Annotated in this window: 53 protein-coding genes (2 of these 53 only partly in view); 37 read left to right on the top strand and 16 right to left on the bottom strand. The window is 63.2% G+C overall.

What is annotated here, in order from left to right:
- A protein-coding gene (locus MUO32_RS03140) for an FGGY-family carbohydrate kinase (RefSeq protein WP_257946773.1) crosses the window boundary here: on the bottom strand, window positions 1-259 show its start. Its footprint begins 1,019 nt before the window's first position; the window shows 259 of its 1,278 coding nt (coding positions 1-259); the start codon lies at window positions 257-259; its stop codon lies off the left edge, out of view.
- On the bottom strand, window positions 256-1,338 hold the full coding sequence (locus MUO32_RS03135; protein WP_257946772.1) for a class II aldolase/adducin family protein: 1,083 nt from the start codon (window positions 1,336-1,338) through the stop codon (window positions 256-258). The genes MUO32_RS03140 and MUO32_RS03135 overlap by 4 nt, the downstream gene beginning before the upstream one ends.
- A gap of 196 nt (window positions 1,339-1,534) precedes the next feature.
- Here MUO32_RS03135 and MUO32_RS03130 point away from each other — a divergent pair, with 196 nt between their 5' ends.
- From MUO32_RS03130 to MUO32_RS03105, 6 genes are all read left to right on the top strand, one after another.
- Window positions 1,535-2,314 (top strand): DeoR/GlpR family DNA-binding transcription regulator, encoded by a 780-nt coding sequence (locus MUO32_RS03130; protein ID WP_069062293.1) that lies wholly within the window; start codon window positions 1,535-1,537, stop codon window positions 2,312-2,314.
- The gene (locus MUO32_RS03125; RefSeq protein WP_257946771.1) at window positions 2,311-3,714 is read left to right on the top strand and encodes an FGGY-family carbohydrate kinase; all 1,404 of its coding nucleotides are present in this window, start codon (window positions 2,311-2,313) and stop codon (window positions 3,712-3,714) included. Before MUO32_RS03130 ends, MUO32_RS03125 begins: the two co-directional genes overlap by 4 nt.
- The gene (locus MUO32_RS03120) at window positions 3,711-5,252 is read left to right on the top strand and encodes a sugar ABC transporter ATP-binding protein (RefSeq protein ID WP_257946770.1); all 1,542 of its coding nucleotides are present in this window, start codon (window positions 3,711-3,713) and stop codon (window positions 5,250-5,252) included. The genes MUO32_RS03125 and MUO32_RS03120 overlap by 4 nt, the downstream gene beginning before the upstream one ends.
- 36 nt (window positions 5,253-5,288) lie before the next feature.
- Window positions 5,289-6,272, top strand: a complete 984-nt coding sequence (locus tag MUO32_RS03115) for a ribose ABC transporter permease (RefSeq protein WP_257946769.1) — start codon at window positions 5,289-5,291, stop codon at window positions 6,270-6,272.
- Window positions 6,273-6,340: 68 nt separating this feature from the next.
- The gene (locus tag MUO32_RS03110; protein WP_069062297.1) at window positions 6,341-7,279 is read left to right on the top strand and encodes an ABC transporter substrate-binding protein; all 939 of its coding nucleotides are present in this window, start codon (window positions 6,341-6,343) and stop codon (window positions 7,277-7,279) included.
- Window positions 7,280-7,367: 88 nt separating this feature from the next.
- Window positions 7,368-8,264 (top strand): sugar phosphate isomerase/epimerase, encoded by an 897-nt coding sequence (locus tag MUO32_RS03105; RefSeq protein ID WP_257946768.1) that lies wholly within the window; start codon window positions 7,368-7,370, stop codon window positions 8,262-8,264.
- 131 nt (window positions 8,265-8,395) lie between these two features.
- Here the strand turns inward: MUO32_RS03105 and MUO32_RS03100 are convergent, their stop codons facing one another.
- Entirely contained in the window at window positions 8,396-9,592 is a 1,197-nt protein-coding gene (locus MUO32_RS03100; protein ID WP_257946767.1) for an MFS transporter, read from the bottom strand.
- A gap of 76 nt (window positions 9,593-9,668) precedes the next feature.
- On the opposite strand from MUO32_RS03100, the gene MUO32_RS03095 reads away from it, so the two are divergent.
- Window positions 9,669-10,040 carry a helix-turn-helix transcriptional regulator gene (locus MUO32_RS03095; protein WP_257946766.1) on the top strand — a complete coding sequence of 124 codons (372 nt, stop codon included), beginning with the start codon at window positions 9,669-9,671 and terminating at the stop codon, window positions 10,038-10,040.
- Here MUO32_RS03095 and MUO32_RS03090 read toward each other — a convergent pair.
- Genes MUO32_RS03090 through MUO32_RS03070 form a run of 5 tightly spaced genes read right to left on the bottom strand, consistent with a single transcriptional unit; the run spans window position 10,020 to window position 15,117 of the window.
- The gene (locus MUO32_RS03090) at window positions 10,020-11,330 is read right to left on the bottom strand and encodes an aspartate aminotransferase family protein (protein ID WP_257946765.1); all 1,311 of its coding nucleotides are present in this window, start codon (window positions 11,328-11,330) and stop codon (window positions 10,020-10,022) included. The genes MUO32_RS03095 and MUO32_RS03090 overlap by 21 nt on opposite strands.
- A gap of 2 nt (window positions 11,331-11,332) precedes the next feature.
- Window positions 11,333-12,148: an N-formylglutamate amidohydrolase gene (locus MUO32_RS03085; RefSeq protein ID WP_257946764.1), complete on the bottom strand. Its 816-nt coding sequence runs from the start codon at window positions 12,146-12,148 to the stop codon at window positions 11,333-11,335.
- 11 nt (window positions 12,149-12,159) lie between these two features.
- The gene (locus tag MUO32_RS03080; RefSeq protein ID WP_257946763.1) at window positions 12,160-13,506 is read right to left on the bottom strand and encodes a glutamine synthetase family protein; all 1,347 of its coding nucleotides are present in this window, start codon (window positions 13,504-13,506) and stop codon (window positions 12,160-12,162) included.
- A gap of 21 nt (window positions 13,507-13,527) precedes the next feature.
- Entirely contained in the window at window positions 13,528-14,190 is a 663-nt protein-coding gene (locus MUO32_RS03075; protein ID WP_257946762.1) for an isochorismatase family cysteine hydrolase, read from the bottom strand.
- A 45-nt stretch (window positions 14,191-14,235) separates the two neighbouring features.
- Entirely contained in the window at window positions 14,236-15,117 is an 882-nt protein-coding gene (locus MUO32_RS03070) for a MurR/RpiR family transcriptional regulator (protein WP_257946761.1), read from the bottom strand.
- Between the two features lie 168 nt (window positions 15,118-15,285).
- On the opposite strand from MUO32_RS03070, the gene MUO32_RS03065 reads away from it, so the two are divergent.
- The 4 genes from MUO32_RS03065 (at window position 15,286) to MUO32_RS03050 (ending at window position 20,067) form a co-directional block, all read left to right on the top strand.
- Window positions 15,286-17,160 (top strand): branched-chain amino acid ABC transporter ATP-binding protein/permease, encoded by a 1,875-nt coding sequence (locus tag MUO32_RS03065; RefSeq protein ID WP_257946760.1) that lies wholly within the window; start codon window positions 15,286-15,288, stop codon window positions 17,158-17,160.
- Window positions 17,161-17,179: 19 nt separating this feature from the next.
- A complete protein-coding gene (locus tag MUO32_RS03060) occupies window positions 17,180-18,334 on the top strand; it encodes an ABC transporter substrate-binding protein (protein WP_257946759.1) in 1,155 nt (384 codons plus the stop codon).
- Between the two features lie 88 nt (window positions 18,335-18,422).
- Complete coding sequence (locus MUO32_RS03055) at window positions 18,423-19,157, top strand: ABC transporter ATP-binding protein (protein ID WP_257946758.1); 735 nt, start codon at window positions 18,423-18,425, stop codon at window positions 19,155-19,157.
- Window positions 19,158-19,179: 22 nt separating this feature from the next.
- Complete coding sequence (locus MUO32_RS03050) at window positions 19,180-20,067, top strand: branched-chain amino acid ABC transporter permease (protein WP_257946757.1); 888 nt, start codon at window positions 19,180-19,182, stop codon at window positions 20,065-20,067.
- Between the two features lie 9 nt (window positions 20,068-20,076).
- Here the strand turns inward: MUO32_RS03050 and MUO32_RS03045 are convergent, their stop codons facing one another.
- The gene (locus tag MUO32_RS03045; protein ID WP_257946756.1) at window positions 20,077-20,922 is read right to left on the bottom strand and encodes a helix-turn-helix transcriptional regulator; all 846 of its coding nucleotides are present in this window, start codon (window positions 20,920-20,922) and stop codon (window positions 20,077-20,079) included.
- 73 nt (window positions 20,923-20,995) lie between these two features.
- On the opposite strand from MUO32_RS03045, the gene MUO32_RS03040 reads away from it, so the two are divergent.
- The 6 genes from MUO32_RS03040 (at window position 20,996) to MUO32_RS03015 (ending at window position 27,601) form a co-directional block, all read left to right on the top strand.
- Window positions 20,996-22,339, top strand: coding sequence for a glutamine synthetase family protein (locus MUO32_RS03040; RefSeq protein WP_257946755.1), 1,344 nt, complete (start codon window positions 20,996-20,998; stop codon window positions 22,337-22,339).
- Between the two features lie 39 nt (window positions 22,340-22,378).
- On the top strand, window positions 22,379-23,536 hold the full coding sequence (locus tag MUO32_RS03035) for a PotD/PotF family extracellular solute-binding protein (protein WP_257946754.1): 1,158 nt from the start codon (window positions 22,379-22,381) through the stop codon (window positions 23,534-23,536).
- A 79-nt stretch (window positions 23,537-23,615) separates the two neighbouring features.
- Entirely contained in the window at window positions 23,616-24,710 is a 1,095-nt protein-coding gene (locus tag MUO32_RS03030; RefSeq protein ID WP_257946753.1) for an ABC transporter ATP-binding protein, read from the top strand.
- A 2-nt stretch (window positions 24,711-24,712) separates the two neighbouring features.
- Complete coding sequence (locus MUO32_RS03025) at window positions 24,713-25,588, top strand: ABC transporter permease (RefSeq protein WP_257946752.1); 876 nt, start codon at window positions 24,713-24,715, stop codon at window positions 25,586-25,588.
- Window positions 25,585-26,421, top strand: coding sequence for an ABC transporter permease (locus MUO32_RS03020; protein WP_257946751.1), 837 nt, complete (start codon window positions 25,585-25,587; stop codon window positions 26,419-26,421). The genes MUO32_RS03025 and MUO32_RS03020 overlap by 4 nt, the downstream gene beginning before the upstream one ends.
- 16 nt (window positions 26,422-26,437) lie before the next feature.
- Window positions 26,438-27,601, top strand: a complete 1,164-nt coding sequence (locus tag MUO32_RS03015) for an iron-containing alcohol dehydrogenase (protein ID WP_257946750.1) — start codon at window positions 26,438-26,440, stop codon at window positions 27,599-27,601.
- A gap of 183 nt (window positions 27,602-27,784) precedes the next feature.
- Here MUO32_RS03015 and MUO32_RS03010 read toward each other — a convergent pair whose 3' ends face one another.
- Both MUO32_RS03010 and MUO32_RS03005 read right to left on the bottom strand, forming a co-directional pair.
- Window positions 27,785-29,035 carry a GNAT family N-acetyltransferase gene (locus MUO32_RS03010; protein ID WP_257946749.1) on the bottom strand — a complete coding sequence of 417 codons (1,251 nt, stop codon included), beginning with the start codon at window positions 29,033-29,035 and terminating at the stop codon, window positions 27,785-27,787.
- A 10-nt stretch (window positions 29,036-29,045) separates the two neighbouring features.
- Window positions 29,046-30,191, bottom strand: coding sequence for an LLM class flavin-dependent oxidoreductase (locus MUO32_RS03005; RefSeq protein ID WP_257946748.1), 1,146 nt, complete (start codon window positions 30,189-30,191; stop codon window positions 29,046-29,048).
- A 440-nt stretch (window positions 30,192-30,631) separates the two neighbouring features.
- Here MUO32_RS03005 and MUO32_RS03000 point away from each other — a divergent pair, with 440 nt between their 5' ends.
- The 12 genes from MUO32_RS03000 to MUO32_RS02945 all read left to right on the top strand — a co-directional run bounded on the left by MUO32_RS03000 (window position 30,632) and on the right by MUO32_RS02945 (window position 44,937).
- Entirely contained in the window at window positions 30,632-32,401 is a 1,770-nt protein-coding gene (locus tag MUO32_RS03000; protein WP_257946747.1) for an ABC transporter substrate-binding protein, read from the top strand.
- Window positions 32,402-32,405: 4 nt separating this feature from the next.
- The gene (locus MUO32_RS02995) at window positions 32,406-34,013 is read left to right on the top strand and encodes an ABC transporter ATP-binding protein (RefSeq protein ID WP_257946746.1); all 1,608 of its coding nucleotides are present in this window, start codon (window positions 32,406-32,408) and stop codon (window positions 34,011-34,013) included.
- The gene (locus MUO32_RS02990) at window positions 34,006-34,956 is read left to right on the top strand and encodes an ABC transporter permease (RefSeq protein WP_257946745.1); all 951 of its coding nucleotides are present in this window, start codon (window positions 34,006-34,008) and stop codon (window positions 34,954-34,956) included. The genes MUO32_RS02995 and MUO32_RS02990 overlap by 8 nt, the downstream gene beginning before the upstream one ends.
- 4 nt (window positions 34,957-34,960) lie before the next feature.
- A complete protein-coding gene (locus MUO32_RS02985) occupies window positions 34,961-35,953 on the top strand; it encodes an ABC transporter permease (RefSeq protein WP_257946744.1) in 993 nt (330 codons plus the stop codon).
- Between the two features lie 128 nt (window positions 35,954-36,081).
- Window positions 36,082-37,332, top strand: coding sequence for an acyl-CoA dehydrogenase family protein (locus tag MUO32_RS02980; RefSeq protein ID WP_257946743.1), 1,251 nt, complete (start codon window positions 36,082-36,084; stop codon window positions 37,330-37,332).
- A 12-nt stretch (window positions 37,333-37,344) separates the two neighbouring features.
- Window positions 37,345-38,268: an LLM class flavin-dependent oxidoreductase gene (locus MUO32_RS02975; protein WP_257946742.1), complete on the top strand. Its 924-nt coding sequence runs from the start codon at window positions 37,345-37,347 to the stop codon at window positions 38,266-38,268.
- A gap of 21 nt (window positions 38,269-38,289) precedes the next feature.
- Window positions 38,290-39,579 (top strand): NtaA/DmoA family FMN-dependent monooxygenase, encoded by a 1,290-nt coding sequence (locus MUO32_RS02970; RefSeq protein WP_257946741.1) that lies wholly within the window; start codon window positions 38,290-38,292, stop codon window positions 39,577-39,579.
- Window positions 39,580-39,884: 305 nt separating this feature from the next.
- A complete protein-coding gene (locus tag MUO32_RS02965; protein WP_257946740.1) occupies window positions 39,885-41,456 on the top strand; it encodes an ABC transporter substrate-binding protein in 1,572 nt (523 codons plus the stop codon).
- Window positions 41,457-41,474: 18 nt separating this feature from the next.
- Window positions 41,475-42,425 carry an ABC transporter permease gene (locus MUO32_RS02960; RefSeq protein ID WP_257946739.1) on the top strand — a complete coding sequence of 317 codons (951 nt, stop codon included), beginning with the start codon at window positions 41,475-41,477 and terminating at the stop codon, window positions 42,423-42,425.
- Window positions 42,422-43,291 (top strand): ABC transporter permease, encoded by an 870-nt coding sequence (locus MUO32_RS02955; RefSeq protein WP_257946738.1) that lies wholly within the window; start codon window positions 42,422-42,424, stop codon window positions 43,289-43,291. The genes MUO32_RS02960 and MUO32_RS02955 overlap by 4 nt, the downstream gene beginning before the upstream one ends.
- 4 nt (window positions 43,292-43,295) lie before the next feature.
- Window positions 43,296-44,111, top strand: coding sequence for an ABC transporter ATP-binding protein (locus tag MUO32_RS02950; RefSeq protein WP_257946736.1), 816 nt, complete (start codon window positions 43,296-43,298; stop codon window positions 44,109-44,111).
- On the top strand, window positions 44,077-44,937 hold the full coding sequence (locus MUO32_RS02945) for a dipeptide/oligopeptide/nickel ABC transporter ATP-binding protein (protein ID WP_257946735.1): 861 nt from the start codon (window positions 44,077-44,079) through the stop codon (window positions 44,935-44,937). Before MUO32_RS02950 ends, MUO32_RS02945 begins: the two co-directional genes overlap by 35 nt.
- 108 nt (window positions 44,938-45,045) lie before the next feature.
- Here MUO32_RS02945 and MUO32_RS02940 read toward each other — a convergent pair whose 3' ends face one another.
- Entirely contained in the window at window positions 45,046-45,828 is a 783-nt protein-coding gene (locus tag MUO32_RS02940; RefSeq protein WP_257946734.1) for a glutaredoxin family protein, read from the bottom strand.
- A 50-nt stretch (window positions 45,829-45,878) separates the two neighbouring features.
- Here MUO32_RS02940 and MUO32_RS02935 point away from each other — a divergent pair, with 50 nt between their 5' ends.
- From MUO32_RS02935 to MUO32_RS02900, 8 genes are all read left to right on the top strand, one after another.
- On the top strand, window positions 45,879-46,283 hold the full coding sequence (locus MUO32_RS02935; RefSeq protein WP_257946733.1) for a MerR family DNA-binding protein: 405 nt from the start codon (window positions 45,879-45,881) through the stop codon (window positions 46,281-46,283).
- Between the two features lie 175 nt (window positions 46,284-46,458).
- A complete protein-coding gene (locus MUO32_RS02930) occupies window positions 46,459-47,595 on the top strand; it encodes a transporter substrate-binding protein (RefSeq protein WP_257946732.1) in 1,137 nt (378 codons plus the stop codon).
- Entirely contained in the window at window positions 47,592-48,176 is a 585-nt protein-coding gene (locus MUO32_RS02925; protein WP_257946731.1) for an ANTAR domain-containing response regulator, read from the top strand. The genes MUO32_RS02930 and MUO32_RS02925 overlap by 4 nt, the downstream gene beginning before the upstream one ends.
- Complete coding sequence (locus MUO32_RS02920; RefSeq protein WP_257946730.1) at window positions 48,176-49,024, top strand: ABC transporter permease; 849 nt, start codon at window positions 48,176-48,178, stop codon at window positions 49,022-49,024. The genes MUO32_RS02925 and MUO32_RS02920 overlap by 1 nt, the downstream gene beginning before the upstream one ends.
- The gene (locus MUO32_RS02915) at window positions 49,024-49,944 is read left to right on the top strand and encodes an ABC transporter permease (RefSeq protein ID WP_257946728.1); all 921 of its coding nucleotides are present in this window, start codon (window positions 49,024-49,026) and stop codon (window positions 49,942-49,944) included. Before MUO32_RS02920 ends, MUO32_RS02915 begins: the two co-directional genes overlap by 1 nt.
- A 21-nt stretch (window positions 49,945-49,965) precedes the next feature.
- Window positions 49,966-51,582, top strand: a complete 1,617-nt coding sequence (locus tag MUO32_RS02910) for an ABC transporter substrate-binding protein (protein ID WP_257946727.1) — start codon at window positions 49,966-49,968, stop codon at window positions 51,580-51,582.
- 73 nt (window positions 51,583-51,655) lie between these two features.
- Entirely contained in the window at window positions 51,656-52,600 is a 945-nt protein-coding gene (locus MUO32_RS02905; protein ID WP_257946725.1) for an acetamidase/formamidase family protein, read from the top strand.
- Complete coding sequence (locus tag MUO32_RS02900) at window positions 52,597-54,273, top strand: ABC transporter ATP-binding protein (RefSeq protein ID WP_257946724.1); 1,677 nt, start codon at window positions 52,597-52,599, stop codon at window positions 54,271-54,273. Before MUO32_RS02905 ends, MUO32_RS02900 begins: the two co-directional genes overlap by 4 nt.
- On the opposite strand, the gene argE is transcribed toward MUO32_RS02900, so the two are convergent.
- The 4 genes in view from argE to MUO32_RS02880 are tightly spaced (at most 60 nt apart) and all read right to left on the bottom strand, a layout consistent with a single transcriptional unit that may run on beyond the window.
- Window positions 54,270-55,430 carry an acetylornithine deacetylase gene (argE, locus tag MUO32_RS02895; protein ID WP_257946723.1) on the bottom strand — a complete coding sequence of 387 codons (1,161 nt, stop codon included), beginning with the start codon at window positions 55,428-55,430 and terminating at the stop codon, window positions 54,270-54,272. The genes MUO32_RS02900 and argE overlap by 4 nt on opposite strands.
- A 52-nt stretch (window positions 55,431-55,482) precedes the next feature.
- Window positions 55,483-56,160 carry a DUF1028 domain-containing protein gene (locus MUO32_RS02890; RefSeq protein ID WP_257946722.1) on the bottom strand — a complete coding sequence of 226 codons (678 nt, stop codon included), beginning with the start codon at window positions 56,158-56,160 and terminating at the stop codon, window positions 55,483-55,485.
- Between the two features lie 11 nt (window positions 56,161-56,171).
- Window positions 56,172-56,594, bottom strand: coding sequence for a RidA family protein (locus MUO32_RS02885; protein ID WP_257946721.1), 423 nt, complete (start codon window positions 56,592-56,594; stop codon window positions 56,172-56,174).
- Window positions 56,595-56,654: 60 nt separating this feature from the next.
- A protein-coding gene (locus MUO32_RS02880) for an extracellular solute-binding protein (RefSeq protein ID WP_257946720.1) crosses the window boundary here: on the bottom strand, window positions 56,655-56,701 show its 3' portion. 970 nt of this gene lie beyond the right edge of the window; the window shows 47 of its 1,017 coding nt (coding positions 971-1,017); its start codon lies off the right edge, out of view — the gene reads right to left on this strand; it ends in the stop codon at window positions 56,655-56,657.

Below are 56,701 nucleotides of genomic sequence, written 5' to 3'. Positions count from 1 at the left end.
CGATCGCGACGACCGTTCCGGATGTGCCGTCAACCGCAACGCCTTCGAGTGAAGCGAAGGCGTTGCGCGAGGCAAGTTCGGCAAGGCAAGACTTGACGCCGCTCCACCAGGTCGATGGCAATCGCGCGGCTGCGGGGTTCGGGAATGGGCAGGCAGCGATATCGATCAGGTTGCCGTCGTCGGACAGCAAGGCGGCGCGTACGCCGGAGGTGCCAAGGTCGATGCCAAGTGCGACGGCGGGCTTTCTGTCGGTGCTCATGCCTGTTTGCTTGCCTTGCGGTCGAGCGCCTGACGGTACTGTTCAGCCTCCCAGTGGGTCAGTTCATGCTCCTGATCGGGGCTGAGATAGGCCACCGATGCGCCATCCGGGATGCGGGAGACAACCTCTGCGAGGCAGCGCGCCATAACACGGCCGCCTGCGGTAAGTTCGTTGGCCAGCAGCACGCCGCGGCCGGGTGCAAGCAATATCTTCGGGACTGGAAGATCGCGCGAGCGGCGGGCTTCCCCATAGGCATTTGCCGTCTCTCCGTCGTCGAGCACACCGATCTCGGTGCCAAGGAAGATGACATGATCCGGATAGAGTGAACCGCGCGTCGCCACCGTCACGTTGGCCTGGCTGAGTGCCGTTTTGTGGCTGCCGGCATCCTCGGCCACGTGGAAGTCCGAACCGTCCGCCAGAGCTTTCAGCGCAACAGGGTCTGCCTGCGCGGCCGCGCGCTGGTCGACGGACAGGGCGGCGGTAACGCGGGCGATGCGCTCACGCACCTCCTCCACCGTCTCGCCCGTTACGATGATGCCGTGGTTGTAGAGGATCAGCACGTCCGGTCGATTATCGGCAACGCGGTCGATCTCGTAAGCGAGTGGCGTACCCGGACGACGGTATGGGATGGTCGCCCAGGTCAGGTCGGGAAGTTTCGCCATATGTCCCGCAATGACGGCTTCGCGGTTTTCGAGCACCGAGAGCGCAATCGCGTTGACGCAGTGATAGTGGGCAACGACCGCCTGTGGCAGGGCGGCGTGAAAACTGGTCTCGATCGAGGGGCGCAGACCGGAGGCATTCAGTGCCGAAACGATGAAGTCGGTTGCCTTTTCGGCGCTTGGGTCGCCGGCCCGGAGCGCCGCCACCAATGGCGCCACGGCTACGGGCACCATGATGTTGCGCTCACCGGCATGGGCAAGCCAGGTGCCGGACGCCTTTACCCACATCATGCCATCGCGCTTGAACGAGGTGTTGCCGCCAGCACCTTGCGTCTTCAGAACGTCACTGCCGATTTCCCTCGAAAGACCGAGAAATGCGTCGAAGGCCGGAATGTCTTCCGCCCGAATGCCCGAAGCCATGCTGGCCTCCTCCTCTAGAAAAACCTGTCAGCCATCGTCGGCAATTCGCACCATGATGAGCAAACTTTTCTGTAGATCGTATTGATATGATTGAATGTCGTCAATAGTGAAGAAAATACGTCACATATCTTGATCGCATCGTATTAGTGTGATTATCTTCGTTCATCGGCGAGGGAGACGCCGGAGAGGAGCACCCGTGAACGACACCGAGCGCCATAAGGCTATCATCGACCTTTTGCGGGAAACGCCCTTTGCTTCGGTGCGCGATCTTCAGGAGCGTCTCGGCGCATCGCCCGCCACGATCCGTCGCGATATCGACAAGCTTCATGAATTGGGCCGGGCCCGGAAGGTCTATGGCGGGATTTCCGCCAGCGAGGCGGGCGACAGTGGTCGCCTTTCGGCAAGGCCCTACGACGAGAACCGCGACATCGCGGTCGAGGCAAAGCGGGCAATCGCCGCCGCCGCTGCGGATCTCGTGCGCGACGGCGACTCCATCATCGTGCATGCCGGCTCGACCTGCTATCAACTGGGCACCCTCCTGGCGCGGCGCAATCTTCGTGTCTGGACCAATTCGATGCCGCTTGCCGCTCATCTTGGCGAGCATGGCACTTGCCAGCTGTCGGTCGCCGGCGGCGAGCTCTACCGTGAGCCGGGCATTATTCACGACCCTTCGGCGGGATCCCCGGGCTTCTTCGCCTCGCGGTTCTTTGTCGGCACGCAGGGCATCAGCAGCAAGGGGCTGCTCGAGTCCCATCCGTTGCTCGTCAAGGTCATCGGCGAACTTGCGGCCTGCGCGGATGAGATCGTTCTGCTGGCCGACAGCCGTAAGTTCTCGATCCAGCCGCGCAACGTTGCCCTGCCTCTGTCGCGTATCGGAACGATCATCACGGATGACGGCCTGACCGATGCCGCCGCCAAGATGATGGAAGATGCCGGCGTCAGCATCGCGATCGCAACCACCGGGGGGGCAAATTGAGCCAGTCCCCCATCGCCGTCTTTGATCTCGGCAAGACAAACTCCAAGCTGTTCGTCGTTTCGGCCGAGGGCCGGGTGATCGACGAGGCGCGGACCCGCCCCGTCTGGCACGAGCACGCGGATCTGCGCGTTCTGGATGATGCGGCTCTCTTTCGCTGGATGGAGGACGAGCTGGCGCGGGCCGTTGCGACGTACGGGGTCGATCGCATGATCTTCTCGGGGCATGGCTGCACCTTTGCGCTTGTTGCGGGCGATGCGCTCGTTCACGCAATCCTGGACTACGAGCAGGAGCCACCCGCTGACATCGCCAGCCGTATCGACGCGATGGCGCCCGAATTCAACGAAACCTATTCGCCGCCGCTGCCGCTGGGGTTCAACTATGGACGGCATCTGCTGTGGCTGAACGAGCGCGACCCGGGCCTCATCGCCAAGGCTGATGCCATCCTCGCCTATCCGCAGTTCTGGACCTGGAAGTTTTCCGACCGGCTTGTCTCGGAGGTTTCCTATCTCGGCTGCCATTCCAATCTTTGGGCGCCGCTGCAGGACGATTTCAGCAGCCTCGTCGATCGCATGGGCTGGCGCGGCCAGATGCCGGAATTCTCGCGCGCCGGCAGCGTCATTGGCACGCATACGGTGACGCTCGACGACGGGCGCAGCACGAAGGTCGCGGTGCATAACGGCGTGCATGACAGCAATGCCGCGCTCTACTTCTACCGCTCGCTCGGCTTCTCGGATTTCACGCTGGTATCGACCGGCACCTGGGTCATCATCTTCAATCCGGCAAGTGCGCTTGAAAAGCTCGACGCCGCGCGCGACATGCTGGCCAACGTCACGGTCGACCATCAGCCGGTCGCGACCATCCGCTTCATGGGCGGTCGGGAATATGATGTTGCGAGCGGGGGCTGGACACAGCCGGTTTCTCCGGAGGCAGTGGCGGCAGTGATCGCCAAGCGCGCTTTTGCCCTGCCATCCTTCGCGCCCGGTGGGCCGATGCCGGGCCATGAAGGGCGTTTCGTCGGTCCGGCGGTCGAAGGCGAGGAACAGGCGGCTGTCGCCATGCTCTATGTCGCGCTGATGACGGATCTGTCTCTCGACCTCATCGGCTCGGCCAATGCGATCGTCATCGATGGCGGCCTTGTGAAGACGGGACTTTATGCCTCCGTTCTGGCGACGCTTCGCTCGCTGCAAACCGTGCACACGAGCGCCAATCCGGAGGGTAGCGCCTTTGGTGCCGCTGCACTCGTCTTCGACGCGATTGGTCGCAATCCCTTCGTCAACGATTGCGTGGTCGCCGAACCTGCTCTGATTCCCGGCCTCGACGAATACCGGCGGGAATGGCGGCACCATGTCGATGCCATGACATCGGGTGAACCGGCCTCGCGAAGGGAGAAGCGCGCATGACGGCAACGACGAACGGGCAGCGCGCGCTCCTGGAAATGCGCGATATCAGCAAGACCTTCGGTGCGTCGAAAGCCTTGTCGCAGGTGAGCCTTGCGGTCCATTCCGGTGAAGTGCACGCGTTGATGGGCGAGAACGGCGCGGGCAAGTCGACGCTGATGAAGATCCTGTCAGGCGCCTACACGGCCGATCCGGGCGGCTCGGTGCTGATCGACGGCGAGACAGTGACGCTCGGCGACCCGTTGAAGGCCAAGGCCTATGGCATTGCGGTCATCTATCAGGAACTTTCGCTCGCGCCCAACCTGACGGTGGCGCAGAACATGTTTCTCGGAAACGAGCCGTCGCGTTTCGGCGTTGCCGATCGCGCGGAAATGCGCCGCCGGGCAGAACCTATTCTCAAGCAGCTCGGCATCGGTTTCGACGCCTCCCGTCGCGTTGCTGAATTGTCGCTGGGCGAGCGGCAGATGGTGGAAATCGCCCGGGCGCTGACCACCAATGCCCGCATCATCGTCATGGACGAGCCGACGACGTCGCTGACGAGCCGCGAGACCGACAGGCTGTTCGACGTCATTGCCCGTCTCAAGGCCGATGGCATTGCCATCATCTATATCAGCCACCGCATGGAGGAGGTCTACCAGCTCTCCGACCGGGTGAGCGTGTTGCGCGACGGCGCCTATGTCGGCACCCTCGACCGCGCGGATCTTTCCGCCAGCAAGCTCGTCTCGATGATGGTCGGCCGCGATCTCTCGTCCTTCTACAAGAAGGAGCACCGGCAGGTCGCAGGCGAACGCGCGGCGGTGCTTTCGGTCGAAAAGATCGGCGACGGTATCAAGGTGCACGATTGCTCGTTCGAGGTGCGCGCCGGCGAAGTGCTCGGCATTGCGGGTCTCGTCGGCTCGGGGCGCACGGAACTGGCACGCCTCGTCTACGGCGCCGACAACCGGACCTCCGGTGACGTGATGCTGAACGGCAGGGCGCTTGCGATCAGCTCGCCACGTGACGCGCTGGACGCGGGTATCGCCTACCTCACCGAGGATCGCAAGGCGCTCGGCCTGTTCCTCGACATGTCGATCAGCGACAACATCAATATCGGCGTGATCGCCGATGATGCGAAGGCGGCCGGTATGCGCAACTTCGCGCGAGCGCAAGAGCGGGCGTCGCATTCGGTGAAGTCGCTCTCGATCCGCACCGCAGGCACGCAAATCAATGTCGGTGCGCTGTCCGGGGGAAACCAGCAGAAAGTGCTGCTTGCACGCCTGCTCGAGACGAAGCCCAAGGCCATCATTCTCGACGAACCGACACGCGGCGTCGATGTCGGCGCCAAGTCGGAAATCTACCGGATCATCGACGAACTCGCCCAGAACGGCATCGCCATCGTCGTCATCTCCAGCGATCTGCCGGAAATCCTCGGCATTGCCGACCGGGTGCTTGTCATGCGCGAGGGGCGGATCGCCGGTGAAGTGACAGGGTCGGCGGAAGCGCCGATCGAGCAGGAAGCGATCATGGCGCTTGCGACCGGCTCAGCCGGCCATGCGGCCTGATTGCGAAGACAGAAACGAAGAAGACGGGACGAAACCATGAGTGCAAGCGAAACCGAACAGGGCCGGATGGAAAAGCTGAAACTGCGCTCGACGCTGACGGCGCTCGGCATGCTGCCGGTCCTCGTGCTTCTGGCCATTGGCTTCCATCTGCTCAGCGGCCGGTTCCTCTCCGTCAACAACCTGTCGATCGTCATGCAGCAGGCATCGATCAACACGGTGCTGGCGGCCGGCATGACCTTCGTCATCCTGACGGGCGGCATCGACCTTTCCGTCGGCTCGATTCTCGCGGCCTCGGCCATGGTCGCGGTCATGGTTTCTCTGGTGCCGGATCTCGGCATGCTCGGCATTCCCGCGGCGATCGCGGCCGGCCTTGCCTGCGGCTTCCTCAACGGCGCGATCATCGCCTGGCTGAAGCTGCCGCCCTTCATCGTGACGCTCGGCTCGCTGACCGCCATTCGCGGCGTGGCACGCCTGCTCGGTGGCGATACGACCGTCTTCAACCCGGACCTGCCGTTCGACTTCATCGGCAACGGCTCGCTGTTCGGCGTGCCGTGGCTCGCGGTGATCGCGATCGCAACGATCATCGCGTCCTGGTTCATTCTGAAGCGCACGGTGCTGGGCACCTGGATTTATGCCGTCGGCGGCAATTCCGAGGCGGCACGCCTTACCGGCATCAAGGTGCCTCTGGTGCTGCTCTTCGTCTACTCGATGTCGGGCCTGCTTTCCGGCCTTGGCGGCGCCATGTCGGCAGCCCGCCTCTATGCGGCCAACGGCCTCCAGCTCGGACAGGCCTACGAACTCGACGCGATCGCCGCGGTCATCCTCGGCGGCACCAGCTTCGTCGGCGGTGTCGGCTCCATCTGGGGCACGCTCATCGGCGCGCTGATCATCGCCGTCCTCTCCAACGGCCTCATCCTCGTCGGGGTTTCGGACATCTGGCAGTACATCATCAAGGGCCTCGTCATCATCGTCGCCGTCGGCCTCGATCGCTACAGGCTCAAAGGGCTTGGCCGGACGTGAGGTCTGGCTGAACGAACCGGTCGCAACCGGAGACAACGGCGCGACAAGCGCCACCAAAGGAGGAAAACATGCGTCTTATGTCCACGTTGCTCGTCGGCACCGCCATGGCTGCCGCGCTCGCCATGCCCGCAGCCGCCAAGGACCTCAACAAGATCGGCATTTCGGTCGGTCTTCTCGGCAACCCGTTCTTCGTCGCCACCATCAAGGGCATCGAGGATCGCGCCAAGGAAATCAATCCGAATGTCGAAGTCATCTCGGTCTCGGCCGACTATGACCTCAACAAGCAGGTCTCGCAGGTCGATAACTTCATTGCCGCGGGTGTCGACATCATCATGCTGAATGCCGTCGATGCAAAGGCCATTACGCCCGCTGTGAAGAAGGCGCAGGCCGCCGGCATCGTGGTCGCCGCGTTCGACGTCTCCGCCCCCGGCGCCGACGTCACCGTCATGACCAACAACGTCAAGGCCGGCGAAGAAGCCTGCAACTACATCGCCGACAAGCTCGGCAACAAGGGTGACGTCGTCATCATCAACGGCCCGGCCTCCTCCTCGATCCTCGAACGCGTTCAGGGCTGCAAGGATGCGCTCGGCAAGCATGCCGACATCAAGATCCTCTCCGACGACCAGAACGGCCAGGGCTCGCGCGACGGCGGCCTTGCCGTGATGCAGGGCCTGCTCACCCGCTTCGACAAGATCGACGCCGTCTTCGCGATCAACGATCCGACCGCGATCGGCGCCGAACTCGCCGCCAAGCAGCTGAACCGCAGCGAGTTCTTCTTCACCGCCGTGGATGGCGCGCCGGATATCGAAACGTCGCTTGCCAGCGGCAATTCGATGATCAAGGCATCGGCATCGCAGGATCCCTATGTCATGGCCGGCCAGGCACTGAAGCTCGGCGTCGAGGTTCTGAACGGCACCAAGCCGGCTGAGCCGGTCGTTCTGCTCGATCCGCAGCTGATCACGGCTGATAACGTCAAGGATTACAAGGGCTGGACCGCAGCCCGCTAACCCTTCCTCCCAGACGGCCGGGCACGCAGGCGAAAGCGGCGTGCCCGGCCGACCTTGTTTCAATCCATTTCAGAAAGCAGCCGGGATCATGTCGAAAATCGGTGTCCATTCCTTTGTCTGGAGCGCAGGCTCTTCGCGCGAGGAGCTTGAAAAGGCGCTCGAGAACACGCACCGGCTGGGCTACAAGCTCATTGAGTTTTCCTATCTCGATCCGCAGCAGGTCGATGTGAAATGGCTTGCCGGCCGCATCCGGGAACTCGGCCTCGACGTGGCGATCAGCATGGGGCTTCCGCCGGAAGGCGATATTTCGAGCGATGACGCCTCGGTGGTCGCCAACGGCACGGATATTCTCGACAAGGCGGTGGCGCTGGTGCGTGATCTCGGCGGCACGAAGCTCGCCGGCATCCTGAGTTCCGCACACGGCAAGCAGGAACATGCGCTGACCCGTAAAAGCTGGGACACCAGCGTTTCAGCCCTCTCCAAGGTGGCGGACCGCGCCAGGGCCGCCGGCGTCACGCTCAATCTGGAGATCGTCAACCGCTTCGAAAGCAATATGCTCAACACCGCCGCGCAGGGCATGGCCTATATCCGCGATACGGGCGCGCCGAACGTGCTGCTCCACCTCGATACGTTCCACATGAATATCGAGGAGGCTGATGTTGGCCTTGCCATCCGTCATGCAGCCGGCAAGATCGGCTACATCCATATCGGTGAAAGCCACCGTGGTTACCTTGGCACCGGCACCGTCGATTTCGCCGCGATCTTCGATGCGCTGGTGGCGATCGGCTGGGACGACTATGTCACCTTCGAATCCTTCTCCACGACGATCGTCGACAAGGACCTGTCGCTGAAGACGGCGATCTGGCGCAATCTATGGGACGACAACATCGCGCTCGCCAGCCACGCCAACCGGTTCATCGAATTGGGTCTGGAGACGGCTCGTCTCAAGGGGGAGCTCGTTCGTCAAGCCCACCTTCCTGTCTAGCGGATGGGAAGACGGAGATAGGATGGTCGGCGGTCCCAGCCCTCCGCTGTCCGCCTGCCATCGCGATGAGGGTTGCCGACCGTACTCATGGAACTTTCAGCCCGGGCAGGGCTCACGAGTGAGGCGCCTCGTCAATCCGCCGTTCCGAACCTCCGCAGCAAGCCTGCGGCTGCCGAGAACAGAACGATCAGCGTGCCGTAAGCCAGCGCTGTTGTCGTCAGGCCAAAGGCGCCGACGGCCATGCCGGCCAACAGGGCGGGTAGACCGAAGGCGAGATAGCTCAGCGTGAACAGCGCGGCGAAGAGTTCGCCGCGCTCGTCGGGGCGCACCGTCGGAACGATCGAACGCAGCACGCCGTAGAAGCAGGTTCCAAAACCCGTTCCGGCAATCGCGAGCGCGGCGAGATAGGCGGGAAGCGATTGCCACGCGATCGCGACAAGCGTGAGCGCGGTGCCGATGGAAAGCGCCGATGTTCCGTAGAGCGTTACCTGCCGCGACGTATGCCCGCGTGCGATATAGCAGGCGAGCGCACCCGGAGCACACAGCAGCGCGATCACGCCGGCCTGCGTCAGATGATCCTGCGCGCCGAACACGTGACGGACGATCGGCGCGCCGAGCGAGAGATAGAGACCACCCGTCGCCCAGCCTGCGATGACCGCCGGAGCGCTGCGCCAGAAGGCTTTGGCGGCGGTGGCGGGGACGCCGATCCGCGGTTTAAGCGAGGCCCAGACACCCTCATGCCGCGGCGCGGTCTCGGGAATGAGCCAGATCACGGCGGCAAACAGTGCATAGGCGGCGACAAGCGTGCCAAACACATCGGCTTCCGCCATGTCGGTGATGTCCATCAATATGCCCGCCACGAGAGCACCCGCGGCAAGCCCACCCAGCGGAATGACCGAGTTCCAGACCGAAGCGCTGCCGGGTCTCTCCTTCGGCTCGAGATCGACCACGGTCGCCGACAGCGCGGAGAGAAGCAGGCCGGCCGCAACACCTTGCAACGCGCGCGCGATCATCAATCCCGTCACGTCACCCGCCTGCCAGAACAGCAGCAGGCTCAATGCCATCAGGCCAAAGCCCGCCGAGATCACCGGCCGCCGGCCGACATGGTCCGACAGCGAGCCCATGACGAGCAGGGAGGCCAGCAGCGCAACGGTATAGACCGCGAAGATACCCGTCAGCGTCGCCGCCGAGAAGCCGATCTCGTGTTGCAGCGATGGATAGAACGGCGAGGGCGCGCTGGCGCCAGCCATCATCACTGCCATGCCCGCAAGGGTGATACGGAAACCTGCAAGGCTGCGCAGCGGCATGGAGAGCGTCGTATCGGTCACGGTGCACCTGATGGTTCGAATAATTTCGAACCAATCTCTACTATCATTCCTGTGACGGTTCAACTAAATTCGAACCATGGCGACCGAGATCCTGGAACTTCCCCATCCCGCGCGCAGCGACCTGCGGCTGACCGACGTGCTTTTCGCGTTGAGCGATCCCGAGCGCCTGGCCATCGTGCGTCAACTCGCCGGCGGCCCGCTCGAAATGGCGCAATGCCATCTCTCGGACCCCTCGATACCGAAATCGACCAAGTCGCATCTTATGAAGGTACTGCGCGAGGCCGGCATCATCCGCAACGAGCCGTTCGGACGCGGCCGCCGCCTTAGCCTGCGACAGCACGACCTGGACGCACGGTTTCCAGGCTTGATCGACTCCGTATTGTCCGCTTGCGACGGCGACGCTGCGAAGGGCGCCAGTCGAGCAGGGTCACCAGCCGGCAAACCCTGAAACGACCTCGTCAGAGACCGTGGCGCTTTCGGAGAATGCTTTGTCGAGCAAATCGACCGCCTGGTGAATTTCGTCTTCCGACATGGTTAGGGGTGGCGTAATTTCGAGGACATTGCCGTTCATGCCGACATAGTAGAGGACGAGGCCGAGTTCGTAGGCGCGATAAATCAGCTTCGCCGTCTCGATCCGCGCTGGTTCACGGGTTTTCCGGTCGCGAACAAGTTCCACGCCGCAAGCAAGACCCCGGCCGCGAATGTCGCCGATCAGGTCATGCCGTTCCGCAAGACCTGCAAGCCGTTCACGCAGAAGCTGGCCCTTGCGCTCAGCCGCCGCGGCGAGGCCTTCCACGTGGATGGTCTGAAGCACGGCAAGTCCGGCGGCGGCGGAGATCGGGTTGCCGTGCAGGGTCTGCATGGCGAAGGCGCTTGCGCAATCGAGGATTTCGGCCGGCGCAATGACGGCGGAGAGCGGCAGGCCGCCACCCAGCCCTTTGCCCAGCACCAGAATGTCAGGGACAAAGCCCTCGTGTTCGAAGCAATGCAGACGGCCGCTGCGGGCAAGTCCTACCTTCACCTCGTCGCAGACGACGAGAATGCCATGGGCACGGCAGATATCGGCAAATTTCCGCAGGAAGCCGTCCGGCGGCACGATCAATCCCCCGTCGGACTGGATCGGTTCGATGAAAGCCGCACCGATTGAACCGGCCGCCACGGCCGCCAGTTTCTCCTTGAAGAGCGTCAGGATGGTGTCGCCGGTAGGGTCGCCGTCATGGGGGCGATAGGGATCGGGGTAGGGCAGGAGGATCAGGCCGTCCGCCTTGGCCGCGTCCGCCTGCACGCTGTGGCCGGAAAAGGCCATCGAGCCGACCGTGCATCCGTGATAGGCGCCGACGAAGGCGACGACGCCGGTGCGGCCGGTCGCTTTGGTGATGGCCCGATAGGCTGCCTCGTTGGCGTCGGAGCCGGAATGGCCGAACCAGACCTTGTGTGTGTCCCGGCCGGGAAATGTCGCCAGCAGTCTCTCGGCCAAGGCGACCGCGGGCCCGTTCGAGGCTGAAAGGATGCTCGCGCCGGCCGGATTGGCGACGGCGCGGGAAACGGCCTCGACAACGGCCGGATGGCCATAGCCGAGGCTTGCCGCACCCCAGGCGCCGGAGAGGTCAAGGAGTTCGCGGCCGTCCTCCTCCACAAGTCGCGCGCCCTTTCCGCCGGCAATGGCAAGCGGAAAAAACCGCAATTTCTGCAGATTGCCGATTGCTGCCGCATCGCGACTGTAGAGGTCGTCCGCCATCGTCAATGCTCCTTCAAGGTGTTTTCGAAACAGCGGGTCAGGCGGGCACCCCATTCGTCGATGCCGGCAATTGTGCCGATGAGATCGTGGCGCACCTCGATCAAGGCACCCGGCAGGCCGCGGGCATCCGCATGCACGGGTACCGTATAGTCCTCGTCCCGATGGATGGTGTAGGGCTCGTTATCCCCGATGGTGAGGGCAGCGTCTGCTTGCAACTCACCGATCAGTGCCCGGCCGAAGCCGGTCGCCTCGCCATAGAGGATGCCGGCATGCCACGGGCGCTGCCTGCCGAAATAGACCGGTGTGAAGGAGTGGATGCCGACGACGATCGGACGCTTGCCCTGTTCTTGCAACAGGTCGAGCCGCCGTGCGACGGCATCCGCGTATGGCGTGAACAGCGTGTCGATGCGCTGCTGCCTTTCTGCCACCGTCAGGTCGAGATTGCCAGGGATTTCCGTCGTCTCGCTGATTTCAGGGATAGCCGAGGGCACGCCGAGCGGCCGGTTGCAATCGATGACGAGGCGCGAATAGTTGGTCATGAACAGAGGCGCGTCGAGGGTGCGGCTCAAGTGCTGGGACAGCGCGCTGACGCCGATGTCCCAGGCGATGTGGCGCCCGCGCTCGGCCTCGGGCAGGCCGAGATCGCCGAGCGCCCGGGGAATGCGGTTGGACGCGTGCTCGCAAAGCAGCAGATAGGGTGAGGCACCGTCAGGATTGATGACGGCGTAGGGCGGCGGCTCGTCGATGGCGAGCAGCGGCTGGGCGGGATCGTGCCGCCATCGGTTCTCTGTGCGCGGGATGACTTTGCTTGTCGTCATGATATGCGTGCTCAGTAGACGGTCGCGTAACGCGCGCAGAGGGCTTCGGGCGAAAGGTCCCCGACGATCTCGATCTCCTTGCGCTTCATGGCGAAGTAGCAGTCGAGGAAATCCTTCGAGAACCAGCCCGTCACCACCGGGTCCGCGGCAAGTGTGTCGAGCGCTTCGGAGAGGCTTGAGGGAAGGCGGCGGATGCCGAGCCTGGCCTGCTCTTCGGCCGAGAATTCCGAGGGATCGGAATTGATCAGCGGCGGTTGTTCCAACCCGGCCCGGATGCCCTCCAGACCGGCGCGCAGCACGACGGCGAGCGACAGGTGCGGGCTCGCGCAGGCATCCGCTGCGCGATATTCCATGTTGAACTGCTTTGCCGGATTGCTGCCGGGCAGGTCGAGCGTCGGGCAGATGCGCAGCGTCGCCTCGCGGTTCTTTTCGCCAAGGCAGGTATAGGCGGCACTCCAATGGTGCGGCACGAGGCGCATATAGGAGAGCACGGAGGGCGCGGTGAAGGCGGCGAGCGCCGGCAGGTGCTTGATGACACCGGCCGCGAAGGATCCGGCGACCTTGGAAAGCCGACCGGGACGCGACGCATCGAAGGTGACGGGGTTGCCGTCGAGGTCGGTGAAGCTGACATGCAGGTGAACGCCGTTGCCGACGCCGTTGGGATCGGTCTTCGGGGCGAAGCTGGCGGTCCAGCCGAAGAGGGCGGCGACTTCCCTTGTGACGGCGCGGATCGTCGCGCCGCGATCGGCGGCGACAAGGGCGGGTGCCGGCCGGCAGGTGACTTCGAACTGGTCCTTGCCGTATTCCGGCAGGAACATTTCCGGCTCGGCGCCAGCTTCCTTCAACGCTGTCATCAGCAGCGAGCCGAAGGGTTCGGCGCGGCGCTGGGCGCGCAGGCCGAAGGCAGGCGCGGCGGGCCAGTCCGCGCCGAGTATCTGGAATTCCTGCTCGACAGCGCTGATGACCTTGAGGCCGGCTTCCTTTTCGAACTGCACCAGCGTCGCCTTCAGGAAGCTGCGCACGCAGCAATCCCACGGTTCGCCCGTGAGGTCGGTGATGTCGGAATGGTAAAAATGCAGCGGCGTCTCGTCCGGCAGGCAGGCGACGCGGGCCTTGCTGGCGGGATCGGCCATCAGGCGCAGGTCGCCGGCCGAACCCCAGGGGTTCGGATCTGCGATAAGGTCGAACGGCGTCAAGGCAAGGTTCGCCGGCACCCAGCCGACGCCCTTGCGCAGATAGTCGTCGATTTCGGAGGCCGCGAAGCTGCGGCCGCGGGTGATGCCGGCAATGTCGGTCGTGACGAAGGTCGCAAGTTCCGTCAGGTCGGCGAAGGCCTTGCCGTTGCTGCTCTCGTTCATGATGATCCCCTTGTGATCCGATCAGGCGCGGCCGAGTGCGGCAAGACGGCTGACGACGGTCTCGGTGTCGGTGATCCAGCAGTAGCCGGAATAGGCGCGCATCGCCGCGTCGTGGCGTTCCTGGCTGTAGGTGGCGCAGGCATCCTCGACGACGGTCACGAGATAGCCACGGTCTGCGGCATCGCGCACGGCCATGTCGACGCACTGGTCGGTGACGACGCCGGCAATGATCAGGTAGCGTGTACTGAGATTGCGCAGCACGTAGTCGATGTTCGTCGAATTGAACACGCCGGACGAGGTCTTCGGCAGCACGATCTCGTTGTCGATGGGCGCAAGCGCCGGGATGACCTGCCCTTCGGGCGAGCCCTTCGGCACATGCATGTCGGAGAGCTTGTGATCGAGCGAGCGGTCGCGACCATCCAGCGTCAGGCTTTCGATGATCGTGTGCAGCACGTTGCAGCCGGCCTTGCGGCCCGCTTCGAGAATGCGGACCTGATTGGGGATGACCTTATCGCGCAGGCGGCGGTGGTAGTAGCTGTCGGCGTCCTGCGGATGGGTCGGATCGAGGTTCGGCTCGCACCAGATGCGCTGCATGTCGACATAGAGCAGGGCCGTCATGCCGGCCTCATAGGCGCTGTCGCGCCGCAGCAGGTCCTTGCCGTATTGCACTTCAATCGCAGTCATCTTTGTCCTCCAATGGGTGTCTGTTCGCCGGTGCCGGCGCGATGATCATTTGTTGTTGTCGACCGGCGGGCTGTAAGCGTCTTCGGTGATGCCGTAGCTTCGGCGCAGCTCTTCCATGCGTTCGATGCGGCTGCGCGACTGGTTGGCGAGGCGGGCGGTGAGGCCGGCGATCAGCGCCTCGGTCTGGGCGATGGCGGGCACCATCGTGTCGTAGGGCGAGACCGTATCGACGGGTGCCATCAGCGTGACCGAGGCGAACTCCGCGATCGGCGAGACCCAGCGGTCGGTAAAGAGCACAATGCGCGAGCCCTGCTTGGCCGCCTGCCGCGCGAAGCGGATCGTGTCGATCTGGTAGCGGCGATAGTCGTAGACGAAGAGCACGTCGCGCTTGCCAAGATCGACCAGCTGGTCGACCTGGTCGGCCTGCGAGCCGTTGATCCAGCGCGTTTCGCCACGCAGCTGCTTCATATGCGACCAGAGAAGACCGGCGAGAAAACCGCTGAAGCGTCCGCCGAGACAATGGACGCGCATGCTGAGATCGGCCGCGGCATCGATGGCGGCCTCGAAATCATCGGGTGGCAGCATTTGCATCGACGATTCCAGCGCATGAATGCTGGCGCGCAAAAAGTACTGGTAGAAATTCTCCTGTTCCAGCGAGGGCTTGCGCGTATCGAGCATGGAGAGCGGCGAACTCATCCGCTCCTGCACCTCGCCCAGAAGGGCCGCCTGAAATTCCGGATAGCCCTCGAAGCCGAGTTTGTTGGCGAAACGCACGACCGTCGGATTGCTGACGCCGGCGGCGCTGGCGAGGTGCGCGACCGTGTTGAGGCCGGCGGCCGGATAGTTCGACAGCAATTGCCGGACGATCTTCAACTCTGCGCGAGTGAAGGTGATTTCCCCGTCCGTCAGGCGGTCTCGAATGGCCATTCCTTGCCTCCCCCTCGTGATCGGCGTTCGTGGCGCGATTTTAATTTTGTTACATTCTTGCTAGCAGACAATAAAAAATGAAACAAGATTGACATATGCGTTTTCTCGATTAACGTTTGTTGCGGGAACGGGCTCGACAAAACGAAGCCATAAATCGGGAGAATGCTGATGGTGCGCATAAGGCGCGGAACCGTCGTCGGGATCGTCGCGACGGTGCTCCCCCTGGTGATCGCCGCGCTTGTGGCGAAAGGCTTCTTTCCGGGGGCGGGGGAGCGGCTGATCACGCTGTTTCTGATCAACGTGATCGCCGTCATCGGCATCGGTGTCTACAGCGGCAATTCCGGCATCATCTCCTTCGGCAATGTCGGCTTCATGGCCGTCGGCGCCTATGCGTCCGGCCTTTTGACCATCAATCCCATCGTGCAGAAGACGGCGCTGCCGCATCTGCCGGACTGGCTGATGGGCTGGGGCATGTCCTTCCTGCCCGCACTTCTCGTCGCGCTCGTTGTCGTCGCCCTGGTCGCGGTCGCCATCGGTATTCCGGTCGCCCGGCTCGGTGGCTCCTCCGCCTCGATCTGCACGCTCGGCTTTCTCGTCATCGTGCATGTCGTGCTGGTCGCATCCAGCGACTTCACCCGCGGCAGCCAGACCTTCTTCGGCATTCCGCGCGCGGTGAACATCTGGATCGCGTTGCCTTTCGCCATTCTCGCTGTCGCCATCGCCCGCATCTATCGCGACAGCGCCTCCGGCATGAAGCTGCGCGCCTCGCGGGAGGACGAGATCGCCTCGACCGCGGTGGGCGTCAATGTGCGCCTGCACCGCTTCCTCGCCTGGGTGCTGGGGGCGATCCTGTCCGGTGTCGCCGGCGTGCTGTTTGCCCATTTCATCGGCGCATTTTCGCCGAAGGACTTCTATTTCAACTTCACCTTCATGCTGTTGGCCATGCTGATCCTCGGCGGCATCACCACCGTGTCCGGCGCAGTGCTCGGTTCGGCGATGATCATGGTGATCGTGGAACTGCTGCGCAAACTTGAGGGCGGCGTCGACCTCGGCTTCCTTTCGCTGCCGACGGTGTTCGGCCTCACCGATATCGGCATCGGCCTTGCCATCCTGCTCGTCATGTATCGCTTGCAGGACGGGCTGCTCGGCGTGCGCGAGGTCGATGAGCAGGTGCCCTTCCTCAAGCGCCTTGCCGCCGGTGCCGCAAAGCCGGTGGTCGAGCAGCCGGCGCAAACCACGGCCGGGGAAACCGGTACGCTGCGCGTCGAAAATGTCGGCAAGCGCTTTTCGGGGCTGGTCGCGCTGGAAAAGGCCGATTTCGAAATCCGCCCCGGCCTCGTCACCGGCCTGATCGGCCCGAACGGTGCCGGCAAGTCTACGCTCATCAACAGCGTCTCCGGCGTTGTGCCGCCATCGACCGGCCGGGTGATGATCGACGGCACCGACGTCGCCTCCCTTCCGGTCCATCGGGTGCCGGTCACGGGCCTTGCGCGTACTTTCCAGAACATCCGCCTCTTCAAGAACCTTACCGTTCTGGAAAACGTCACCGTCGCCGCAAGCGCCGTCGCGGGCGAGCGTGATCCGGTCGATCTGGCTCGGGAAGCGCTTGCCGAGGTCGGTCTCGGCGATGTTGCCGGCCAGCTCGCCGGCACGCTGTCCTACGGTGCGCAACGGCGGCTGGAAATCGCCCGAGCGCTCGCCCTGAAACCCCGCTACCTGCTGCTCGACGAGCCGGCCGCCGGCATGAACCCGGCCGAGACGCAGGAGTTGATGGCCGTGCTCGACCGCATCCGCACGAAGCACCGCCTGGGCCTCCTAGTCGTGGAGCACGACCTGAAGCTCATCATGCGGCTCTGCGACGTGGTCGTGGTGCTCAACAAGGGCCAGCAGATCGCCATCGGTACACCGGCGGAAATCCAGGCCAATCCCGCCGTGATCGAGGCCTATATCGGCCGCCGCCGCTCGGCCGCCCAGCAGACCAGACCCGCAATCGACGCCACCTTGCCGGATCTCGATCCGCATGCCGCCGGCAAGCCCGCATAACCACCAGAGGAGTATAAAAATGAAAACGACATTGAAGGCCTTGTTCCTGTCCACCGCTCTTGGGGCGCTTGCATTCCCCGCCCTCGCCGAAGACCTCGTCGTCGGCCTTGCGACCGCTCAGACCGGCGGTCTCGCCCCCTATGACCAGCCCTCGCTGAAGGGCCTGCAAATGGCCGTCGACGAAATCAACGCGGCCGGCGGCGTTGCGGGCAAGTTCCCGATCAAGCTCATTACCAAGGACACCCGCTCGGATGCCGCGCAGACCGCGCTTGTCGCACAGGAACTGGTCGATGAAGGCATCAAGATCCTGATCACGCCCTGCGACGCCGACCCGTCGATCGCAGCCGGCCAGATCACCCAGGCCGCGCAGATCCCGGCCTTCTCCTTCTGCGCCACGACGCCGACCATGCCGCTTGCCGTCGGCGACTACATGTTCGGCAACTACCCGGCCGACAACGTGCAGGCCGCCGTGCTGGCGAACTACGCCAAGGAGAAGGGCTTCAAGACGGCCTATGTGCTGAAGTCGCCGGATACCGCCTATACGCTGAAGCTGCCGGAATATTTCGCCACCAGCTTCAAGGGCAAAGGCGGCGAGGTGATCGGCGAGGGCACCTACAGCATGGGCCAGCAGGACTTCAGCGCTGAAGTCACCAAGATCAAGGCGCTGAATCCGGCGCCTGACGTCATCATGACCGCCGCCTACGAGCCCGATTTCCCGGCCTTCATCCGCCAGCTGCGCGGTGCGGGCGTCGCGACGCCGATCCTCGGCAGCGACGGCATCGATTCCCCGACGACCTTCGGCCTCGGTCCGCTGGTCGATGGCGTGGTCTTCACCACGGCCGGCTTTGCGACGGAGGGTAGCCCGCTCGCCGCCTTCAACGCGAAGTACAAGGCAAAGTTCGGCCAGGACCCTGATACGGTCTACATCGCCAACGGCTACGATCTCGGCAAGGTCATCGAAGCCGCCGTCACCAAGGCCGACACCGTCGAGCCGACCGCCATCCGTGAGGCCATCGCCTCGCTCGACGGCGTCGAGGGTGTGACCGGCAAGATCAGCTATGTCGGAACGCAGGGCATGCCGTTGCGCTCCGTCTCGCTGGTGCGCATCGAGGGCGGCAACCGTTCGCTGGTCAGCCAGGGCGTGCCGGCTGCCGAGGACGTTCCCGCACCGTGATCTCCCAAGCGATGCCCTCCGGCCTTGGCCGGAGGGCGGTCTTCCTGCTGTTGGCCGGGGCGGACATGCCACGGCGAGGATCTGCCCGATGACGCGTGATATCCCCGATGAGCCCCCCTTGCTCGAGGTCAGTGGCCTCAAGGTTGCCTATGGGCCGGTCGAGGCGCTGAAAGGCGTCGATCTCAAGGTCCGCAAGGGCGAGATCGTAACCCTGCTCGGCGCCAACGGTGCGGGCAAGAGCTCGACGCTCAATGCGCTCGTCGGCCTCGCCGCCAAGAAAGCGGGCCGCGTAACCTTCGCGGGCAAGGATATTTCCGCATTGCCGCCAGAGATGATCGTGCGCATGGGCATGACATTGACTCCGGAAGGGCGCCGCATCTTCCCGACATTGACCGTCGACGAACATCTTCTCCTCGGCGGCGCCATGCACAAGGGCAGGGGGCAGATCGATGTGGTGCGCGAGGACATGCTGTCGCGCTTCCCCATCCTCAAGGAGCGGCTGCACCAGAAGGCCGGTTCGCTCTCGGGCGGCGAACAGCAGATGCTGGCGATTGCCCGTTCCATGATGTCGTCGCCCGATCTCCTGCTGCTCGACGAACCCTCGCTCGGCCTCGCCCCGCAGATCGTCGACCAGATTTTCGAGCTGATCGCCGGTCTGCGCCAGCGCGGGCTGACAATCCTGCTCGTCGAGCAGAACGTCTCGCTGTCGCTGGAGATCGCCGACGCCGGCTATGTCATGGCGAACGGCCGCGTCGTGCTGTCAGGCCCGGCAGCCGATCTGCGCAACTCCACCGAAATCCAGGGCGCCTATCTCGGCGCGTGACCGGCAAGAAGGAAAACCATCCATGGACATGTTCCTGCAGCAACTGGTCAACGCGCTGAGCCTCGGCGGCACCTATGCGCTGCTCGCGCTCGGCCTCGCCGTGGTCTTCTCGATCATGGGCCTCATCAATTTCGCCCATGGCGAGCTGATGACGGCCGCCGGCTACGGCCTGTGTTTCGCGCTCCTTTTCGGCCTGCCCTTCGGCCTTGCCATCGTCTTTGCCCTTGCCGTCGCGATCGTGCTGGTGCTGCTAATGGAGCGCACCGCCTTCCGGCCGGTGCGCGGGGCAAGCGGCACGACGCTGCTTCTGACGAGTTTTGCCGTCAGCGCCATCCTGCGCGTGCTGTTCCAGAATTTCATCTCGGCCCGTCCCAAGCCGGTGCCGATGCCGATGAGCCTTTCCGGAACGATCGAGATCGGCGGCCTGCACATCGGCGTCATCCAGGCGATCTCCATTTTCGTCACCGTCATCATGCTGGTCGGGCTGAACCTCTTCCTGCGCACCACCGTGCTCGGTCGCGCCATGCGGGCCGCGTCCGAAGATTTCGCCATCGTTCGCCTGATGGGGATCCGTGCCAATGCGGTCGTCGCCACGGCTTTCGCAATCTCCGGCCTGATGGCCGGGGTTGCGGGCATCCTGTGGGTGGCGCAGCGCGGCAGCGTCGATCCGCTGATGGGCTTCCTGCCGGTGCTGAAGGCCTTCATCGCGGCCATCATCGGCGGCCTCGGCAGTCTCTCGGGGGCGGTGGCCGGCGGTTTCCTGCTGGGCTTCATCGAAATCTTCCTGCAGGCCTACCTGCCGGAAAACCTGCTCAGCTACCGCGATGCCTTCACCATCCTCCTCGTCATCGTCGTGCTCCTCTTCGCGCCGCAAGGCTTGCTGGCGCGGAAGACGACGGTGAAGCTCTGAGGCAACCGTTCAGCTTGCGGACAGATGCCGTATGAACAGGCCGAACAATTCTGCCTGGCTGGAAATCCTGAGCTTGTGATGGATGTTCTTGCGGTGAATTTTCACGGTGCCGGGCGTGATCTTGAGCGCTGCGGCAATCGATGAATTGGAGTGGCCGCGCAGCACGAGGGAGGTGATCTCGACCTCGCGCGGGGTCAGTACGCCGTCCGTCATCCTGTTGAGGGAATCGTTGATCGGGTCGTGCCCGGGCACGGGACCGGCAGCGGCCGGATCGCTGTTGGCGCCGCCCCAATGTTTTTCGCCGATGATGCGCAGCAGCGGTTCCGCACCGCGGATCAGCGAGAGGTCCCGCCGCCCGAAGGCTGGCGCGGTGACCGGGCGCGTGATGCTGATGACGACACCCGTCCAGTTTGCCGGGCGGCACACGATGCCGATCTCGTCCCGGATGCCGGTCAGGACATAGTGCTGCCGGTAGTATTCCGAACTGTAGAAATGGTCGGGCGCCATGTCCTTCAGCCGGCGTATCGCCGAGCCCCTGGTGTCCATGGCGGCACCGTAGAATGGATCGAGCAGGTAGGGGCCGGCGACATAGGCGTCGACGATCGTCTGCGCGCGATGCGGGTCGATGTTGTGATAGCAGCACACCGGTTTCTCGGCGCCGCGATAGCCGAAGACCATCACGATATCGAAGTCGAGAACGGACGCGAGCGCGGCATTGAGGCGCTTGCCGAACGTGTTCGTGCCGACGGCATCCACGGCCGCAGCGGCCGCGGTGTTCCACGCCGCAAATCCTTGCTCCAACACTTTCCCTTTCAACCGTTCCGTCGAAATCCGCAGGCGGAGCCCGACGGTCACCCTCTATCCCCACGGGGATATTTTCATGCCACAGCACCCGGCCCTAGGCTAACCTCAATGCTGGGAACAAGTCATGTCGAAATCACAAGAAAAGAACAAAACCTTCGAAACCAAACTGCAGGAGATCGGTGCCCGCTCGGTGCATATCGGCATGGTGGATCCGGAAGGTGAGTTCCGCGACAAGCTGGTCTCCGCCGAGAAGGCGGTGAAGCTTGCCGAGGACGGTTATCCGTTTTGCGAGGTGCTCTATTTCTGGGACATCGCGGAAAAGACCTATCGCGACGGCTCGTTCGTTGACCGGCCGGCGAAGCTCCACGCGGATACGATCCGCAAATATCCCTTTGCCGACGACATGGCGCTCTGCCTTGCCGATTTCGAAGGTGACTTCGGGCGCCGTTCTCCGCGCAATATCTGCCTCGCGCAGATCGAAAAGGCCGCGGAACTCGGCTTCAGCGTGCATGCCGCCTTCGAGTTCGAGTTCTTCGTCTTCGATGAGACGGCGGAAAGCATGCGCGCGAAACAGTATCGCGACCTGACGCATTTCGCGCAGGGAAACCGCACTTATTCGCTCCAGACGTCGGCGCTTCACGGCGATCTTCTGGCAGGCCTGGAATCGACGATGGAAACCTTGGGCGTGAAGCTCGATGCCATCCATACCGAACTCGGTCCCGGCTGCTTCGAGGCACCGCTCTATCATGCAAAGGGCATCAAGGCGGCCGACGACGCGATGCTCTTCAAGAATTTCGGGCGTGCCTATTTCGCCCGCAACGGCAAGACGGTGAGCTTCATGTCGAAGCTTTCGCCGAAGCTTTCAGGGCAATCGGGTCATCTGCATCTGTCGCTGCGCGACCGCCAGGGCAATCCCGTTTTCTCCGACACCTCCGCGCCTGACGGCCTCAGCCGCACGGCGCGGCATTTCCTCGGTGGCCTGCTGAAGCTTATGCCGGAACTGCTGGCCATGTGCTCGTCCACCGTCAACGCATACAAGCGTCTGGTGCCGGGTGCCTGGGCGCCGACGGCGGCCAACTGGGGTGTGCAGAACCGCACCGCGGCCGTGCGTGTCGTCAATGACCAGCCGGCGAGCACCCGCATCGAGTTCCGCGTGCCGTCTGCGGATACCAATCCCTATCTGGCATTGTCGATGATGCTGGGCGCGGGCCTTGCCGGCATTCGCGAGGCCATCGAACCGCCGGCGGGCAGCGGGGAAGACTTTTATGCGTCCAAACCGGCGCCGGAGGCGATCTTCCCGCGGGATCTCCACGAGGCTGCCGCCCGCTTGCGCGGGAGCGACAAGGCAAGGGAACTCTTTGGCAGCGACTTCATCGACAGCTTTGCCGAAAGCCGCGCGGTGGAGCATGCCGAATATCAGAGACAGGTCAGCGAGTGGGAGATCAGGCGCTATCTGGGCGTGGTGTGATGCCGCGCCTTATTTAATGACTTAAAGAAAGGAAGAAAAATGAAAAAGGGAACAGCAGATATCAGCTCAAACATCGGCGCCATGAAGCGCCGGTCCGTGCTCAAGGGCATGGGTGGCCTGGGCCTCGGCCTTGCCGCCGCAAGCAGCGGCTTCCTCGCATCGCGGCGCGGTGCGGCGGCGGCCGAAAGCCTCAACTACATGTGCTGGGAAGGTTACAACGCGCCGAACATTATCGAGCCCTTCCAGAAGGCGAAGGACGTAACGGTTTCCATCGACCTGATCACCGACTCCGCCGGGGGCTTTGCCAAGCTCGCGGCCGGTGCATCGCGTGATTTCGACCTCGTCTCCTCCGACAGCCCCTGGATCCAGCGCATGGGGCCGGCAGGGTTCTGCCGCTATATCGAAGAGGCCGATTTCGCCGATCAGTTCGCCGAATTCTACCCGCAGTTCCGTGCTCCGTTCGAGCCGCTGGCCTTCGAGGGCAAGGCAACCGGCCTTCCGACCCGCTGGGGCTGGGTTGGCCCGACCGTCAACACCAAGTTCGACAAGCTTGAGACATGGTCGAGCTACGCGCCGGTGTTCGACAGCGCCTACAAGGACAAGATCTGCCTTCTCGACTGGGGTGACTGGCCGATCATGCCGCTCGCGCTCTATGCCGGCGTCAACCCCTATGAGGAACTGGACGCGGCCGCACTCGAAGAGGTCCGCAAAGTCCTGCGTGCTGCCTTCAAGAACACGCGCGCCATCGTCGCCGATCTGGCCGTAGCCCAGAAGGGCCTGATCGACGGCTCCTTCCGCGCCCTCATCGGCGGTGGCACCTATGCGACCTCGGCCCTTCGCATGAAGGGGCACGACTACATCCAGTCCATCGTGCCCGAGCCTAAGAACGGCCTGAAGCAGGGCATCATCTGGATGGAAGCGACCGGCCTGATCGACAATGGCAAGAACTCGCAGATCGCGGCCGACTTCCTGAAGTACATCGTCTCGCCTGAAGTGGCCAAGCAACTTGCAATCACCGATGCGACCTGCAACCTGGTGCCGAACAGCAAGGCGGAAGCCCTGTTCTCCGAGGCGGAGAAGAAGGCGCTCCAGATGGACTACATGTGGACGGCCTGGGACAACAGCCAGTTCCACACCGTGGCGCCCAACATCGATGACATGCTGGCGATCTGGCAGGAAGAACTCGCCGCGCGCTGATTTCGCGCGAAAGCAAAACGACAGGCCGCCCGAAGGGGCAGGCCTGTCCGTTCCCATTGCAGACATCAAGGAATAGCGCTTGACCAGCCCCATCATCGACGCGTCCGGCATTGTGAAGGATTATGGAGCGGCGCGTGCGCTCCACGGCGTTTCGCTGCAGATCGGCACCGGCGAATTCGTCGCGCTTGTCGGTCCTTCCGGTTGCGGAAAGACGACGCTCCTGAAAATCCTCGCAGGGTTCGAGGAACCGACCGATGGGCGGCTTGAAATTCAGGGCGTGGACATGCGCGGCGTGCCGGCGGCAAGTCGTCCCACGCGCATGGTTTTCCAGAAGCTCGCGCTCTTTCCGCACAAGACGGTTGCCGAGAATATCGGTTTTTCCCTGAAGCTTCAGAAGGTCGAGAAAGGGCAGGCCGACAGCCGCATTCGCGCGATGCTCGACCTGATGCATCTCAAGCCCGACTATCTCGAGCGTTATCCGGCCCAGCTTTCCGGCGGCGAACAGCAGCGCGTGGCGCTGGCTCGCGCGCTGGTGTCCCAGCCGGGCGTGCTTCTGCTGGACGAGCCCATGAGCGCGCTCGACGCCAAGCTGAAGAAATCCCTTCAGGCGGAGCTCAAGAAACTGCACCGCGAGCTTGGCACGAGCTTCGTCCTTGTCACGCATGACCTCGAAGAGGCGATGATGCTGGCCGATCGTATCTGCGTGATGCGATCGGGACATGTCGTTCAGGTCGGAACGCCCACCGATATCTACTATCGCCCGGCCAATATGTTTGTCGCGGGCTTCATCGGCGAGACCAATTTTCTGCCTGTGACCGCAACCGCTTCAAGCGTCGGTATGGACGTCGTGTCGCCGCTGGTCGCCGCCGGGAAAACGAGCATTGCGCCCGAACATGTCTCGCCATCGCTCTCCGCAAACGGCACGGCGCTTCTCGTGCGCCCCGAAACCATCCGCTTTGTGAAGGGAGACGCCGCCCCTGGCGAATGGCTGCTCGATGGGCAGGTGGAGGAATACTTCATCAAGGGTGCGTCCACGCAATACCGCATCCGCATTCGCGGGCTCGATGCTGCGGTCATCATGGACCTTCCCGGATCGATCGTGCTGCCGGCGGTCGTCGGCGAAGCGGTGCGCATCGGTTTCGACCCGGCCCAAGCCTTCCTGCTGTCGGAGTGAGCATGAGGATCGAACACAAATCCTGGAACGATCCGGTTCTCGTCGCCACTGTCGCGCCGCTGGCGCTGGCCATGGTGGCGTTCTTCCTCATACCGCTCCTGATGACGGCCGTGTTGACCTTCCAGACGACGCAATATTACCGCCTCGTCTGGACCTGGGATCTGAAAATCTGGACCGAGGTTTTCTCCAAGCCGCACTACTGGACGATCATGATGCGCACGGTGACGATGGCGCTCGTCTGCGTCGTGCTGACCGTGCTGATCGCCTTTCCGGCCGCCTATGCGCTGGCGACCCGGCTGAAGACCTTCAAGACGCAGATCCAGATCCTTATCATCTTTGCCTTCCTGACCGATGCGGTGCTCAAGACCTTCGGCTGGATCCTCATCCTCGACAAGAACGGCGTTGCCAACTGGCTGCTGATGCATGTCGGCTTTCCGCCGGAAATGCTGAACCTGCTGTTCACGCCCGCCGGCACCATGATCGGCATGGTCTACAATCTCGTGGCCTATCCGATGTTCACCATCTATCTCTCTCTGGTGCGCATCGATCGCGATCTGATCCTTGCCGCATACGATGCCGGCGCTTCGCGCATCCGGACCTTCTTCGAGGTCACGCTGCCGCTTTCGCGGCCGGGGCTTTACTCGGGCGCGGTGCTGGTCTTCGTGCTCAGCCTCGGTGCCTTCCTCGAGCCCAAGGTGCTCGGCGGCGGAACGTCTCCACTCGCCTCCGAACTGATCCGCCAGAGTTTCGAGACACGCGTGAACTGGCCGCTCGGTGCTGCCCTTACCGTGGTGCTGATTGCGATCGGCGCGCTGATGCTTGCTGCCTGCGCGGCCTTCGCCCTTCGCCGCACGTCCAGCACGGGGAGGCCTGCATGATGTCGCAACGCATGCGCAACGCGCTCGTCGATACGATGCTGGTCGGCACGGTCGTCCTTCTCCTGGTGTTCTTCTATGCGCCGATCGCCACGCTGGTGGCCTTTTCCTTCACATCGAGCCGCGTGCTGACGCTGCCGATCGAAGGCTTTTCCCTGCAGTGGTATGGCGAACTGTTCGACAAGCCGGACTTTTGGCCCGCCGTTCGAAATTCCGCGGCCGTGGCAACGGTCTCGACCATCTTCGCGACTGTGCTCGGCACCGCGGGTGCCGTCGCCTGGATCCGGTATCGCTTCCGCTTGCAGGGGACGTTCCGTGCGCTCACCTTCGCGCCGCTGCTGTTTCCGCAATTGCTGCTCGGCGTGGTCATGCTGTTGTGGTTCTCGGTGCTCGGCAGCTGGCTCGGGTTCTCGACGGGCCTCGCCACCGTCATCGTCGGCCATGTCGTCTACATCACGCCTTTCGCGCTCGTCGTCGTCGCCGTGCAGGTCTACGGCTTCGACGAAACGCTGGAGGATGCCGCGCGTGATGCGGGCGCAAGCGGATGGGAGGTGTTTCGCGAGGTCACCTTCCCGCTGCTCTGGCCCGGCATCTTCTCCGCCGCCATTTTCTCCTTCCTGCTCTCCTGGGGAAATTTCTATGTTTCCTACTCACTTGCTGGCACGGCGCGCACGCTGCCGATCTTCGTCTATAGCGGCATCGCCGTCGGCTCCTCGCCGATCTATCCGGCGCTCGCCACCGTCAATCTCGTACCGGCACTTCTTCTGGTCATCATCGCCGAAGTGCTGCGCCGCCGGGCGCTGAAGCGACAGGCTTCCGGCATTTCCGAATCCTAACAGCAAGGTCCGCACCATGCCCATCGACACGCCTGCCGTCACCAGCAACTGGAGCTTCCCTACCGCCGTGCGCTTCGGCAATGGCCGCATTGCCGGTATCGGCGACATGGTGCGGGAGCTCGGCGCCAGCCGCCCGCTCGTCGTCACCGATGCGGGGTTGAAGGATCTCTATCCGGTGCAGCGCACGCTTGAAGCGCTGAAGCGCGCGGGCCTCGCAGCCGGCCTGTATTCGAGCGTGAAACCCAATCCCACCGGCGGCAACGTCGCCGATGGCGTCGATGCATTCCACGCCGGAAACCACGATCTGGTCGTGGCGATCGGCGGGGGCAGCGCGCTGGATGCGGCGAAAGCGATCGCCTTCATGGCACGCCAGACGATCCCCATGTGGGAGCTGGAGGATATCGGCGACAACTGGACGCGCGCCAATACCATCGGCCTCGTGCCGGTCATCGCCGTCCCCACCACGGCTGGCACCGGCTCCGAACTCGGGCGCTCCTCGGTGATCACGCATGAAATCGAAAAGCGCAAAGTCATCGTTTTTCATCCGTGCATGATGCCTGATATCGTGATCATGGATCCAGAGCTCACCACCGGCCTGCCGGCACATATCACCGCCGCCACAGGCATGGATGCGCTGTCGCATGCGCTGGAGGCGCTGAGCGCCCCATCCTTCCATCCGATGGCGGAGGGTATCGCGCTCAATGCGCTGCGGCTGATCCACAAATGGCTGCCGATCGCCACCCACGACGGCGGCAATCTCGAAGCGCGCGGCCAGATGCTGATCGCCTCGGGAATGGGCTGCGTTGCCCTGCAGAAGGGACTGGGCGCCATCCACGCGCTTGCCCATCCGCTCGGCGCGCTCCACGATGCCCATCATGGTCTTCTGAACGCTGTGCTCATGCCCTACGTCGTCGAGTTCAACGCGCCGGTCATCGCGGACAAGCTGGAATTGCTGGCCCGTGTCATCGACCTACCGCGCAAGGATGCACAAGGGGTCGTGGACTGGATCATCGACCTTCGCCGCGATCTCTCTATCCCCGAAAAGCTTTCCGGAATGGGCGTGACAAATGTCGATGTCGAGAAGGTTGCGGAGATGAGCCTGCTCGACCCCTGCGCTGGCGGCAATCCCGTCAAGCTGGACGAGAGAAACGTCCGGCAGCTTCTGTCCGAAGCGCTGTGATTGTATCCTCTCGCACGCAGCAAATGCGCGTCGGCATGTTCTCCAAGGCGCAGGCTATTTGACCGCTTTGCCTAACAAAGCGTGGGCGACGAAAGGCGCCCGTAGGGGTGCCTTTCGTCGTTACAGTCCCGCTGTGCTCGCACGTGCTTTGCTGCGTCAGTTGACCGGCCGGCTACAACGCCTTCAGAATGATATGCCAGAGTGGGGGCGGCGGCTGGAGGCGAAGATCAGATCCAGTTCCTCCGCAACCTCGCCGGAAGCCGTCCAAAGACGGCCCGACGCTGCGAGAGACGACGCTTGGTGTGCGCCGAATATCAGGGCGGCCAATTCCGCGATTGCGATCCGGGCCTCCGGCCTTTCGGTGCTGCGTGCCGCACCCTCCGGGCCGAGAGACCAGAGACCGCCATTGTCGGGGAACAGATCGTCTTCGACGGCGAGCGTTACCTGCCGCGTCCCGCCAAGGCGGCGGGCGGAGAGCAAAGCCGCGAGGTTGAGGGGGCGTATCCAGCTTTCGTCACGCTGACCGGAGATTTCCAATGTCCGAGGATTGCGCAAAAGCAGGGGCAACGGGTCATCGACCGGTCGGGACGGGAAAATCGCGCGATGCAGGATATCCTGCGTGAAGAGATGGCCGATCAGGCCTCGCCACGCCTCATCGTCATGGGCGATGAGATCATCGACGATCACCGTCCGTTGCGATGATGTGAACCAGTTGTCAGAGGATTCGATATGGAAGCGCAGGTAGCCGCGCTCGTTGCCTTCGGAGCCGAAGACGACAGCGTGGTGGGGTGTCGTGCCGTGGGTCGTGCGATACTCCTGCATGGCCCACCAGCCATCCCAGCGCGACAGGGTCGTCGCGCGCGGCGTCGGATCGGAATCGACAATCTGTCGAAACAGGGGAAAACTGTCGCGCGCATCGACAATGCGAAGCTCTTCGCGTGGCGTGGCAGCGACAAGTTGGGCGTGGGTGAGGTCGAGGTCATGTCGAACCGACCATGACGCGATCCCATACCCGTATCGCCCGTAAATTCCAGTATCGGACGCCCGCAGACCTGCGACGACATAGCCTTCCGCGCGGGCGCGCCGAAGCTGCTCGACAATGAGCTGGCGGGCGATGCCCCGACGCGTCGCATCCGGAGACACACCGACATGCGTAACCGCCAGGTGGCGCACATGCCTGCCACCGGGGAGGGTGATCGACGAATCATAGCCGTTCACGACGCCCCGCAGGATATCTCCCTCGAAGCCTCCAAGCGATTGGCCTTCAGCGAGAAACCGCGTTTCGGTTTCTGGATTTGTACGGCCGAAATCTCCGATTCCCAGCAATGCCTGCCGAAAGACCGCAAAGGCCTTCCGGCGGTCCTCGTTACCATTCAGCGATCGGATATCCAGGCTTGGGCTGCCCGAAGATGAGACTATCGAGAGCGATGGCATGTGCCTCTCCTTATGACTGCGGTGTTAACGGAGCGAGACGGCCCCGCGCCTTGAGAAGGGCAGCGGCGCCCTCGCCGAAATGCCAGGCTTCTTCAAGATGAGGCTGGCCTGAGAGGATGAAGTGATCGAAACCGACGTCGTGATAGGCTTCGATCAGGTCGGCGACCTGCGCATGGCTGCCGACGAGGGCCGTGCCCGCTCCGCCGCGCACGAGCCCATAGCCCGACCAGAGGCCAGGGTAGATTTCCAGTTCGCGCGCTGAAGCCGGCAGGCCTTCCCTATGCGTGTGCAGCGCCGACATCTGGCTCTGGGCTACGGATTCGGATTTGGCGAGCAGGTCGCGCGCCTTTCGGACACGATCCGGCGAGAGCCATGTCAGCAGCTTGTCGGCCACGGCCCAGGCTTCGTCTTCCGTATCGCGTGAAATGACATGCAGGCGCACGCCGAAGCGCAACGAGCGGCCTTTTGCGGCAGCACGCGCTTTCAGCTGCGCGATGTTTTCCGCCTCGAGTTCCGGCGGGCGCCCCCAAACCAGATAGACGTCGGCCTGTGCGGTTGCCACGTCCAGAGCGGCCGGGCTGGCGCCGCCGAAGAAGATCTGAGGGAGGCCGTAGGGCGCAGGATCGATGCGCGCTTCCCGGATGTCGTAATGCTTTCCCGTGAAGGAGAAGGGTCGCTCCGCTGGTGCGGACGTCACCCCACGCACGACAGAAAGGAATTCCTCCGTCCGTTCATAGCGTGCGTCATGGTCGAGATGATCGCCAAAGCGTGCCTGTTCGAAACGATCGCCGCCTGTAACGACATTGAGAAGCAGCCGCCCGCCGGTCATTCTCTGGAAGGTTGCCGCCTGATGGGCAACGAGCGTCGGCGATATGAGCCCGGGTCTGAACGCGACGAGGAATTTCAGTCGGCTTGTTTCCCGGGCGAGGGCCGCGGTGGTGATCCAGGCGTCTTCACACCATGTGCCGGTCGGGGTCAAAACCGCATGGAAATGCTGTTGTTCGGCGGCGCGTGCGACTTCTCCAAGATATGAAAGTGTCGGTGCACGGAAGCCGCCGGAAACCTCGACAACGTGACTATCGTTTCCCGAGCCCGTCAGGCCCCGGCTGTCGCCATTCGTCGGTAGATACCAGTGAAGATGGATATTGCCGCTCATGCCGAACGCTCCCCACGAGCGCAGAGCGAGCGCGCTCGGCCGGGCAAAGCGTTTAAAATTAGCAAGGGAGGATGGTTTTGATGCTCGCTCGAAGCCATTGGGGGCAGCCTATAGTCTATAAATTTTATAGATTTATGCTACGGGATTTGACGCTTGGCGTGGGCAATCTGTTCTAAATACGGCCACCTGAGGGAAAATCGTTCCCAATTTTCGCGGTAGAGACGGTGGCAACGGTTTGGGCAACGTTGGCCGTCATCGGTGCGGGCGGTGTCGCGTGGACAGAACGAAACGCTTCGACGCGACACTGATTTTCTGGCGAAACCCGCTTATCTGCATCTTATTTTTCCGGCGGGGGCTGAAATTGGAACGTCGCTTCGTTTCAATAATGCATAAAAACTATAGAAATAATGTATTCAATTCAAACCGAGGCGATCCACCCCATGCATGCTAACGTTCTTTTGCGCTCCGCCAAGCGGGCCGCCGTTCCGCTTCTTGCCGCTTACACCGCCCTGTGCGCCCCGGCACTCGCCGATGAGCCGAAGTTCGGTGGTACGCTGCGCATCGCCTCGCTTGAAGCCGATCTCGACGCCTTCGATCCGCTGACCGGTTACAGCGTCGAGTCCTGGGAGATCCTGCGCGCGACGACACGCCAGCTCGTCACCTATCCGGGTTCCCCGGTCGGTCTCAAGGAGGACACGACGTTGGTGCCCGATCTCGCCAAGTCCTGGGATGTCAGCCCGGACGGCAAGACGTACACCTTCCACTTGAAGGACGATATTTTCTTCTCGGGCTCGACCGAACGCAAGATCGTCGCCGGCGATTTCGTCTACGGCATCAAGCGCTTCTGCGACCCCAACAAGCAGGTCGCGGCCATCAACTATTTCAACCTCGTGTTTTCGGGCTTCGTCGACTACTGCAAGGAGTTTTCGAAAGTGCCGACCGGCGATCTGGCGGCGAGCAAGGCCTTCATCGATAGCCACGAAATTTCCGGTGTGTCTGCTCCGGATGACAAGACTTTGGTGATCCATTCCGACACCAAGAACTACGACTTCCTCAATATTCTCTCGATGAATTTCGTATCGCCGGTCGCTTCCGAAATCGCATCGAAATACTTCCCGGACTCGCTGGAATCCCGCAAGAACCTTCCTTCTAGCGGACCGTATTATGTCGTCTCCTACGACCAGGGGCAAAAGCTGGTTCTCAAGAAGGCCAAGAATTTCAAAGCGGAGTCGGACGAAGCCCGCAAGGCCTATGTCGACGAGATTCATGTCGACTTCACCGCCAACAGCGAAGACGCGGTCGTTCAGAAGATTCAGGCTGGCGAGGCAGATCTGTCGCTCTATCTCGACACGCCGCCACGCGGCACCATCCGGCAGTATGTGTCGAAGGACAGCCCCTATCTGCACGCGACCAACAGCGGCTCGGCCAACTTCATCACCATAAATGCGCAGAAAAGTGCGACGAGTGAAGGGATCGAGGCGCTGCGCAAGCCCGAAGTGCGTCAAGCCTTGTCCTACGCAGTCAATCGCGCCCATCTGGTGCAAACGCTCGGCGGGTCTATTGCCGCCGTGCCCCTGTCGCAGATCATCACCTCGACGATTTCGGGCTACGAGCAGTTCGATCCCTATCCGACTGAAGGCAACAAGGGGAACCCGGAAAAAGCCAGGGAACTCCTGGCGAAGGCTGGTTATCCCGACGGCATCACGCTCGATGCACTCTATCGTACCAACGCCCAAAACGAAACGATCGCCGTAACGCTCAAGGAGGACCTCGCGGCTGCCGGTATCACGCTGAACTTGATCCCGGCGCCCGCCAGCGAATGGCGAGCCTATGTTCAAGATCCCAAATCGCGCTGGGATATCTTCCTGAACGCGACCTTCTCGCCGGATTGGCAGGGCCCGAGCACGCGAATGCTGCTCGGCGGCTGGCTCAACTCGGATGCGTCGCCTTGCGGCCCCGGAAACGTCTATGCGATTTGCTACAGCAATCCCGAACTGAACAAGCTTGCGGCGGAAGCCTATCCTTCGGACAATCCCACGCCCCTTTGGACGAAGGCCGACAAGATCGTCTCGACGGACTTGCCTTGGATCCCGCTCTTCGAAAAGCGCAAGATCGCCATCACCTCGGATCGCATCAGCCATTGGGTATGGTCTTCGCTCGCGGTGCAGGCTGACATCACCAACATCGCGCTGAAGAACTCGGGTTCATAGCGGAATGTCCGTCTTCTCCGTAGATCATCTGCGCGTTCGATTTGGCGGTGTCCAGGCGGTGAGGGGCGTTTCCTTCGGCGTCGAATCCGGCAGGACACTTGCCATTGTCGGCGAGTCGGGATCGGGAAAGAGCGCAAGCCTTCTGGGTGCAACCGGGCTTCTGCCCGGTTCCGCCTCGGTGGAGGGCAACGTTCTGCACCGTGGCCAAGAAATACTTGGCCTGCCCGACAGGGATCTGCGCAGGCTTCGCGGCCCGCAGATCGGGTTCGTCTTTCAGGACCCGCTCAGCAACCTCCATCCCCTGAAGACCATCGGTGATCAGATCGGTGAGGCGATCTCGGTCCATCAGAGAATAACACGACGGCAAAAGCACGAGCGCGTGCTGGCTCTGCTTGACGATGTCGGTATCGCCGACCCGCAGGCCCGGTTCTCCGATTATCCGCGCCACCTCTCGGGCGGTATGCGCCAGCGGGTGATGATTGCCATCGCCATCGCGCTCGATCCGGGACTGATCATAGCAGACGAGCCGACGACTGCCCTTGATGTCACCGTCCAGGCGGCAATCCTCGATCTTCTCAAGCGCCTGCAGGAAGAGCATGGAACGGCTTTGATTTTCGTGAGCCACGATCTCGCCGTCGTGTCCGACATTGCCGACGATGTGGTCGTCATGCGCGATGGTCTCGTCGTCGAACAAGCGCCCGCGGATGACATCTATCTCCGGCCGCGTCAGGACTATACCCGGGAACTGCTCGGCGCAGCGCGCCTCGGCGGTCCCAAATCTTATGCCGTGCAAAGAGATCGACAGGCTACGCGCCCTCTGCTCGACGTGCAGGCCGTCGCCCGTTCCTTCGCATCGCGCCCCGTACTCGATGACGTCTCCTTCACCATTGGAGAAGCAGAAATCCTCGGTCTCGTCGGCGAATCCGGTTCGGGGAAATCCACCATAGGGCGGTTGATCGCCGGTCTGGACCGGCCGAACGCGGGGCGCATCAGCCTGAAGGGAAGGGATTATTCCCAACCCGGTTCCGGTGGCGTGCTGCCGGGCGACCTTCGCAGATCGATCCAGGTGGTCTTTCAGGATCCCTATGCCAGCCTCAATCCGAGACGGCGGATCGAGGCCATCCTCGCGGACCCTTTCGTCATTCACGGCACGGTCGACAAGGCGGAGCTGCGCGAGAAAGTGAAACAACTCGTCACCGACGTGGAGTTGTCGCATGACGTCCTGGAACGCTTGCCGTCGCAATTGTCCGGCGGTCAACGGCAGCGTGTCGCCATCGCGCGGGCGATCGCGCTTCGCCCTTCGCTGATCGTTGCCGACGAACCGGTTTCCGCCCTCGACATCACCACCCAAGCGAAGGTCATCAGGCTGCTCGCCCGTCTTCGCGACAAGCTCGGCGTATCGTTTCTGTTCATTTCGCACGATCTCGGCGTCATCGGCGAGCTGTGCGACCGGGTGATCGTGCTGGAAAAGGGACAGATCGTCGAGGTCGGCCAAACACAACAGGTCTTCGAGCGCCCCGCGCATGCCTACACCCGGCGGCTGCTCGCATCCATTCCAGGACGTAAACGTCCGCCCGCAGAGGCGGAACTTGAGGATGTCATCTATGGCTGACACCATTCACTCGCCGGTCGCGCTGATAGTTCCCAGAGCATCGCCGTCACCGGGCATTCTGCTTCTGAAGCGCCTTTGGCGCGAGAGAGCAGTGCGCACGGGGGCCGTCATTGTCGGTATCGTGCTGTTGGCGGCCCTGTCAGCGCCGGTGGTGAGCCATCTCTTGGGGCACGGCCCCATGGAGCAGTTCGAGGGGACCGCGCTTGACGAAATGGGCTTGCCAATCGGTCCGACGCTAGAGTTCCCGCTGGGCGCGGATGGCAACGGCCGCGACGTTCTTGTCAGAACGCTCTATGGCGCGCAGGTTTCGCTGCTCGTCGGCGTACCCGCAACAACGATCGCGATGATCATCGGTACGGCCATCGGTCTGGTCAGCGGCTTTTTTGCTGGCCGGACGGATCGCATCATCTCACAGGCGATCGACGTTGCCCTGTCTTTTCCCTTCGTCGTGACGGCGCTCAGCCTTCTGGCGCTCAATCGCGGCGGCACCGGCCAGCCGATCGTGCCGCCCATGGTCGTGGTCATCACCATCATCGCCCTGTTTTCCTGGGCCTATTTCGCGCGCCTTGCGCGCGGGCTCGTTCTCGAATTGCGCACCAGCCCGATGGTGGAGGCTTCGCGCACCATCGGCGCGTCATGGGCGCGGATCATCTGGTTCGACATTCTTCCGAACATCCTGCCGACGGTTTTTGTCTATTGGGCCGTGCAGCTGCCCGCCAATATCGTCGCGGAAGCGACGCTTTCCTTCCTGGGCGTCGGCATTCAGGCGCCGATGCCAAGCTGGGGCAACATGATCGCCGAAGCGCAGCGGACCTCTCTCTATCAGGAGCAGCCGTGGTTTCTGGCCGGCCCCGGGCTCGCCTTGTTCCTGACGGTCGTAGGCTTCAATACGTTGAGTGCAGGCTTGAGAAACGTGCTCGACCCAAATCGCAGACGGGCCTGAGATCATGGTGAAACAGTTTTCCTCCGTTGTCTTGCGCTCGATCTCGACGCTGGTGATCGTTCTCATCCTGTCGTTCTTCATCACCCGGATCGCCTATCGCAACCCCGCGGCGATGCTCGCACCGCGCAATGCGACACAGGAGTCGATCGATGCCGTTGCGCGCGCGCTTCGCCTCGATGACCCCTGGTATTTGCAGCTGTGGTACTACCTGTTCCGCGGTCCGGATATCCAGGGCGCGCCGATGGGATTGATGCATTGGCCGCCAGCTCTTGGATATTCCTTCCGCAAGCAGGCGCCGGTTACGGATCTCATTCTGGCGAAGGCTCCAGTGACCCTTTCGCTGGCAATCGGCGCCCTGGTGATCTGGATGACGATTGCCATCTTTTCCGGCGTTGCCGCAGCGCGCTGGCAAGGGCGGCTCATCGATCATGTGCTCGCCTTCTTCGCCTATGTCGGCCTCTCGGTTCCCACTTTCCTGAGTGGAATCCTCATTTCCTATTTCCTGTTCTTCCAGCTTTCGAACCAGGGCATCCACTGGTTCCCGAGCAGCGGCTATGTCCCCTTGAGCGAGGACCCGCTGCAATGGGCCCGACATCTAGCGCTTCCTTGGGCGACGCTCGCGATTGCCGAAATCGGCCTATTTCAGCGCATGGTCAGGGCCAGCATGCTCGACGTGTTGGGGCACGATTTCATCCGCACGGCACGCGCCAAGGGCGTACCCGAAGGCCGGGTCTACTTCTCCCATGCCCTGAAATCGGCGTTGAATCCGATACTGACGCTCGGCGGGCTGGAGCTTGCAGCCATCATGGGCGGGGCAATCGTGACGGAGACGATCTTCGGGCTGGACGGGGTCGGCCGCATGGCGATCGCCGCCGCGCTGGAGGGGGATTTCCCTGTCGTCATCGGTACGACCATCTTCGCCGCCTCCGCCTTCATCACCACGACCCTCGCCGTCGATCTCGTCGCGCAGTGGCGTGATCCAGCCAATCGAAACTGAACAATTCACGCACTCCGACCATCCCTTTCATCGGACAGAAAACCAGGCATGCCGCGCCACCGCGGTCGAACAAGCCCCGATCACATCTGTCCCGCAATTGTTGACGTACCAGCATTCAGGAGAACAAAATGACCACTGTAGACGCGCCGACTTCGCTGACTTATCTGCGCTCCGCCACAGCGAAGGAAGAAGCTCTCGTGGAGCGGTTTCAGCCGATTTTCGACCGTATTGCCGAGGGTAATGTCGAGCGTGAGCGCAATCGTACATTTCCTTTCGAGCAGGTGCAGTGGCTGAAGGACGCGGATTTTTCCCTCGTGCGCGTACCGGAAGAGTTCGGTGGGTGGGGCGCCTCGCTAGAACAGACATACTATCTGCTGGCTTTGCTGGCGGAGGCTGACGCGAATGTCGCTCACGTATGGCGCAATCATTTGGCCTTCATCGAAGACCGCCTCAACGCGCGGCCTTCGCAGGCCAACGACCGCTGGCTGCAACGCTTCCGGGATCGCGAGTTCATCGGTGGCGGGTGGACGGAAGCAAACAACGGCACATACGCCAACATCAAGACGACGGTGACCCGCGAAGGCGACACCTACAAAGTGACCGGCGCGAAATTCTATGCCACCGGCAGCCTCTATGCCGATTGGCTCGACGTGATCGGCAAGGGAGAAGACGGCTCACTCATCACCACCTTGGTCAGCCGCCACCAGCCGGGTGTCGTGCTTGCCGACGACTGGCCGGGGTTTGGCCAGAGCACCACGGCAAGCGGCAGCGCCACCTATCAGGATGCGATCGCCCATGAGGGGGATGTCTTTCCGGCGAGCGAACGTGTCGTTTATCAGGGTCACTTCTATCAAACGGCGTTGCTCGCCGTCCTCACCGGCATCACGCGTGCGATCCTGCGTGACGGGACCAAGGCGCTGAAGGCGCGTGGGCGCAACTATCCGCAAGGCCTGAACCCGGTGCCGGCGCTCGATCCGCAATTGCTGCAGGTGATCGGCGAAGTATCGGTGCGGGTCTTCTCGACAGAGGCTGCATTGCGTCGCGCCGCCAACGCACTGGACCTGATCGCCGCCGCCCATGCGGACGGCGACGTCGCCTTGCGCGACAAGCGGGTCGTCGCGGGAGAGGTGGCCGTGGCACAGGCGCAGCTCGCGATCATCGACGGTGTGCTCTATTCCGCAACGCATATTTTCGGTGCTCTCGGTGCCTCCGCAACCTCCGAGGAGACGGCGCTTGACCGCCATTGGCGCAACGCGCGTACGCTCGCGTCGCATAACCCGGTCGCCTACAAGGCCCGCATCCTCGGTGACTATCTGGTCAACGACAATTCTCCGGCATCCAGCATCGACCGCCTGGGTCGCGGCGGCCAAGGCAACTGAGGAGACGGCACCATGACGAAACCCTATCTAGCCCTTGGTCTTGCCGGCCCGCATCTGGTGGAGCTCACCACAAGCCCATCACTGCTATCCCGCTGGGATGCACTGCCGCTTGCGTTCAGCGTGCTCGGGATCGACCGCATCGATGGTAGCGCGCCTGCGCCGGTTACGCTTGCAAGCAGTGCCGCCGGCGCGACCCTTGCGGGTTCCACGAAGCATGGACGGTTCCTCATCGCCGCGACACCGCAGCGCGACCACCCGTATAACATCGCGCGCCGTGTCGCCTCGCTTTCCCATCTGTCGGGCGGTCGTAGCGGACTGCTGATCGGCGTTCGGGATGCCTACGCACCCGAAGGCCCGAAGGACGCCCCGGCCTGGGGTGGCGCCGGCCTCGGCGGGGGAGCGCCGCTCAATGCTCAGACAGCCTACGATACGGCGCGTGCCGTGCGCGCACTCGAGCAGAGCTGGCCCTACGATTCGATCATCGGCAACCGCGAGACCGGCATCCTGGTGGAAGCGAACCGTATCGTGCATGTCGATATCGACAACAGCTTCTCCATCGCAGGGCCGTTGAACGCGCCCGAACCGGAAACAGGTGCGTCGGTGATCGCTTGGTATGCCGAAGCACCGGCGGACGCCCCGCCCGTCGATGACAACAACCCGATCGACCTTGTTCTGGGCGGCTCTGGCTCCGTGCCTATCGTCGTGCTGGGCGACGAGCCGCCCGCAGGTGCATTTGCAGGCGTCGTGCTGCGCGCGGGAATTGAACAGTCTGTGAATGACCTGCTCAGCGCCGCAGAACGGTGGCTTGCCGATGGTTTTGCTCCCACATCACTGGGTGGACCACTGCGAGCAGCACTCAATCTGCCTGCACCGGAGCCGCTGCCGTCAACCGCGCGGCCCGCGTTCCCTGTGCCGCAACCTCATGTCTCTTTGTAGACAACAACGGAGACATTCCCCGTGACAAACAAACGAACTGGCCACGTTCTCCTCGGTATCAACGCGTTGGTGCTGGGATATCTTCCAGCGGCGTGGAAGACACCGCTTCTCAAAAAGGATGCGTTCATTGACCCGGATTACTGGGCAAATATTGGCAAGGCCGCCGAACGCGGCACGCTTGATGCCATCTTTCTGGCTGATGGCCCGCTGCTTGGCGATCCAGCATACGATGCCAATCCGATCCGACTCGAGCCCACGGTAAACTGGGGTCACGTGGCCGCGGAGACGTCGCATGTGGGCCTGGTGGCCACGGCCTCGTCCACCTTCAATGACCCCTTCGAACTCGCCGAGCGATTTCTGTCGTTCGATCATCAGACAGGCGGCCGTGCCGCATGGAATGTCGTGACAACCCGCGGCGTTCCCGCAGCACGCAACTTCGGGATACCCGATGTCCCGTTGCGGGATGATCGCTACGAACGTGCAAACGAGTTTGTCGACGTCGTTCGGGCATTGTGGGAGTCGGCCGCCACGGGCAGGGACGTGCATTTCCACGGCGACTTCTTCGACATCGATGGGCGCTTGCGGGTGCCGCCGTCAAAACAAGGCCGTCCGATCATCTTTCAGGCCGGGGGCTCGCCGCAGGGGCGCGAATTGGCCGGGCGCGCGGCTGAGGGTGTCTTTGCTGCCGAGCTCACGAAAAATCAGGCCATCGAGCACTACCGTCTGGTCAAGGGTTTCGCACGGAGCAATGGCCGCTCACCTGATGAGATCAAGATTCTTCCCGGCCTGCTGTTAAGCTTGGGCAGCACCGAGGAGGAGGCGCGACGCCGCAGCGATGAACTCCACGACGCAGGTCCGGCGTCATACTCCATCGGCTGGCTTTCACAGGCGATCGGCGTCGATGCCTCGAAGCTCGAACTCGATGAGCCGTTTCCAGAAGAGGTTCTCGGCCCGCTGGACGACACCCAGACCTTCCTCGGAAGTATCGGCTTTCGCGAATCGATCATTACGCAGATCCGCAAGACCAATCCCACAGTGCGCGACTATCTCAAGCAGACCCGTTACACCGGCTCGGGCCATGCCGGATTTGTCGGGACGCCCGAACAGCTGGCCGATCACATCGAGGACTGGTTTCATGCCGGAGCCATCGACGGCTTCAATTTGCAGCCGGATCGCCTCATCGACGGGCTCGATGTCATCGTCGATGAACTCGTGCCGATCCTGCGCAAGCGCGGCCTCTACCGGCATCAATACGAAACGCAGACGCTCCGCGAGCATTTCCAGGCGGCCTCACCCACGCCTGCCTTCTAGGATCTCGCAACAGGAGGGACGCGAATTCGCGTCCCTTCGGGATCTTGTGCGCGTTTGGCGTGGCAGCGCCTCTTCATTCGGGCGTTGAGGTCATGCGATATCGCGGCGAGTTCCGCTGTCGCCGTGCCTCGCCAACCGCTTTCTCGGCCCGAAAAATCCGGGCGTATCGACACAATAATCTATAAAAAAGATAGATTTAGTAATATATTTTCTGGCATGCCTCGATCGGGTCGCTACAGTGGCCACCAACTTGATGCCATCGCAGGCGACGCGGTGCGCATAATTCGTTGAGAGGGCTTATCATCATGAAATTATTTCCAACTCTAGCCGCAGGCGTATCTCTGGTCGCCGCCACTTATTCATATGCCGCTCATGCCGGCGAGGATGACAAATATGGCGGGACGCTGGTCGTTGCCCAGAACGCGGAGATCACGCAGCTTGACCCCGGCCGACAGTTGGGTTGGGAGACGTTCCGGATCACGCGCCACATTTTCGATGCGCTCGTTTCCGAAGATCTCTCGAAATCTGGCAATGATGAGCCTTCCCCAGCCATCATCCCGGCGCTGGCCGAGTCGTGGGCGGTCTCGCCCGATGGCAAGGTCTATACCTTCAAGCTTCGCCAGGGCGTAAAATTTCATGACGGCACGGACTTCAATGCCGAAGCCGTAGCCTTCAACATCCGCCGCGCATGGGATCCTTCCTTCGAATTCTACGACGAAGTGACCGCGGTCAATGTCCGCAACACCTACATCTATCTCGACAAGGTGGAGACGCCGGACGCATCCACCGTCGTCCTGACATTCAAGCAGCCCTTCAGCCCACTTCTGCGGCTTCTTGCGCAGGGCTCCGGCGGCACGGGCCTCATCGCGAGCCCGGAATCGATCCGCAAGTACGGAAATGACGGCGTGGTGGAGCATCCGACCGGGACGGGGCCGTACAAGTTCGTCGAGCGCATTCGCGGCCAGTCGGTCGAGATCGAGCGTTTCGACGATTACTGGGGTGAGAAGCCTTATCTCGACCGCATCGTCTTTCGCCCCATTCCGGACGGCAATGCACGTGTTGCGGCACTCGAGACCGGTGAGGTGGATCTCATCTCCTGGCCGCCGCGTGACGCCGTGGAGCGCCTGAAGGGCGAAGGCTTCGACGTTCCGAACGTCAGCATCCCCTCGATCTACTATTACAACGTCAATTTCGCCAACGAAGCCTTCAAGGATGTCCGGGTTCGTCAGGCACTTGTCCATGCCATCGACCGCGAGGCGCTGGCCCGTGACCTCCTGAAGGGCACGGCCAGCCCGGGATACAGCGTACTCGTTCCCGGTAGTGCGGCTTTCGATCCCGCGTTCCGAGACTACAATTTCGATCCGGAAAAATCGAAGGCGCTTCTGAAGGAAGCCGGACTTGAGAAGGGCGTGAGCGCAACGATCAGCATCTATGCCGGTGGCGAAGCTGTTGCCGAATGGGTTCAGCGCGATGCGGCCAAGGTCGGTATCAATCTTAACATCCGTTCCTATGACTGGAACAGCTTCCTGGCGCAGGAACGCACGCCGGGTGCCGATGTCGGCTTCAGCTCGATGGAATGGGGTTTCCTGACACCCTATTGGCTCTCGATCGTCGGCAACAGCAACAGCGGCTCGAACACCGGCGGCTACAAGAGCGAGGCGTTCGACGCCGCCGTTTCGAAGGCGATTGCCGCAACCGATCCAGCCCAGGAGGTTGCCAACTGGCGGGAAGCGAACCGCATCATTGCCGAGGATGTCGGCAAGATACCGCTCTTCCTCGAGCGCACACACTACGCGGTCGGTAAAAACGTTCGCGACTTCGCGTCACCCGCCCAGGCCTGGTACGACCTGAAAAAGGTCTGGCTGGCAGAAAAGTAACGGCTGTCCGGACAGACAATGATTGCTTTTTTCCTCAGAAGACTGACGGCCGCCATTCTTGTGCTGGCGGCTGTCACCTTCGTGGTCTTCCTGATCGTCTATCTCTCCCCGGGCGATCCGGTGAAGACGCTGCTCGGCCAGTCGGCGACGGCCGAGCAGATCGCGGGCATGCGGGCAAGGCTTGGCCTTGATCTGCCGTTCCACGAGCAGTACGGCGCCTGGCTGTGGCGTGTGGCTCACGGTGATTTCGGCCGTTCGATCAGCACGCAGGTTCCGGCGATGTCGATCCTGCTTCCCGCCTTCGGCAATACGCTGATCCTCGCCCTGTCCAGCCTCTTCCTCTCGCTTCTGTTCGGTATTGCCATCGGCGTCACCTCCGGTTTTCGGGCGGGGCGTCTGCTCGACAAGGTTCTCATGTTCTTCACGGAAGTTCTGGCGGCAACGCCGGTCTTCTGGCTTGGTCTCATCCTGATCTGGATCTTCGCCCGCGAACTCGGCTGGCTTCCGTCCTCCGGGATGCGCAACATGCGGGCGCGGGGCTCCAGCCTCGATCTTCTGGCGCATCTTGTCCTGCCGTCGATTGCGGCCTCGGTACTGGCGATTTCCATCATAGCCCGGCTGGTACGCGGTGCGGTGATCGACGTGCTGGCGTCCGATTATGTGAAGATCGCCCAGGCGGCGGGCATGTCCTCGTTCCGCATCTTCCGCAAGCAGGTCTGGCGCAACATCCTCCCGCCGATCATCAGCGTCGGTGGCCTGCAGTTCGGCACGCTGTTCGGCGGTGTCATCTTCGTCGAGGCGGTCTTTGCCTGGCCGGGCATCAGCGCGCAGCTCTTCAATGCCATTACGGCCGGCGACGTCGCCGTCATCCAGGCGGGCGTCCTGATGATCGCCGCGACATTCGTCGCGATCAACCTTGTCGTGGACATGGTGCTTGTCTGGCTCAATCCGCGGAGGGCACTGTCATGACAATGACCGCTTCGCCGCTGCCGGCGCCCAATCGCCGTCCGGCTTTCGGCGCCGGCTTCCGGCTCGGCCGTACTGCGGTTGCGCTTGTGGTGATTGTGGTTGTCGTTGCAGCCGCCCTTCTGGCGCCGTTGCTTGCGCCCTTCGATCCGCTATCCGGAGACGGTGCGCTGCGCTTGCTGCCACCGGGAACGGAAGGCCATTTGCTGGGTCTGGACGCGCAGGGCCGAGACGTTTTGAGCCGTCTCCTCTGGGGGGCGCGTCCTTCCCTGATCGCCGGCCTAGTGCCTGTCGCTGCAGCACTCGCCATCAGCCTGGTCCTTGGCCTTCTCGCTGGCTATGCGTCGTCTTTTCTGGGCGGACTGATCATGCGGGTGATCGATGCGCTGTTTGCCTTTCCGATGATCCTTTTTGCAATCGCCACCGTCTCTCTGCTCGGCCCGGGGCTCACGACGATCATCGTGACGATCACCGTTTCGCTCGTGCCTTACATGACGCGCATCGTCTACGGTGCCGTCGTCGGGGAGATCGGCAAGGGTTATCTGGAGACGGCGCGGCTGCTCGGGGCAAGCCGCAGCCAGGTTCTCTTCAAGGAACTCCTACCCAATGTCGTCTCGCCATCGATCGTCTACGCCACGACCCTGATTGGACCGATGATCGGTTTTTCCTCGGGATTGAGTTTTCTCGGCCTCGGCATCCAGCCGCCCAATGCCGACTGGGGGCGGATGACGGTCGAGGGCGTCGAAGTGTTTGCGCAGGGTGCGCCCCATGTCGTGCTCGCGGCCGGCATCGCTATCATCGTGACGTCCCTTGCCTTCAACTGGCTTGGCAGCGGACTGCGCGACATCCTCGATCCGCAGCAGGGCTGACCGCATGAGCACAGATCCCACCGCCAAGCCGTTGCTCGACATTGCGGGACTGAGCGTCGAACTGTCGGGCCGCTCCGGCAGCCGGCGCATTCTGGACACGATCGATCTCAGCGTTCAGCCCGCCGATATCCTGGCCATCGTTGGAGAATCCGGCAGCGGCAAGAGCGTGACGGTATCCGCCGTGCTCGGCCTCCTGCCTGCCAACATCATGCGCGTATCGGCCGGAAGCATTCGTTTCGATGCCGAGGATCTTCTGCATTCGCGTGAAACAAGGCGCCGTATCCTGCGAAAGGATATCGCGTTCATCACACAGAACTCGCTGACCTCGCTCAACCCGGTCCATACGATCGGCAACCAGCTTTCGGACATGATCGCCTTTCGCAACGGCGTGGGGCGCCGGCAGGCGCTGGTCGATGCCGGCGAATGGCTGGTCAAGGTGGGCATCGCTGACGTCGAGCGTGTGCTCTCATCCTATCCGCATAGTCTCAGCGGCGGCATGCGCCAGCGGGTGATCATCGCCATGGCGATCAGCAGCCGGCCGCGCCTCCTCATTGCCGACGAGCCGACGACGGCCCTCGATACGATAACGCAGTTGCAGGTGTTGAACCTGCTCCGCGACATCAACACAGAGTTCGGCACGGCCATCATCGTCATCACGCATGACTTCGGAGTGGTGTCGTATCTCAGCAAGCGGGTTGCGGTCATGCACAGGGGGCGCATCGTGGAGGAGGGGCCGACACGCCGCGTGCTCGAGGCGCCGACGGAGGTCTATAGCCGCAGCCTCATTGCCGCTGTCCCGCAGCTCGATCTTACCTCCTGAAACCCGCGAGGATCCTGATAGAATGGCCGTTGAATCCCCCCTGGTCGATGTGCGCAACCTCCGCCGGACATTCGAAATCGGGCACGGACTGTTTCGGCGCATATCCCGCAGGGTGGCCGCCGTCGACGATGTTGCCTTCTCGATCCGCGATGGCGAAACCGTAGGCCTAATCGGCGGTTCCGGTTCCGGCAAGTCTACGATTGCCCGCATCCTGACCGGATTGGAGCGGGCGGATGCCGGCAGCGTTTCCTTCGACGGCGTCGATCTGTCGGGGCTTGCGGAAAAAGATCGGCTGGCCTACCGCCGCCACATACAGCTCGTGCCGCAGGACACGTCCGCGTCGTTGAATCCGCGTCGCCGAATTGGCGCCCAGATCGCCGAACCGATGCTCAATCTCGGGATCGTGACGTCGCGGCAGGAAGCCGAGCAGGAGACATTGCACCTCCTCGAAAGGGTGGGGCTTCGCGGTGAGGATGCCAGACGTTTTCCGCATGCGTTTTCGGGCGGGCAGAGACAGCGCATCAACATTGCTCGGACGCTGGGCGTCAAGGCCCGGTTTGTCATTCTCGATGAACCGACATCCGCGCTTGACGTCTCGATCCAGGCGCAGATCCTCGATCTGCTGCGCGAACTCAAGCGCGAGTTCGGCCTGACCTACCTGTTCATCGGCCACAATCTCGGCGTCATCCAGTCCTTCTGCGAGCGTATTCTGGTCATGGAGGAAGGGCGTTTGGTGGACAGTTTCGCATCGGCTGAACTCGGCCGGGCAGGGCGCCACGAGGCGACGCGTCGGCTGGTCGAGGGTGTTCTGCCGATCCACCGGTAGCAGCGATACGCCCCGGGAGCGTGCAGGCCTTGATACGGCTGTCGCCGTCGAGGAAGAGGGTGGTCAAGAATGGAAAAGCGGCGCCGCTTGGGGCGGCGCCGGTGTGTTTTACATGGTGTGGGCGGCGATATAGCCGAGCGAAGCGGCTGCCATCCAGAGCGCCATGGCGATCATCATCAGGTTCTCGGTCAGCGAGATGAAGCCGAGAGGAACGTTGCTCGCACCGCCGACGCAGGCGCATTTCAGTTCGCGCCTGTCGATATAGACGGCCTTGAACACCGAGGCCGCGCCGATCGTGCCGATGAAGAGCGCGATCGGGACGGACAGCCAGGTCAGCGCGCCCGCCACCATCAGCACGCCGGCCAGGCCCTCCGCATAGGGGTAGATGTAGCTGTAGGGCACCCAGCGCTTGGCGAGCAGGTCATAGTTGAGGAACATCGTGGCGAAGGCTTCGACATTCTGCAGCTTGAGCATCGCCAGAACCACCATCGAGAAGGCGATGAACCATTCGGCTGCGCGCAGCGTGAAGGGCGAACCGCTGACGGCGTAGCTTGCGGCCATCGCGGTCAGCGCCGTCAGCGCGAAAAGCACGATGACCGGCCGGTAGGTGGTCGCCTTGGGATCGGCGACGGGCTTGCCGAGGTAGCGGCGCAGGTCGTCGTAACCGCCGACACGCGTTCCGCCGATGAAGACCTGCGGGGTGGTGGCGACATCATGCTCCGCCTTGAAGGTGTCGGTGGCTTCGCGGGTCGTCAGGTGGCGATCCTCGATCTCATAGCCCGAGCGCTTTAGCAGATCCTTGGCCTTCAGGCCGTAAGGGCAGGTGTGGCTCTCCATCACCATGCGGTAGAGAACGGCCTTCTTCGTATTCAGATTGTTGCTATCCAACATCTCACTCTCCTGTCTTGTGAAATCGTTGGCAGGACTATAGGTTCCGTACCATGGTACGGAGTCAACAGCCAAAAGACCTGACAATCGGAAAATTTGCGGCGGCGGCGGATGTCGGCGTCGAGACGGTGCGTTTCTACCAGCGCCGCGGCCTGCTTTCGACGCCGAAGCGCATAGACGGTATCCGCCGCTACGACGATACCGATCTCAGCCGACTGCGTTTCATCCGCCAGGCGCAGGCTGCGGGCTTCACGCTGGAGGAAATCCGCCAGCTGCTGGCGCTCGATTCCGGTGAGGACCGCGCGGCGGCGCGCGCCATGGCGGCCAAGCGTCTGGCCGAGCTCGATGCGCGCATGGAGGAGCTGCAGCGCGCCAGAGCGTCGTTGCAGAAACTCGTTTCCGAATGTGCCGTCGGAAAGACGGGGCCATGCCCGATCCTCAAGTCCTTCGAGGCCTGACGGCATCCGGCCGGGGTGCTTGACAAAGACCAACCGAGCGTATTTCAATCGTTTCCAACAAGCGGGAGCGGTTCTCCCGCCGTTCTCACATGACTTCGTTTGTCGAAGGGCAATAGCGCCCACAGCGGCCCGGTCTCCGGGGCTTCCCGCTGTGGGCTTTTCGTATTGGTGGCTGATGCAGGAAAGCGTGAAGATCGGCATCCTCTATTCGACCTCCGGTCCCTATGGGGCGATGGGGCGGGATGCGCATGCGGGCGCCGAATTCGCCTTTCACGATTATCGCGCGCGGGGCGGCTCGCTCATCGAGCCCGTCTTTTTCGATCCGCGCGCCGATCTCTCGGCCTATCTGGAGGGCGCGCGCAGCCTCATCCGCGATCATGGCTGCCGCCACATCGTCGGCACCATCACGTCTTCTGCGCGGAAAGAGGTCATTCCGCTGGTCGAAAAACATGACGGCCTGCTCTGGTATATGTGCCCCTATGAGGGGTTCGAGGCGAACGAGAACGTCATCTATATCGGCGGCTGCCCGAACCAGCACCTGATCCCGCTTTTCGACTACCTGCTGCCCCGCCACGGCGTGCGGCCCTATCTCGTCGGCGCGAACTATGTCTGGGGTTGGGAGATGAACCGGCTGGCACGCGAGCTGATCCACAATGCCGGCGGCACGGTGCTCGGCGAACGCTACTTGCCGCTGGAGGAGACCGCCGTCGAACGCATCGTCGCCGATATCGCCGAGAAGCGGCCGAGCTTCGTGCTGAACAATCTCGTGGGGCCGTCGAGTTATGCTTTCCTCGCCGCGATGCGAAAACTCGGCGAGCGCGACCCGGCCTTCCTGCCGGAAAACTGCCCGGTTGCCAGCTGCGATCTGCAGGAATGCGAACTTGGGGATATCGGCGAGGGGGCGGCCCTCGGCCAGCTCTGCGCGGCTTCCTATTTCGATACGCTGGACACGCCCGACAACCGGGCCTTCAAGGCGCGGCTTGCCGGCTGGAGCGGCGGCGAGCGTATCGTCTCCAGCCTCTTTGCCAGCGCCTATACCGCCGTCAGCCTTTGCATCGCGGCGATCGAGGCGGCTGGTTCCGATGCGCCCGAGCGCGTGCGCGGTGAGGTACTGGCCCGCGCCTGGCCGTCGCTTTTCGGCGACATGCGGGTGGACGCGGCAACCAACCATGCAGCGCTTCCCTTTCTGCTCGGTCGCATCAACGACCGGCATGGTTTCGACGTCATCGCGTCCGCCCCCGCACTTGCGGCCGATCCGTACCTCACCGGGGCTCCGACGAAGCGCGCCCCGCGCCTGAGGGTCGTGTCATGACGACGAGGACGCCGAATTTCACCGGCTGGCGTGCCGTCATCCTCAGCGAGGAGGATGGCAATACGGATCGCCTGCGCCGCCAGTTCGGCCTGCTCGGCATTTCGGCTTCCCTTCAGTGGACGCCGCTCGCCGTCGCCGACCTGCCTGATCTCGTGCTCATCGACGCCGACCGTGGCTGGGACGAGCTGTTGCCCATCTCCGATATTGCGCCGGCCTGCCCGGTCGTGGCGCTGCTCGGTTCGGAAGCGCCGGGTCGCATCGCCTTCGCGCTGCGCCACGGCGCCGGTGCGATCATTCCGAAGCCGGTTGCCGCCTCCGCCGTCTATCCCGCGCTGGTGCTCGCCGCATCCGTTCATGCGGAGCGCGTGGAAGCGCGCCGCCGCATCGCCCATCTCGAGGAGCGGCTGAAACTGCGGCCGATCGTCTTTGCCGCCGTCGCACGGCTCGCGGGCGAACGACATGTCGACGAGGAGCGCGCCTATGCGATCCTGCGCGACTGCGCCATGCGCCGCCGCATGCCCATCGAACAGCTTGCCGCCTTTTTCCTCGGCGGTTCCGAAACCCTGCGCGAGGTCGGTTGATGCGGGTCCTGAAGGAATTGTGCCGCCAGCCCGCCGCGGTCTTCGGTCTCGTCATCGTCCTTGCCGTGGTCTTCGCGGCCATCGCTGCACCCTGGCTTGCGCCCTATGAGCCCGACAACCAGATGTTCGACGGCCTGACGCTGGAGGGTGCGCCCATCCCGCCGGGTGAACAGTTCATGCTCGGCACGGATACGCTTGGCCGGGACCTGCTCTCGCGCCTGCTCTACGGCGCGCGCACCTCGCTGATCATCGGCCTCGTCGCCAACGGCATCGCCGTTACGATCGGCCTCTTCGTCGGTGTGACGGCCGGTTACATGCGCGGCTGGGTCGGCGGCCTGCTGATGCGCTTCACCGACCTGATGATGGCCTTTCCTGCGCTGCTGCTGGCCATCGTGCTCGCCGCCATCCTCAAGCCCAGCCTCTGGATCGTCGCCATGGTGATCGCGCTCGTCAACTGGGTGCAGGTGGCGCGCATCGTCTACACGGAGACGCGCGGACTGGTGGAGCGGGATTTCATCATGGCCGAGCGGGCGCTCGGTGCCGGCAACGCCCGCATCGTGCTTTTGCATATCCTGCCGCATCTCGTGCCGACCGCCATCGTCTGGGGCACGCTCGGCATTGCGACGACCGTGCTGCTCGAAGCGACCCTTTCCTTCCTCGGCATCGGCGTGCAGCCGCCACAGCCCTCCTGGGGCAACATCATCTTCGAGAGCCAGAGCTATTTCCAGGCCGCCCCCTGGCTCGTCTTCTTCCCCGGTGCGGTGATCCTGCTCACGGCGCTCGCCTTCAATCTCGTCGGCGACGCGTTGCGCGACATCCTCGACCCCACCCAGCGGGGTCGCGGCTGATGGCAATGCTGCTCGCAAAACGTCTCGTCCAGTCCTGTCTCATCCTGCTCGGCGTTGCGGCCATCACCTTCATACTGCTTTATGCGCTGCCGGCCGATCCCGCGCGCATGCTCGCCGGCCGTAGCGCGACGGCCCAGACGGTGGAGAACATCCGCCGCGAACTCGGCCTCGACCAGCCGTTGCTGACCCAGTTCCTGCACTATCTCGGCAATCTCGTTCAGGGCGATCTCGGCCGTTCCTATGCGCAGAAGACCGAGGTCGCGACACTCATCATGGCCCGCCTGCCGGCGACGCTGACGCTGATGGCGGCCGGTATCTTCGTCGAGGTGCTGTTCGGTCTCACCTTCGGGATCGTCGCGGCGCTGAATCGTGGCGGCGCCATCGACCGCATCGTCATGGCCTCCGCCTTCGTCGGTGTCTCCGCCCCGCAATTCGTCGTCGCCCTCCTGCTGCTCTACGTCTTCGCCGCGACGCTCGGCTGGTTCCCGATGAGCGGCTACGGGACATTGGCCCATGTCGTGCTGCCCGCCATGACGCTCGGCATTCTCGGCGCCGGCTGGTATGCGCGCATGGCGCGCTCGGCGATGATCGACGTCCTCAACCAGGATTTCATCCGCACCGCCCGTGCCAAGGGCCTTTCCGGCCGCCGCGTCGTGCTGCGCCATGCGCTTCCCAACGCCATCCTGCCCATCGTCGCGATGATCGGTATCGACATCGGCCAGTTCATGGGCGGTGTCGTCGTGGTCGAGGCGGTTTATGGCTGGCCGGGCATCGGGCAGCTTGCCTGGCAGGCGATCCAGCAGGTCGATATTCCCATCATCATGGGCGTCACGCTCACCTCCGCCTTCGCCATCATCGTCGGCAACCTCGTCGCCGACCTCATCGCGCCGATGATCGATCCACGCATCCGTTCGCATTGAAACCAAAAGGGGAACTTAAAAATGTTCAATCGCTGGATTTTGACAACAACCACGGCGGCCGTGCTCGCCTTCTCTCCACTCCTTGCGCATGCCGAAACGCCGGCGCAGGGCGGCGAGATCGTCGTCACCTACAAGGACGACATCACCACGCTCGACCCGCATATCGGCTACGACTGGGTCAACTGGTCGATGATCAAGAGCCTGTTCTCGCGCCTGATGGATTACGAGCCGGGCACCGCCAACCTCGTCCCTTCGCTCGCCGAGAGTTTCGAGGTCGCGCCTGACGGCCTCACCTATACGTTCAAGCTGCGCAAGGGCGTTAAGTTCACCAATGGCCGTGAAATCGTCGCCGGTGACGTGAAATACTCCATCGAACGCGCCATCAATCCGAAGACCCAAGGCCCGGGCGCCGGCTTCTTCGGCGCCATCAAGGGCTTTGACGACCTGACGGGCGGCAAGTCGGAACTGCTCTCGGGTATCGAGACGCCCGACGACCAGACCGTCGTCTTCCACCTCTCGCGGCCGGATGCGACCTTCCTGCATGTCATGGCGATCAACTTCGCCTCCGTCGTGCCGAAGGAAGCCGTGGAAGCCGCTGCCGGCGATTTCGGCAAGAAGCCGGTCGGTTCCGGTTCTCTGGTCCTCAAGGACTGGACGATCGGCCAGAAGCTCGTCTTCGAACGCAACCCCGACTATTTCGTGAAAGACGTGCCGCATGTCGACAAGGTGACGATCGAGGTCGGCCAGGAGCCGCTCGTGGCGCTCCTGCGCCTGCAGAAGGGCGAAGTGGACATTGCCGGCGACGGCATTCCGCCGGCAAAGTTCCTGGAGATCAAGAACTCGCCCGAGGGGGCGGCGATGATCGTCGATGGCGAGCAGCTGCATACCGGCTACATCACGCTTAACACCAAGGTGAAACCCTTCGACGACGTGAAGGTGCGCCAGGCCGTCAACATGGCGATCAACAAGGAGCGCATCACGCGCCTCCTGAACGGTCGCGCAACCGCCGCAAACCAGATCCTGCCGCCGCTGATGCCCGGCTATGACAAGACCTTCACCGGCTATGCCTATGACGTGGAGAAGGCAAAGGCGCTGCTCGCCGAGGCCGGCCACCCCGATGGTTTCGAAACGGTGCTCTATTCGACCAACACCGATCCGCAGCCGCGCATCGCCCAGGCGATCCAGCAGGATCTCGCCGCCATCGGCATCAAGGCCGAGGTGCGGGCGCTGGCGCAGGGCAATGTGATCGCCGCGGGCGGCACGGAAGGCGAAGCGCCGATGATCTGGTCCGGCGGCATGGGCTGGATCGCCGACTTCCCGGATCCGTCGAACTTCTACGGCCCGATCCTCGGCTGCTCCGGCGCTGTCGCGGGCGGCTGGAACTGGCCATGGTATTGCAACGAGGCGATCGACAAGCGTGCCGGCGAGGCGGATGCCATGTCCGATCCGGCCAAGGCGGCGGAGCGCCAGGCGGCCTGGAGCAAGATCTTCACGGATGTCATGGCGGATGCGCCCTGGGTGCCCGTCATCAACGAGCGCCGCGTCGTCGCGAAGTCCCTGCGCATGGGCGGGCCTGACAACATCTACATCGATCCGACGCGCGTCATCAATTACGACGCGATCTTCGTGAAGCCCTGAGCCTTCGATATCGCTCTCCCCGCACAGGCGGGGAGAGCTTTCCAAGACCGATAAAACGACCGGGAGGCTTTTCATGTGCGTCGCCTGCACCCACACCATCCACCGCGCGCAGCATAATTTCGGCTGGAACCGCGATTTTCCGCCGGCGCTGACCGCCCGGCCCGGCGAGACCATCCTCTTCGAATGCCTGGATTCCTCCGGCGGCCAGCTTGGCAGGGATGCGACGCTGGAAACGCTGGCGGCGCTCGATTTCGGCAAGGTGAACCCGGTCTCCGGCCCTGTCTATGTCGAGGGTGCCGAACCCGGCGATGCGCTGAAGGTGACGATCCGCAAGTTCCACCCCTCCGGCCACGGCTGGACGGCTAATATTCCCGGCTTCGGCCTGCTCGCCGATCAGTTCAAGGACCCGGCACTGCACATCTGGTCCTATGACACGGCATCCATGGCGCCTTCGGCCTTCGGCCCCGGCGGCCGCGTTCCGCTGAAACCCTTTACGGGCACGATCGGTGTCGCACCCGCCGAACCCGGCCTGCATTCCGTCGTGCCGCCGCGCCGCGTCGGCGGCAACTTGGACATCCGCGACCTGACGGCCGGTGTCACGCTCTATCTGCCGATCGAGGTGGAGGGCGCGCTATTTTCCGTCGGCGATACCCATGCCGCGCAGGGCGACGGCGAGGTCTGCGGCACGGCCATCGAAAGCCAGATGAATGTCGAGCTGACCCTCGACCTCGTGAAGGGCGCCAATCTCCAGACACCACGCTTCACCACGACCGAGCCGGTGACACGCCATCTCGACGGCGCCGGCTACGAGGTGACGACCGGTATCGGTCCGGACCTGATGACGGGCGCTCGGGAAGCATTGATGCGCATGATCGACCTTCTGGTTGCCGAGCACGGCTACAGCCCCGTCGATGCCTACATGCTCTGCTCGGTCTGTGGCGATCTTCGGATCAGCGAGATCGTCGACATGCCGAACTGGGTTGTCTCCTTCTACTTCCCGAGGATCGTCTTCGCGTGACCTCCAGCAATGCCGCCCCGGTTCTTTCCGTCCGCAACCTCTCCGTCGATGCGCGCACGCCCGAAGGGCTGAAGCGCATTCTCGACGGGGTGAGTTTCGACCTCGCCGCAGGCGAGACGCTCTGCCTTGCGGGAGAATCGGGGTCCGGCAAATCCGTGACCTCGCTTGCGATCATGGGGCTGTTGCCCAAGGCCTCGCTGAAAGTGTCGTCGGGTGAAATCCGGCTGGAGGACCGCAACATCCTCGGCATCCCGACCCGGGCGCTCCGGAAAATCCGCGGTGGCGACATCGCGATGATCTTTCAGGAACCGATGACCTCGCTGAACCCGGTCATGACCATCGGCGACCAGATGGTGGAAGCGATCCGCGAGCATCGCGAGGACCTCTCCGAGGGTGCGGAGGCCATCGCGCGATCGATGCTCGACGCCGTACAAATGAGCGAGGCTCCGCGACGGCTCAAACAATATCCGCACGAACTGTCCGGCGGCATGCGCCAGCGCGTGATGATCGCCATGGCACTCTCCTGTCGGCCGAAGGTGCTGATCGCCGACGAGCCGACGACGGCGCTCGACGTGACCGTGCAGGCGCAGATTCTGACGCTGATGCGCGAACTCCGGCGTGAATTCTCCACCTCTATCCTGATGATCACCCACGACATGGGCGTGGTCGCGGAGATGGCGGACCGGGTGGCGATCATGCAGCAGGGCCGTATCGTCGAGCAGGGCGATGTACTCGACGTCTTCGCCCGCCCGAGGGAGACCTATACGCGCCAGCTCCTCGCCGCCGTGCCGCGCCTCGGCGCGCATGCCGGCACGGACGGCCCGCCGCGCCTGACGGCGGCCAAGGTGCCCGTGGCTGAAAAGCCGGTGCTGGTGGTGAAGGACCTCAGCGTCACCTATGGCGCGCGCGCCGGCTGGTTCAACCGCTCGCGCGTCGCGCCGGCGACGGTCAGCGACATCTCTTTTACCATCAAGGCGGGCGAAACGCTCGGCCTGGTCGGCGAAAGCGGCTCCGGCAAATCGACGACCGGCAAGGCGGTGCTGAACCTCATTCCCTTCGAAGGCAGCGTCGCGATCGACGGACGCGAGACGTCCGGGTTGAAACCCGCAGCGATGCGGCCGGTGCGCCGCGTCGCACAGATGATCTTTCAGGATCCCTATGCCTCGCTCGATCCGCGCATGACGGTCGGCGCCGCGATTGCCGAGCCGCTGGTCATCCACAACGTCGGCAATACCTCCGAGCGGCAGGACCGGGTGGCGGCGCTGCTTGCCCGCGTCGGCATGCCCACGGATGCTGGCAGCCGCTATCCGCATGAATTTTCCGGCGGCCAGCGCCAGCGCATCTGTATTGCCCGCGCACTGGCATTGGAGCCGAAGCTCATCGTCGCCGACGAAAGTGTTGCCGCGCTCGACGTCTCGGTGCGCGGCCGCGTGCTCGACCTGATGCTGGAATTGCAGGAACAGATGGGCCTTGCCTATCTGTTCATCTCGCACGACATGGCCGTCATCGAGAAAATGTCGCACCACGTCGCCGTGATGCGCGGCGGGCGTATCGTCGAGATGGGCACGCGCCGGCAAGTCTTCGAAAACCCCGGCGACGACTATACCCGTAACCTCATGGCCGCCGTGCCGATCCCCGATCCGGCGCTCTACCGGAAGGTTGCGAACGGTTAGTCCTCCGGCGCCAGCTCCTCGACGAGACGGCTGAGCATGGTGTCGCAGCGGGCAAGCTGTTCGACGCTGACGAACTCGTCCGGCTTGTGCCCCTGATCCATGAAACCGGGGCCGCAGACGGCGGTGGAGATGCCGAGGTCCCGGTCGAAAAGCCCGCCTTCGGTGCCGAAGGCGACCTTGAGCGTGGCGTCGTCGCCGAGGATCCTCTTCAGGAGACGCACGGCGGGTGCATCTGCACCGGTGTTGAGGCCGGGATAGCCGGAGACGGGTTCGATCTCGATACAGGCCATGGGAAAGCGGTTGCGATAGGGTCTGGCAATGGTTTCGGCATCCGCCTCGATGCCGGCGAGGATGCTGCTCGGATCGTCCTCGGCGATGTTGCGGATCTCGAAGTCGATCTCGCAGCGGTTGGGCACGATGTTGAGCGCGGTGCCGCCATGCATCATGCCGGCATGGATGGTGGAGTAGGGGATATCGTAGTCGTCGTCACGCGCGCCGTGGTCGGCAAGCTCCTGCTGCCGCGCCTGAAGCGCCTGGATGAAGGCGGCGCCGAGATGCAGCGCGTTCAGCGCGTTCGGAGCCAGCGCCGAATGGCCCTCCTGCCCGTGGCAGCAGGCGCGCAGCGCAAGCTTGCCCTTGTGGCCGGTGGCGATCCGCATGCCGGTCGGCTCGCCCACGATGCAGAGCGCCGGCCGTTCCGGCCGTACCGCCAGCGCCTCGATCATGCCGCGCACGCCGATACAGCCGATTTCCTCGTCATAGGAGAGAGCAAGATGCAGCGGACGCTTCAACGGGCGCTCGGAAGCGAGCAGGATTGCGCGAAGCGCCGACGCGACAAAACCCTTCATGTCGGCCGCGCCGCGCCCGTAGAAACGGCCGTCCCGGAGGGTCAATGCGAAGGGATCGCCGCTCCATGCCTGTCCCTCGACGGGCACGACATCCGTATGGCCCGACAGCACCACGCCATCAGGTCCGTCGGGACCAATGGTCGCGAAAAGATTGGCCCGGCTGCCATCCGGATGGACGAAGCGCTCGATGCGCGCGCCGGCCGGGCGCAGCAGGCTTTCCACATAGTCGAGCAGCGCGAGGTTGGACATGCGCGAGACGGTGGGTTCAGCGATGAGGCGGGCGAGGATTTCCGGGGTCGAGGGGATCATGCGCCCGTCCATTCAAGAAAAAGCGGCGAGGGGCAAGGTCGCCCCTTCACCGTCACAGATCGCCCGGCACGCCGTAGCTCGGCGCTCCCGAGGGGTTGAGCGCGCGGGTGACATAGGCGTCCATCTCGCCACGCCAGCGTTCCCAAAGCGCGGCGCATTCCTCGATCGGGTCGCCATCCGTCCAGTCGATGCGCAGGTCCGCGACGTTCCAGGAGACCTTGTCGACCATGACGAGGCCCATGGAATGCACCGGACCTTCCTCGCCGCCGGCCGCGAGGGCGGCGCGCATGGCGGCGATCAGCCGGTCGCCGAGATGCTGGCCCTTCGCCGCCTCGAAGGCCTCCACCATCTTCTGGGGGATGCCGGTACTCGTCAGCATATTGCCGGCCGCGACCACGTTGTCGCCGCGTGCGGTGGCGTGAGTACCCAGCGTCCTGGCGCCGGAATAGGAGGCCGTCCGGCCTGCGGCATCGACGAGGGCGAGCTGGCGATATTCGATATCAGGCGCTTCCGCGACCAGCCGCTTGAGCGCGGCCTCCGCCGAAAGGCCGCCGGCCATCAGGTCCAGCCCTTTCGGGCCGAGACGGGGGTCGGTGACGTTCTGCGTCGAGACGGCGCCGACGCCGGCGCGCACATGGGCGCAGCGTGCCGCGACACTCGGCGAGGAGGAGGAGACGGCGATGCCGAACATGCCGGTCTTTTCGCAGCGGCCGGAGACGGAAAAGGTCATGCCGTCCTCCTTCAGGCTTCGTCGGGGATGACGGCGGTCGCCTCGATCTCGACCAGCCATTCCGGACGGGCGAGTGCGGAGACGACGAGACCCGTCGAGACGGGGAACACGCCCTGGAGATATTTTCCCATCTCGGTATAGACGGCCTCGCGGTAGCGGATGTCGATGAGATAGACGACGACGCGGCAGATATGGCTGAGGTCCGAGCCGGCCTCTTCCAGAAGCATCTTGATGTTTTCCATCGCCTTGCGCGCCTGCGCGCCGGCATCGCCGATATGCACGCTCTCACGTGTGTCAAGGTCCTGCGCTATCTGCCCGCGCACGAAAACCGTGGCACCCCGCGCGACGACCGCCTGGCAGAGGTCGTTGTTCAGCTTTTGCTCGGGATAGGTCTCCTTCGTGTTGAAGGGGCGGATGCGGGTGTGCACGGGCATGGATGTCTCCTTGAGGACGGTAGGGTGAGCGCCGCGGTCGCCCGCGGCGCAAAGGTGCGATTATTGCAGGAGCTGGGTCCAGACGCGGGTCACCAGATCCTGTGCGG

The sequence above is a fragment of the Shinella sp. CPCC 101442 genome (genome assembly GCF_024704725.1).
In the GTDB taxonomy this organism is placed as follows: domain Bacteria; phylum Pseudomonadota; class Alphaproteobacteria; order Rhizobiales; family Rhizobiaceae; genus Shinella.
The sequence above is the reverse complement of the archived record's forward strand: the minus strand, read 5'-3'. Positions and strand labels throughout refer to the sequence as shown.

What these genes read in the sequence shown, in the direction of transcription:
- MUO32_RS03135 (WP_257946772.1), bottom strand. Translation starts at nt 1,338, where the DNA reads ATGGCTTCGGGCATTCGGGCGGAAGACATTCCGGCCTTCGACGCATTT.
- MUO32_RS03120 (WP_257946770.1), top strand. Translation starts at nt 3,711, where the DNA reads ATGACGGCAACGACGAACGGGCAGCGCGCGCTCCTGGAAATGCGCGAT.
- MUO32_RS03115 (WP_257946769.1), top strand. Translation starts at nt 5,289, where the DNA reads ATGAGTGCAAGCGAAACCGAACAGGGCCGGATGGAAAAGCTGAAACTG.
- MUO32_RS03110 (WP_069062297.1), top strand. Translation starts at nt 6,341, where the DNA reads ATGCGTCTTATGTCCACGTTGCTCGTCGGCACCGCCATGGCTGCCGCG.
- MUO32_RS03105 (WP_257946768.1), top strand. Translation starts at nt 7,368, where the DNA reads ATGTCGAAAATCGGTGTCCATTCCTTTGTCTGGAGCGCAGGCTCTTCG.
- MUO32_RS03095 (WP_257946766.1), top strand. Translation starts at nt 9,669, where the DNA reads ATGGCGACCGAGATCCTGGAACTTCCCCATCCCGCGCGCAGCGACCTG.
- MUO32_RS03090 (WP_257946765.1), bottom strand. Translation starts at nt 11,330, where the DNA reads ATGGCGGACGACCTCTACAGTCGCGATGCGGCAGCAATCGGCAATCTG.
- MUO32_RS03085 (WP_257946764.1), bottom strand. Translation starts at nt 12,148, where the DNA reads ATGACGACAAGCAAAGTCATCCCGCGCACAGAGAACCGATGGCGGCAC.
- MUO32_RS03080 (WP_257946763.1), bottom strand. Translation starts at nt 13,506, where the DNA reads ATGAACGAGAGCAGCAACGGCAAGGCCTTCGCCGACCTGACGGAACTT.
- MUO32_RS03075 (WP_257946762.1), bottom strand. Translation starts at nt 14,190, where the DNA reads ATGACTGCGATTGAAGTGCAATACGGCAAGGACCTGCTGCGGCGCGAC.
- MUO32_RS03070 (WP_257946761.1), bottom strand. Translation starts at nt 15,117, where the DNA reads ATGGCCATTCGAGACCGCCTGACGGACGGGGAAATCACCTTCACTCGC.
- MUO32_RS03065 (WP_257946760.1), top strand. Translation starts at nt 15,286, where the DNA reads ATGGTGCGCATAAGGCGCGGAACCGTCGTCGGGATCGTCGCGACGGTG.
- MUO32_RS03060 (WP_257946759.1), top strand. Translation starts at nt 17,180, where the DNA reads ATGAAAACGACATTGAAGGCCTTGTTCCTGTCCACCGCTCTTGGGGCG.
- MUO32_RS03055 (WP_257946758.1), top strand. Translation starts at nt 18,423, where the DNA reads ATGACGCGTGATATCCCCGATGAGCCCCCCTTGCTCGAGGTCAGTGGC.
- MUO32_RS03050 (WP_257946757.1), top strand. Translation starts at nt 19,180, where the DNA reads ATGGACATGTTCCTGCAGCAACTGGTCAACGCGCTGAGCCTCGGCGGC.
- MUO32_RS03040 (WP_257946755.1), top strand. Translation starts at nt 20,996, where the DNA reads ATGTCGAAATCACAAGAAAAGAACAAAACCTTCGAAACCAAACTGCAG.
- MUO32_RS03035 (WP_257946754.1), top strand. Translation starts at nt 22,379, where the DNA reads ATGAAAAAGGGAACAGCAGATATCAGCTCAAACATCGGCGCCATGAAG.
- MUO32_RS03025 (WP_257946752.1), top strand. Translation starts at nt 24,713, where the DNA reads ATGAGGATCGAACACAAATCCTGGAACGATCCGGTTCTCGTCGCCACT.
- MUO32_RS03020 (WP_257946751.1), top strand. Translation starts at nt 25,585, where the DNA reads ATGATGTCGCAACGCATGCGCAACGCGCTCGTCGATACGATGCTGGTC.
- MUO32_RS03015 (WP_257946750.1), top strand. Translation starts at nt 26,438, where the DNA reads ATGCCCATCGACACGCCTGCCGTCACCAGCAACTGGAGCTTCCCTACC.
- MUO32_RS03010 (WP_257946749.1), bottom strand. Translation starts at nt 29,035, where the DNA reads ATGCCATCGCTCTCGATAGTCTCATCTTCGGGCAGCCCAAGCCTGGAT.
- MUO32_RS03005 (WP_257946748.1), bottom strand. Translation starts at nt 30,191, where the DNA reads ATGAGCGGCAATATCCATCTTCACTGGTATCTACCGACGAATGGCGAC.
- MUO32_RS03000 (WP_257946747.1), top strand. Translation starts at nt 30,632, where the DNA reads ATGCATGCTAACGTTCTTTTGCGCTCCGCCAAGCGGGCCGCCGTTCCG.
- MUO32_RS02995 (WP_257946746.1), top strand. Translation starts at nt 32,406, where the DNA reads ATGTCCGTCTTCTCCGTAGATCATCTGCGCGTTCGATTTGGCGGTGTC.
- MUO32_RS02990 (WP_257946745.1), top strand. Translation starts at nt 34,006, where the DNA reads ATGGCTGACACCATTCACTCGCCGGTCGCGCTGATAGTTCCCAGAGCA.
- MUO32_RS02985 (WP_257946744.1), top strand. Translation starts at nt 34,961, where the DNA reads ATGGTGAAACAGTTTTCCTCCGTTGTCTTGCGCTCGATCTCGACGCTG.
- MUO32_RS02980 (WP_257946743.1), top strand. Translation starts at nt 36,082, where the DNA reads ATGACCACTGTAGACGCGCCGACTTCGCTGACTTATCTGCGCTCCGCC.
- MUO32_RS02975 (WP_257946742.1), top strand. Translation starts at nt 37,345, where the DNA reads ATGACGAAACCCTATCTAGCCCTTGGTCTTGCCGGCCCGCATCTGGTG.
- MUO32_RS02965 (WP_257946740.1), top strand. Translation starts at nt 39,885, where the DNA reads ATGAAATTATTTCCAACTCTAGCCGCAGGCGTATCTCTGGTCGCCGCC.
- MUO32_RS02960 (WP_257946739.1), top strand. Translation starts at nt 41,475, where the DNA reads ATGATTGCTTTTTTCCTCAGAAGACTGACGGCCGCCATTCTTGTGCTG.
- MUO32_RS02955 (WP_257946738.1), top strand. Translation starts at nt 42,422, where the DNA reads ATGACAATGACCGCTTCGCCGCTGCCGGCGCCCAATCGCCGTCCGGCT.
- MUO32_RS02950 (WP_257946736.1), top strand. Translation starts at nt 43,296, where the DNA reads ATGAGCACAGATCCCACCGCCAAGCCGTTGCTCGACATTGCGGGACTG.
- MUO32_RS02940 (WP_257946734.1), bottom strand. Translation starts at nt 45,828, where the DNA reads ATGTTGGATAGCAACAATCTGAATACGAAGAAGGCCGTTCTCTACCGC.
- MUO32_RS02935 (WP_257946733.1), top strand. Translation starts at nt 45,879, where the DNA reads ATGGTACGGAGTCAACAGCCAAAAGACCTGACAATCGGAAAATTTGCG.
- MUO32_RS02930 (WP_257946732.1), top strand. Translation starts at nt 46,459, where the DNA reads ATGCAGGAAAGCGTGAAGATCGGCATCCTCTATTCGACCTCCGGTCCC.
- MUO32_RS02925 (WP_257946731.1), top strand. Translation starts at nt 47,592, where the DNA reads ATGACGACGAGGACGCCGAATTTCACCGGCTGGCGTGCCGTCATCCTC.
- MUO32_RS02920 (WP_257946730.1), top strand. Translation starts at nt 48,176, where the DNA reads ATGCGGGTCCTGAAGGAATTGTGCCGCCAGCCCGCCGCGGTCTTCGGT.
- MUO32_RS02915 (WP_257946728.1), top strand. Translation starts at nt 49,024, where the DNA reads ATGGCAATGCTGCTCGCAAAACGTCTCGTCCAGTCCTGTCTCATCCTG.
- MUO32_RS02910 (WP_257946727.1), top strand. Translation starts at nt 49,966, where the DNA reads ATGTTCAATCGCTGGATTTTGACAACAACCACGGCGGCCGTGCTCGCC.
- MUO32_RS02905 (WP_257946725.1), top strand. Translation starts at nt 51,656, where the DNA reads ATGTGCGTCGCCTGCACCCACACCATCCACCGCGCGCAGCATAATTTC.
- argE (WP_257946723.1), bottom strand. Translation starts at nt 55,430, where the DNA reads ATGATCCCCTCGACCCCGGAAATCCTCGCCCGCCTCATCGCTGAACCC.
- MUO32_RS02890 (WP_257946722.1), bottom strand. Translation starts at nt 56,160, where the DNA reads ATGACCTTTTCCGTCTCCGGCCGCTGCGAAAAGACCGGCATGTTCGGC.
- MUO32_RS02885 (WP_257946721.1), bottom strand. Translation starts at nt 56,594, where the DNA reads ATGCCCGTGCACACCCGCATCCGCCCCTTCAACACGAAGGAGACCTAT.